The organism is Ensifer adhaerens, assembly GCF_020035535.1.
GTDB lineage: Bacteria > Pseudomonadota > Alphaproteobacteria > Rhizobiales > Rhizobiaceae > Ensifer.
The window spans coordinates 1,036,702-1,091,252 of record NZ_CP083350.1 but is presented as its reverse complement, the minus strand read 5'-3'; the positions used below and the strand labels follow the sequence as shown (position 1 = coordinate 1,091,252).

Below are 54,551 nucleotides of genomic sequence, written 5' to 3'. Positions count from 1 at the left end.
GGCCGCCAAGATCTCGGGAACTAAGTATCCTATTAGCCGACCCGAAGCGGCGCTGGCGGATCCCTACGCCGGCCTCTGATCGTTCGTCGGCTGGCGACGCAAAATTGACCTAATAGGCCGGTTGCATCGCCAGGAGCGAACAAGAGGACGATCGAGGGTTCCATGCCTGAAAGAGAGATCCGCCGCCGCACATTCCTGCAACTCTCCGCGGGGCTCGCGGCTGTCGGTCTAGCCGGCTGCGCTTCGACGCGGCCGATGGTGACGCGCTCCTACGCGCCGGAACCTGTCCCCGACACGAACGCGTTCCTTGCGGACATGTATGGCGAGAAGCCGAACGAAACCTATCCGCTGCCGGCCATCCCCTACGAGAAGATCGATCCGCGCTTCTATCGCCAGATGGTCGCCGACCCGACGGGCGAGAAGCCGGGAACGCTGGTCGTCGACGTCGGCAGCCATTTTCTCTACCGGGTCTATGAAGGCGGCCAGGCGATGCGATACGGCGTCGGTCTCGGGCGCGCCGGTTTCGCCTGGGCAGGTCGCGGCGTCATCCAGTACAAGCGCGAATGGCCGCGCTGGAAACCACCGAACGAGATGGTGGCGCGCCAGCCTGAGCTGCAGCAATTCAGCATCGAGGCGGGCGGCATGGATCCCGGCCTCAAGAACCCCCTCGGCGCCCGCGCCATGTACATTTTCCAGAATGGCGAGGATACGCTCTATCGCATCCACGGCTCGCCGGAATGGTGGACGATCGGCAAGTCCGTGTCGTCCGGTTGCGTGCGCATGATCAACCAGGATGTAGTCGATCTCTACAATCGCGTGCCGAACGGCACGCCGATCGTCGTCGCCGACCTTTCGGGCGGCGGCATGGTAGAGTCGCAGCCGGTGCCGGGAGCACAACCACTTCCGGACTCGCAGCCGTTGCCGCAGTCACCAAACTATATGCAGATGGGCCCGGACGGACTGCCGCTGCCTCAGCCGCTCTGAAGCAATCCGTCCCGGCAACCCTAGAAGATCACGCCGAAGCGCGGCACGTCACAGAACGAGCAGCGGCGTTTTGCCCCTGACGCGATCATAGAGATCGATCGCGTCCTGCTGCAACATGCGCACGCAGCCGGCCGATGCGTTCTTGCCGATCGAGCGCCACTGCGGCGAGCCGTGGATGCGGTAGAGCGTGTCCTGGCCGTCCTGGAAGATGTACATGGCGCGCGCGCCGAGCGGATTGTCGAGACCCGGATCCATGCCGCCGGCATCGATGCCGTATTTCTTGAGGTGCGGCTGGCGCGCGACCATATCGTCCGGCACCGTCCAGCGCGGCCACTTGCGCTTCCAATGTACGACAGCGCGTCCCTTCCAGGCGCGACCCGCCGCACCGAGACCCACGCCGTAGCGAATGGCGCGACCACCCGGCAACACATAGTAGAGGAACATCGTCTGGGTATCGACGACGATCGAATAGGGCGGCTCGTTGGTGGCATAGGCCACTTCCTGGCGCAGGAACTGCGGCTTGATCTCCGTGTACTGGATGCCCGGAACGTCGTAGCCTTCATCCTTCACCGGAGCGTAGACCCTTGCATAATCGAAGGTCTTCGTCGGCACGCCCGCCGCATCGGCCGCCTTTTCCGGAGAGCCGCCGTCGCCCGTGATCGGCTCGATCAGCTTCGGCTTCGGTTCCGGTTTGGGGATCTGCGTACAAGCGCTCAAAACAGAGCTGGCGATCACCGCGAGCAGCGAGCGGCGGGACAAATTCATCGACACTTTATTCTATTCCAGGGTTGGAGATTTCGGTTGGGAGGTCCGAGGGGAGGCCCAAGGCTGTTGGGCCGAACCGTGACCGAAATGTGGTGAAAATCTTTCTTTGGCGTGGATCGCTTGCGCGAGGCGGTACTCGTTTTCGAAGTGTTGCAGAATTCCCGCGCTCGCTCCCTGCCCTCACCTAACCGATCGCCATGTCGCCCTTGGTCGGATCCGGAATGACGACGATGGTGCTGCCGTCGCGGACCTGATCATGGAGGTAGACGACATCCTGGTTGAGCAGGCGAATGCAGCCCGACGACACCGCCTTGCCGATCGAATGCGCCTCTGGACTGCCGTGAATGCGGTAGAGCGTGTCCTTGCCGTCCTTGTGAATGTACAGCGCTCGCGCCCCGAGCGGGTTCTTGAGGCCCGGCGGCATGCCGCCATTGGCGATGCTGTAGGGAGCAAGCTTCGGCTGGCGTGCAACCATCTCGTCCGGCGGTGTCCAGCGCGGCCATTTGCGCTTGTAGGCGACGATCGCCCGGCCGGACCAGGCAAAACCCTCGCGGCCGACGCCGATGCCGTAGCGCATCGCCCGCCCACCGGGTAGCACGTGATAGAGGTATTTCGCCGGCGTATCGACGATCAGCGTGCCGGGCCGTTCGCTGCTCGGATAGTCCACTTCCTGCCGCCAGAACTTCGGATCGACCTCTGCGATCTTGACCTCGGGAATCGGAAACTGCTCATCCGGCATCGCGTAGTACATCGGCGGCACGGGCGACCCGGCCGCGGCGCGGACGGGTGCAACCGCTGCCGGCGTCACCGTCGGCGCCGGACGCGTGGTCGCGCAGCCGGTGACGAACAGCGAAGCCGCACCGACGAAAAGGCTGCGGCGGGTGAGCGTGATGCCGGTCTTGTGATCGGACGTGGGTGAAGAGGGCTCGTTTGGTTCGGTCATATCGGGCATTCAACGATTCGATTGTTGCAATGCCGCTTCAGAGGGAAGTCCTACCTTAAGGCCGCCTTAAGGGAGCGAGCCAAGAGTTCCGCTCTCGGAAATGTGAGGAATAACAATGCGAGTCCTGATCGTCGAAGACGACGATATCCTCAGAGACGGCCTGAAGGTCGGCTTGGCGCTGGCCGGCTTCACCACCGATGCCGTCGGCACCTGCGACGCGGCGACGACGGCGCTGGCCGCCAACAGCTTCGACGCGATCGTGCTCGACCTGATGCTGCCCGACGGGTCGGGCCTGGATGTCCTGAAAGACCTGCGCTCGAGCCAGAACGATACCCCCGTTCTCCTGCTCACAGCCCGCGATACGGTTCGCGATCGCGTGGCCGGCCTCGATACCGGCGCCGATGACTATCTCGGCAAACCCTTCGACCTCGACGAGGTCGCAGCAAGGCTCAGGGCGCTGGCGCGGCGATCCACTGGCCGCGCGACCGCTGCGCTCGAATGGGCTGGCTTGCGGCTCGATCCCGCCCGGCGATCGGTGGAGCGGGCCGGCAAGCCGGTGCAGCTTTCGCGTCGCGAATATTCGATCCTGCACACGCTGATGTCATACCCCGGCGTCATCTTCTCGAAGACCAAACTCGAAGACCGGCTTTATGGCTGGCAGGAGGAGATCGAAAGCAACGCCGTCGAGGTTCACATCCACCACCTGCGCAACAAGCTCGGGCCGGGGCTGATCGAAACCGTGAGGGGCATCGGCTACCGGCTGGGTGGGGCCAGCTGATGCGGTCACTGCGCACCCGCCTCTTCGCCATCCTCTTGCTGACGACAGGGTTGCTGTGGCTGTCGGCCACGGTGTGGATTTTCCTCAGCACGCGCGCCGAGGTCGAGCGGGTGCTCGATGCCCGGTTGATGGAAGCCGCGCGGATGGTGAATTCACTGATCGTCAGCCCCGACATCATGAAGGAAGAAGCCGACACTGATGCCAACCGTCTGGCCCAGAGCGCCATCAAGATTCCCCTGCTCGAGCACCCTCATTACGACCGCCAACTCTCCTGCCAGATCTGGTCGCTCGACGGCACCCTGATCGGCAAGTCGGACAGCGCGCCGGAAACCACGTTGGCACCGCACGCGATGGGTTTTTCGGAAACCGTCATCAATGGCGAAACCTGGCGCGTCTTCGCGGTGGAGAATGCCAGCCTCGGCGTGCGCGTCCTTGTCGGCGACAACCTGCGCATCCGCGACCGGCTGGTCAACGATCTCGTCAAGGGGCTGCTGCTGCCCGCCCTGCTGATCATTCCCCTACTCGCGGTGCTGATCTGGCTCAGCGTCGGGCGCGGGCTGGCACCGCTGCGGAAACTCGCGGGCGATCTCGCCGCGCGGGAGGCCTCCGATCTGCACGCGATCGAAGATGTGGGCACGACGCGCGAGATCAGCCCGGTTCTGAAGTCGCTGAACGGCCTCTTCGCCCGCGTTGCCGGCGCCCGCGAGCGCGAACAGAACTTCATCGCCTTTGCCGCGCACGAACTGCGCACGCCGCTTGCCGGCCTCAAGACGCAAGCACAGGTGGCGCTCGCCAGCGACGACGGCGAGATCCGCGAAAAGGCCCTCGGCCAGATCGTCGCCGGGGTCGACCGAACCGGAAAACTCGTGCGGCAATTGCTGGACATCGCCTCCGTCGAAGCCACCGAAAGCACCAAACCGGCAGGAACCTTCAATGTCGGCGATATATTGTCGGGTCTGCGGACCGAACTCGGTGGCCATCACCGGGTCGACGTCGCCATCGACGCAAGGCTATTCGATATAAAGATCGGCATGGATCCGGACCTCTTCCGATTGGCGGCACGCAACCTTCTGGAAAACGCCATCAACCATTCGCCATCAGGCGCAACGGTATCCTGCAGCGGCGAGAAGGAGGCCGGCCGCCTCGTCATCGCGATCAACGACACGGGCCCCGGCATTCCCGACGAGGAAATGCCGCACGTGACCGAGCGCTTCTTCCGCGGCCGCTTCAAGACATCGGTCGGCAGCGGCCTTGGTCTCAGCATCGTCGAGCGGGCGCTGGACCGAACCGGCGCCGAACTCGAACTGCGCAACCGCGAGAGCGGTGGCCTGTCGGCGCGCATCGTATTGCCGCAGGGCCTTGTGCAATGAACCCGCTCGGAACCTGTGGCGGCACTGGTCAAAACACCGGCAACGGTTCCTAGGCGCTTTTTCGCATCGGCGGGTCCGGCAGCGGCACGGCGGCCATCAGCGCCCGGGTATAGGCGTCCTGCGGATCCTCGAACACAGCGCGGCGCGTTCCCATCTCGACGACGCGCCCGCCGCGCATGACGGCGACATGGTGCGACATCCGCTCGATCACAGCCATGTCGTGCGAGACGAAGAGATAGGCAAGGCCCATCGTCTCCTGCAGTTCGAGCATCAGATCGAGCACGCGTGCCCGAACCGAAACGTCGAGCGCGGCAACGCTTTCATCGGCAACGATCAGCTTCGGATTGACCGCCAGGGCGCGGGCGATGCAGATGCGCTGCCGCTGCCCACCGGAGAACTCGTGCGGATAACGGCTGGCGGCATCAGGCCCAAGGCCGACACGACGCAGCAGTTCGGCGACGCGATCCGCCCGCTCACTGCGATTGCCGATGCCATGGATGAGCAACGGCTCGCCGACCGCCGCTCCAACGGCCATGCGCGGATCGAGCGAGGCATACGGATCCTGGAAGATCATCTGCGCGGACCGGCGCACCGGCCGCATCTGCCGTTGCGACAGCGCGCCGATCTGGTGGCCGTCGATCGCCACATCCCCTTCGAAAGGAATGAGGCCGAGCACCGCCTTGCCGGTGGTCGACTTGCCCGAGCCGCTTTCACCGACGAGGCCCAGCGTTTCGCCAGGGAAGATGGCGAAGGAAACGTCGCTGACGGCGGCGGCCAGCTTCTTTCCACCCAGAAGACCGCCCGGCTTTTTCCCGTAGTGGACGGCGAGATCACGCACTGAGAGGACCGGGACGCTTGTCCGCGGGAGGGACGTCGCGGCCGTTGCAGTGATGCGCGGCGGACCATCGGTGCCGGCATGCGCCCCCAGCCTCGGAACCGCCGCCAGTAGTTCCTGCGTGTAGCGCTCAAGCGGCGACCTGAAGATCGGCAGGACGTCACCCTGCTCGACGATGCGGCCCTGCTGCATGATGACCACCCGGTCGGCCATCTGCGCGACCACGCCCATGTCGTGGGTGATGAGCACGATCGAGGCGCCGAACTCCCGCTTCAGCTCCTTCATCAGTGTCAGGATCTGCGCCTGCACGGTCACATCGAGCGCCGTGGTCGGCTCGTCGGCGATCAGCACCTTGGGGCGGCACGAGAGCGCCATCGCGATCATCACCCGCTGCCGCATGCCGCCCGAAAGCTCGTGCGGATATTGGGTCATGCGCCGCGCCGGCTCGGTGATGTGCACCGCGTCCAGCATGCGCAGGGCGACGGCGTTCGCCGTTCCCCCTTCGGAACCCTGATGTTCGCGAATGGCCTCGGTCAGCTGCTCGCCGATCGACATGACAGGATTGAGCGATGTCATCGGCTCCTGAAAGACCATCGCGATATCGCCGCCGCGCACACTGCGCATCGCGCTGTTGGAGAGCTTCGAGAGTTCGCGCCCTTCAAGCTTGATGCTGCCGGATGCGATCCGTAGCGAAGCCTTCGGCAGAAGCCCCATGACGGCAAGCGAGGTCACGGATTTTCCGGACCCGCTTTCGCCGGCAATGCAGAGTGTTTCGCCGCTCATGAGGTTGAAGCTGACGGCATCAAGGACTCTGCGCGGTCCTTGCGGCGTCAGCGCATCAACGCAGAGGTCGTCGATGCCGAGCACGGGTACTGCCGTTGTCACGAAAAGACGATCCTCGGGAAGTAGAAGGAAACGACCCAGTTCGGGGCGTCGACGATCTCGCTGATGCGGAGGTCGCCGCAGACCGAGCAGAGCAGATAGGCATCGACCGGGCTCAAGCCGTGTTCAGCGCCGAGCAGGTCGATCATGCGCATCAGGCTTTCGCGCGCGCCGGTCATCAGGTCCGGACCGATGCCGGTCGTCACTTCGTAGCCGGCAGCGTCGAGATGGCGGGTCACCGGCCCGGGGGTGGTGAACCGGGGGCTTGCGAGACGCGCATCCTTGACAAGCTCGATCGTGGCCTCGACCTCCATCTGGCTTTCGATGGCCGTGCCGCACACTTCGCCGTCGCCCTGGGCTGCGTGGGTGTCCCCTATAGAAAAGAGCGCGCCTTCCACCTCGACCGGCAGATAGAGCGTGACGCCCGATGTGAGGTCGCGAATGTCGAGATTGCCGCCGACCCGGCGCGGCGGCACCACCGAGTGCAGGCCGGGCTCGGCCGGCACGACGCCGATCGTGCCGGCGAAGGGCTTCAACGGCACGCGGCCGCCCGGTCCATAGAGCACCGGGGCCATGGTGCCGGCATCATAGGACCACATGTGCAGCGCCGGATCGGTGAACTGATCGGCGAGCAGGCCGAAGCCCGGGATATTGGCCGTCCAGCCCACGCCCGAGGGAACGAAGCGGCGGATCGTCACTTTCAGCGCGTCGCCCGGCTTTGCCCCCTCGACATAGACCGGACCCGTCACCGGATTGATCTTCTCGAAATCGAGCGAGGCCAGCGTTTCGAGCGTCGAACCGGCGCCGAGCTGACCGCCGGAGGAATCCAGGCATTCGAAATGGATGGTCTCACCGGGCTTGGCGATCAGCGTCGGCTCGAAATCGCGGCTCCAGCCGAAGTGATGCTTGGCGCGATGGATGGTGTGTGTGCAGGCAACGCACATGAAATCTCTCCCAAACTCATGAAGAGGCTCCCCGAAGACGACCTCCGGGGAGCCCGCCGCTCATTGCTTCACGTAGATCGCGTCGTAGTTGATGACCCGGGTCGGATCGACGTAGATTTCGCCCTCGCCGCCCATGCGCGGCGACTTGGCAACGACGCGGCGCTCGTTGGTGACGGGAACCCAGGGCGCATCGGCCATGATGTCGGTGAAGATCTTGCCCCACTCCGACTGGCGCTCCGCAGCCTTCGACGGATCGGACATGGAATCGGCGGCAACCGCGCGCTTGTCGAGCGTCTCGTTGCAGTACCACGACCAGTTCCACCCACCCTGGACCGCACCGGAGCAGCCGAGGATCGGGCCATAGAAGTTCGACGGGTCCGGGAAGTCGGCGATCCAGGCCATGCCGCCAGACCAGATCATCGGCGCCTCGCCTTCCGTGCCGCCGGCGGCGATCACATTGGCCTGGGCAAGGGCGCGAACTTCCGCCTTGATGCCGATGGCGGCGAGATCCTGCTGGATCGCCTGGGCGATGCGCGGCTGCGGGTCGGTGTTGGTCGAATAGAGCACGGTCTCGAAGCCATCGGCATGACCGGCTTCGGCGAGCAGGGCCTTCGCCTTCTCGACGTCATAGGCATAGCCGGTAAACGCCTTGTCATAGCCCGGCATCAGCGGCGGCAGCGGCTGGTTGGCGGGCGTCGCGCGGCCGTTGAGGATGCGGGTGATGCGCTCCTTGTTGATCGCCATGTTGACGGCCTGGCGAACCTTCACATCGTCGAAAGGCTTCACCTTGGTGTTGAGCGTCACATAGCCGGTATGCAGCTGCTGTCCGTCGACGATGATCTCCGCGCCCTCGGGCGAGTTCTTGATTTCGAGGAACTTGGCCGGCGGAATACCGTCGCCGGCAATATCGACCTCGCCCTTCTGCAGGCGGAGCAGCGCGACCAGCGGCTCCTGGCCAACCTCGACCGTGAACTTGTCGATATGCGGCATGTCCTTGACGAAATAGTCGGGGTTGCGCTCGAAGGTCAGGCTCTGGCCGACGGTCCAGTCCTTGAGGATGAATGTGCCCGAGCCGACCGGCTTTTTGCCGAAGTCGCCGGCGGCGGCTTCGACCGCTTCCTTCGGCACGACCGATGCGAAGTTGACTGCGAGCACGTGCAGGAAGGTGGCGTCCGGGCGCGACAGGTGGAAGACGACAGTCGCATCGTCCGGCGCCTCGATGCCTTCCAGCGTCGTCGTCTTGCCGCCCGAGAGATCTTCGAAGCCCTTGATCGCGCCGAAGAAGCCGGCGCCCGGCCCCTGCGTCTTCGGATCGACCGCCCGCTCGATCGAATACTTCACGTCCGAGGCGACGATCTCGCGGCCGTTGGTGAATTTCACGCCCTTGCGCAGCTTGAACGTATAGGTCAGGCCATCCGGCGCAACCTCGAAGGTCTCGGCGAGCGACGGCACCAGCTCGGTGGTACCCGGCGTGTAGTCCATCAGGCGCGAGAACAGGCTCTTGATCATCGACCAGTTGACCCAGTCGTAGCCGATGGCGGGATCGAGCGTGGCGATATCGTCCTTGTAGGTGATGACGATGTCGCCGCCCTGTTTCGGCGCGTCCTGCGCCAGGGCCGAGAACGGTGCTGCGACCAGTGCCGCAGCGACGGTTGAAGTTCGAAGCCAGCTTTTGAACATTGTTGTTCCCCTTTTTGGTTGCTGTACGAGTTGGCGGTCCTTCGCCAGGAAATGCAAAAAACAAAGAGATAGAGTGTTGGCAGGACTCCTAGCGGGCGCGAATGCGCGGATCGATGAGCGGGGCAATGAGGTCGGCAAGGAGGTTGCCAAGCACGATCGCCAGTGCCGAAACGAGCGTCACCCCCATGATGATCGGAATGTCGACCTGCTGGATCGCCTGCCAGGCGAGCTGGCCGATACCCGGCCAGCCATAGACTGCCTCGACGACCACCACGCCGCTCATGAACTGGCCGATATCGATGCCGATCATGGCGATGATGGGCAGAAGCGCGTTCGGCAGCGCGTGGCGAAAGATGATGCGGAACGAGGACAGGCCCTTGGCGCGCGCGGTGCGCACATAGTCCTGGTTCAAGACGTCGATCATCGCCGAGCGCACCATGCGCGCATACCAGCCGGCACCGAGGATGCCGAGCGTCAGGGCCGGCAGGACCACATGGGCGAAAGTGCCGAAGCCGCTCATCGGGAACCAGGCGAGTGTAACCGCGAAGACATAGAGCAGCAGCAGCGCAGCGACGAACTGCGGCGCCGAGACGCCGACGAAGGACGCCATCATGACGAGCCGATCGACAAAACCGCCGCGCCGGATTGCCGCGACGACGCCGAGAAATACGCCGAGCAGGACTTCGACGAAAATGCCGGCCGCCATCAGGATCAGCGTTGCCGGCAGGCGCGCCGCGATCAGCGTGCCGACATCGGTCTTCTGCGCATAGGAGCGGCCGAGGTCCCCTTGCACGATGCCCTGGAGGTAGCTCCAGAACTGAACGAGCAGCGGCTGGTCGAGCCCGAGTTCGCGGCGGATATTGGCGACCGTCTGCGCCGTTGCGCTGCGCCCGGCGATCATGCGGGCGGGATCGGCCGGGAGCGCATAGAGCAGCAGGAAGGTGATGGCGGCGACGCCGAGCAGGATGAGCGCGGTCTGCACGAGACGGCGCAGCAGAAGGAACGCCACCTCACCCCCTCCCGCGTTGCGTCGGGTCGAGAATATCGCGCAGCGCATCGCCGACCAGATTGAAGGAGAGCGCGGTCAAGAGGATGACGGCGCCGGGAATGAACACCAGCCAGGGAGCCGCCTGGAAATAGCTCTGGCTCTCGAAGATGATGTTGCCCCAGGAGGGCGTCGGCGGCTGGACGCCGATGCCGAGGAAGGAAAGCGTCGCTTCGAGCAGCACCGTCGTCGCGATGCCGAGCGTGCCCCAGACGATCGCCGTCGGCACCAGGTGCGGCAGGATGTGGTGAAAGAGGATGCGCCCATGCCCGGCGCCGAGCGAACGCTCGGCGAGAATGAAGTCGCGTTCGACCAAGCCACGGGTTTCCGTATAGACGATGCGAGCGACCTGGACCCAGTTGACCAACGCAATCACCATGGCGACGATCCAGAGGCTCGGGCGAAGCAGTGCCGCAAGCACGATGGCGAGCAGCAGCGCCGGGAAGGCCATCATCAGATCGGTGAAGCGCATGAGCGCGTTACCGACCAGCCCGCGCATGTAGCCCGAGAGAATGCCGATCATAAGCCCGATCGAGACGGCCACACCATTGGCGACAAGGCCGATGACGAGCGAGGTTCGGGCGCCATAGAGCAGCCGCGAAAAGAGGTCGCGGCCGAGCGTATCGGTGCCGAGCAGGAACTGCGCACTTGGCGGCAGCGGCGCGCCTTCCAGTGTCAGCCCGTCGAACATCTGCTCGTCCGGGCTATAGGGCGCAATCAGCGGTGCGGCCACCGCGAGCAGAACGACCAGCGCGACGACGACGAGACCGAACAGCGCCGCCGGCTGCCTGAACATGGCTTTCAGAACCTGCATCAACCGGCCTCCGGCAGAGGCTCGGCACCGCCGAGAATGGAGCCGGCGATCTGCTCCATCGACAGGCGCTTCTTCATCGCGCAATTGCGCAGGATGCCGTAGGCCCGCTCCTCGTCGACATGGCAGGCCTGACCGATCTTCTGTACGGCGGCGTGAACGAGCGGGCGCATGCGCACGCGTTCTTCAAGATGCGCGAGCTTGTCGGCGACGGCGCGGCGCTCCTCGTGGATCCCAACCGCCAACACCAGGGCCGGGTAAACTGCCGAGGACGCGACGGGCTTGGCGATGATTGCCGCAACTCCCTGCCCCATGGCCCAGGCGACCCGCCCCGGTGCTTCCGAGCCAAGCAGGGCAATCAACGGCCGCGGCGCCTGTTCGTCCTTCCACGGCAGGAGCCCACTCCAGCCCTGATCCGCATCGACCAGGATGATGTCGGGCAGGTCTCGCGCATCGAGCGGCTGCCACTGTACAGTGACGTCGAAGCCGAAGAGCCGAAGTTGCCGCACGAGACGCTCGGTCGTCTGATCTTCGCGGTGCAGGATCGCCGCACGCCAGCCGGTGAAATTCGGTGTTTCCCTCATGACACGATCCGCAATTGGGGCACCTTGCGCTTGCGCTGGCCGGTCAGATAGGGGTCGGCGGCAATCGACGGCAGCGACGTGACGATGTCGAAGCCCCCGTCGTCGCTGATGCGACCGAGATGGAAAGGCAAGGCCGCATGGTGGGTCTGCGGATCGATCCTGAGCGGGCCGAGCACGCTCTGATGCGGCGCTGCTGAAACGAGCTGCGTGATCGTCGCGGGGTCGTCGGCACCGGCCTCGATGATCGCCTCAGCGCAGAGCTTGACGGAGGCGTAGGCGCTGGCAAACAGGCTGGAGATGCGCCGCCCGGGTCCAAAGCGGCTGGCGACGCGCAGCTTGAAGGCGGCATTGTCGGGTGAGACCACCGTATCGAAATAGGAGGCGGCACAGAGTTGGCCGGTCGCAACCCCGAGGCCGATATCCGTCAACTCGCACTCCTGAAGGTCGCAGCTGACGACCGGGCAATTTTCCGGCCGGAACCCCGGGTCACGCACGGCGAGCGCCCGGATCGCCGCATGAAAGGCGTAGCTCGAAGGTCCGACGAGATTGTTGAGGATGAAGCTCGGCCGGCGCTGCTCGATTTCGGCGACGATGCGCTCGACCGCGGTCTCCTCGAGCGGCAGGTAACGCTCGCCGAGCACGGCGCCGCCGGCCTCCTCCACCAGCTCGCGCGCCAGGCGGTTCATCTCCCAGCCCCAGACATAGTTGGCGCCGATCAGATAGGGTCGGTTGCCGAAACGCGGCAGCAGATAATCGAGCAAGGGCAGCAGATGCTGGTTCGGGCAGCCGCCCGTATAGATGACGTTGTCGTTGGCCTCGAAGCCCTCATAAGGGCACATGTACCAGAGCAGGCCGTCGTGCTTTTCGACCAGCGGAATGACTTCCTTGCGGGCGAGCGAGGTGATGGTGCCGATGATGTGGCGGCATCCATGATCGCGCAGTAGCGATCTCGCACCTTCGAGATAGCGGTCGATATTGGCTTCCGGATCGATGAAGACCGGCTCGATCCGGCCGGGATGGCTCGCCGCAATCTCCTCGATCGCGAGTTCCGCGCCGTCGCGACAGTCGCGGCCCATCGTCCCGTAGGGCCCGGTGGTCGAATAGAGGATGCCGATCTTTACCGCGCCGCTCATTTACCCGCCAAAAACCAAAAACCCCACGACGCCGATCCCATCGAAGATGGGGGCATCATGGGGCGAAACTGCCCGTCGACCATCGAGGTCATGTGAATGGGATTGATCTGCTCAATCTGAGAGCATGATTAAGATACGGGCAACTGGCTGCTGTCAAGCGCGTTTCGCGCGGTTCGGTCGCGGGTTGAAACCGGGGCCATGACATAGCGCACTCGGCAACGCCGCCAAGTCTCTCCCGCCACGGCAAACTAGCTCGAAAGGAGGCGTTGACCTCAGGATCAGGAGTGACACGCTCAGGCATGGTTCACATCGGCCATTCGCGAGAGCCCGGTCTCCGGATGGCGCGAACCGAAAGGAGAAAGTCATGGCAGCGAACGGCAGCTTCAACGGAAAGTGCTTCTGCGGCGCAGTAGAGATCGAAGTGAGCGGTGACCCGGCCGCCATGGGCTTCTGTCACTGCAACTCGTGTCGGACATGGTCGGCGGGTCCAGTCAATGCCTTCACGCTCTGGCCACCGGAGAAGGTTCGGATCGTCAAGGGCGCAGACAAACTCGTCGGCTATCAGAAGACCGCGACCAGCGTGCGGAAATGGTGCAAGGCTTGCGGCGGTCACCTCATGACCGAACATCCGCTCTGGGGCGTGACCGACGTCTTTGCGGCGGTCATTCCAGCGCTGCCGTTCAAACCCGCGCTCCACGTCAACTATCAGGAGACGGTGCTGCCGATGAAGGACGGCCTGCCAAAGTATCGCGACTTCCCGCCGGCATTCGGCGGGACGGGAGAGATGATGGCGGAATAGGTCAGGCCGCCGCCGGAGCAGCGCTCGTCAGGTAGTGCTGGAGAGCTGTGCGGGTGTTGACGAACAGGCGATCGGGGCCGAGCTGATCGGCAAAGCCGGATGCACGCACATAGGCAAGCACGTCCGGGTTCAACTCGGCCAGCCATACGGTGACGCCCTGCGCGCTGATACGACGCTCGCCCTCCATCATCATCTGCAGTGCCGAATATTCGATGTCGAAGACCCGGCTCATGTCGAGTACGAGAACCCGTGGCTTTTGCTGAGCAACCAGCAGCTGCGCCTGGTCTGCCACCTGCTGCGCATTGGCAAAGAACAGGCGCCCCTCCGGGCGGAGGATCAGCAGCCCTTCGAAGGTCTCGTCATCAGGGTGACCCGGTGACAGCGGGCGTAGCCGATCGGTGCCGCGCTTGCGGCCGACGACATAGACCTTCGCCGAAGCCGCCTGGCGCGCGAGCCCGATGAAGGAAAGCACGATCGCAACGATAATGCCCTGCAGCGTTCCGAAGAGCAGCACCCCGAGGAAGGCCGCCAGCGCCCACTGGAACTCCATGCGCCGGACTTTGCGAACCGACCAGAAATCCGCCGGCTTGATGAGCCCGATCGAATAGACGATGACGATCGCCGCTAGGACGGCCTGCGGCAGCAAGCCGAGAAGAGGCGCCAGAACAAGCATGGTCGCCGCCGCTGCTGCCGCGGTGACCAGGGAGGCCACCTGCGAGTGGCCGCCGACGGCGCGCACGACGGCCGTTTGCGACGTGCCGCCGCCAGCACTCATGGCGCCGAAGAGCGCGCCGCCGAGATTTGCGGCACCTGTTGCCAGCAGTTCGCGGTTGGCCCGGATCGGCGGGTCGGAGGGGGCCGCGAAGGCGCGGCCGGCGGCAATGGTCTCCGTGAAACTCATCAAGGCGATGCCGAGTGCGCCGGGCAGAAGCTCTTGAGCAAGACCAAGGCTCGGAAGCGTAATCGAAGGCAGCGACTGCGGGATGAAGCCGACGGTGGAGACGCCGAGCGCCGCCAGGCCGGCGAACCAGGAAAGCGCTATGCCGGCGGCGACCGCAAGCAGCGGCGCCGGCGAATGCGGCCAAAGCCGCTCCATCGCCAGAAGCGCCACCAGTGCTGCGGCCGCAATCGCGAGTGTCAGCATCGAGGTCTCGGACAAGTGACCGACGATGCTGAGGATATCCCGGAAGAATCCTTCCTTGGTGATGTGAAGGCCGAGCAGCTTCGGCACCTGGTCGAGCACGATGACCAGGCCTATGCCGGCCTTGAAGCCGATCAGGACCGGCGAGGAAATGAAGTTGGCGACGAAGCCGAAGCGGAGAACCGAAGCCAGGATGAGGAGCCCGCCGGTCATGGCCGTCAACGTCGCGGTCGCGGTGATCAACTTGCCGGGGTCACCATCCGGCACGGCAAGGCCGAGCTGGGTTCCGGCAAGAATGGCAAGCGTCGTGGTCGACGAGACGCTCAAGACCCGAGATGTGCCAAGAAGCGCGTAGATGATCATCGGCACGAAGGCGGTGTAGAGACCGACACTGACCGGCAGGCCGGCTACCGTGGCATAGGCCATGGCCTTGGGCAGAACCACGGCGGCAGCCGTGAGACCTGCGATTACGTCCAGTCGCAAACCCGCGGTGAGACCGCGACCGTCGCTGACAAGCGAATGCTCGTTCGATGCCATCGGGACTGTCCTCTGACAGGAGCTTTCATGAAGTAATTCTAAAGCGATAGCACCGGGCCAAATCGCTTGCAAGGACACCTCGACCGGCGGCCGAACCTTGTTTTCCGTCGCACAAAGCAGGCGCTGGCAGGACGCTCGACTTGCGACTATCTTGAGACCGGTGGAGCTCGGCCGAGCGGAAATTTCGGCGGCTGCGAGCAAGCCGAGGCGATCCTTGCGGACGGTCGGTACGGCTCTCTCCTCCACCCGGCAGAAGGGAGGAATGCGTGGCGAAATCATATCGCAGGAGCCAGACCAAGAGAATGCGGCGCCTGTTTTTCTCCAATCTCTACCAGCAGCTTCAGCTGCTCTGGCCGATCTTTTCGGCGGTCCTGATCGTGATGACCGGCGTCGGCTTCATCATTGGACAAATCGAAGACTGGCGGCTCGACGAAGCGCTCTACTTTACCTTCGTCACCGGACTGACGATCGGCTATGGCGACATCACGCCCAAGCACTTGAGCGCGCGCCTACTGGCGCTGGTGATCGGCTTTTCCGGCATCGTGCTTACCGGCCTGGTCGCCGCCGTCAGCGTGCAGGCGTTGAACGCGACCAGCAAGGAAGAGCCGGACGACCGGTGAGGAGAGCGGACCGGCAAAGCGCGCCCGCTCCCTCGTGGGGGCTCTATCGCGGCTCAGCCGGCAACGAACCGTCCCTCAGATACGATTTCGGAGAGCGCCTTGCGCGGGCTCGGCTGCTCACGCTGCTGGAGGGCCTCCGGAAGGAGCGCCTTGTCGCCGAGGCGGCCGATCGCGACGGCTGCCTCGATCCGGTAGTTTTCGGGAATTTCGAGTTCGGCGCGAGCCCGATCATAGTCGATGCCGGCCATGCCGTGGGCCTGCCAGCCGGAATGCGCGGCCTGCAGGGCGAGCGCGCCCCAGGCGGCACCCGTATCGAAGGAGTGGGTATAGGAAGGCACTTCTTCACTGGCGCCCGGCGGCAGCAACGAGGTCTTCGACAGCACGAAGATCAGCGCCGAGGCCTCTTTTGCCCAGCTCCGGTTGAACTCGTTCAGAAGGCCGAGCAGCTTCTCCCAGTCCTGTCCGCCGCGGCGCGCGTAGACGAAATGCCAGGGCTGGGCGTTGTAGGCAGACGGTGCCCAGCGCGCGGCTTCGAGGATTTCGAACAGCTCGGCCTGTGAGATCTCTTCGGCCGAATAGGCGCGCGGCGACCAGCGTTCGAGAAAAAGCGGATTGATCGCGTGATCCGCGACGCGTGAATTCACATGCAATGTCATGGGGATGGTCCATTCAACGACGACGTGTTACCGCCGTCCGGGTTGGTCATTGACGGCCGAAGCTTTCAAACCGGTCGCAACGACTTTTCAAGGTCGAGATTTCATCGGAGAGTTCGGCGATGCGATCCCTGAGCTCATTGGCCGTGCCGTCCTCGACATCGTCGAATCCGAAACAGTCCCGGGCCTCGTGGATCTCCAAACGGCCCTGCAGGACCTCGCGAATTGCGCTCAAGCGCTCGAATTGCCGCAGCATACTCATCTCAGACCTCATTTCAGCCGATCGCCGCAAGGGCGCGCCGACCGGAGGGCGTTTCTGCCCGCTCGATTCCTGACCGAGCCCGTCCGAGATTATCCACTCAAATAGTAGATTAAAGGAATTCTGACCCAAAGAGCAGGCGAGACGTGAAAAACTGCTCCCCATTGGCGCACGTCCTGGCGCGAACGAAGGGAATGCAATGGAGGACGGAGGCCGCGGCAAAGCGGGCCCCCGTCCCCTGCTGGCAGCTGTGGACCTGGGCGATGGGAGGCTCGCCTAGGTCGAGGCAGATCATGCGCTCGGGAGGCCTTCCCCGTCGGGGCGATTGCCATCGAGGAAGCCCATGTCCCGCTTCAGATGGTCCGACAGATCCCTGACGTCGACGACTTCTGGAGCACGGCTCTTCCGGGTAAACAAAAGTGCCAGCCACGAGCGCGCGGCAAAATCGTTTGTCGACGAAAAACTACGTACTTGAATGGTTGTCATAGCCGTCATCCTCTTCATCAATCCGTCTAATGGACGGACCTTGAAAGTGGTTACGAACAGCATCACCTTCCAATCGAATATCGCTTACTATGCATAAGGCCATTTAATGCATAAGACTCTCCCGCTCCCACCGTTGACGGCGACCCGCGTGTTTGAGGCGGTTGCCAGACATGGAAGCTTCACCAAGGCCGCGACCGAACTCGGCATGACGCAGGCCGCGGTTAGCTATCAGATCAAGGTTCTCGAGGATCGGGTCGGCGCACCCTTGTTTTTGCGCCGCCCGCGCCAGATCGCCCTGACCGAAATCGGGCAGCGGCTGGCTCCCGCGGTCACCCAAGCCTTCGAGCAGCTCAGCGAAGCCTATGTGTCGGCGCGCGGCGGCGCCCAGGGAACGCTTGTCATCAGCACGATCGCAACCTTCGCCTCCAACTGGCTGGCGCGGCGCCTCGGCTCCTTTCAGATCGCCCACCCTTCGCTTGCCGTCCGCCTTCAGACGGATCCGCATCTGGTGGACTTCAGCCGGGAGGAGGTCGATATCGGCATTCGCTCTGGCCTCGGAGAGTGGCCGGGGCTTGCGGCCCACCGGTTGATCAACGCCGATTTCTCGCCGATGCTCAGCCCGAGCCTCGCGGCCAGCATTGGCGGAGTGAAGGAGCCGGCCGATCTCCTGCGCCTGCAGTTGCTCGATCCCGGCGACCCCTGGTGGGCGAAATGGTTTGCGGCCGCGAATGTGCCTGTCGAGGGGCTTTCGAGCCGCCCCGGCGCCAGCATGGGCGCGCAGGTCTACGAGGGAAATGCGGCAATCGCCGGCCAGGGCGTAGCGATCCTGACGCCGGCCTTCTTCGCGGCCGAACTGGCAGACGGACGGCTCATCCAGCCGTTTGGCCTCCTCTGCGACGATAGCCAGGCTTACTGGATGGTCTACCCGGAGACGCGCCGGAATTCACCGAAGATCGGCGCCTTTCGCCAATGGGTTCTCGGCGAACTCGCTGCATCGTCGAGTTGACGCGGGAACCGAGACGGGCACCCGCACCGGGCTGATCCAGCCGGAATTTTGATTCATTCCGGAACTCTCGGCCGTGCCCGGGAGTTGCATTCCCGAGGCGCCCATAGAGAGGGCATGCGGGAGCGAACATGCAACGCGAGCCGACGGAACAGTTCCGTTCAGCGACAGAGAACGCTTGGTGGACCAGCTATCGCGGCGACGGACCGATCGTCGGCGCCGCGATCCATAACGGGCATGCCATGCGCAGCGATGCCCGTGCGCTGGTCGCGCTGACGGACGAGGAAAGGCTGCGTGAGGAAGACCCGTTCACGGAGTTCATCATCCGCGACCTCGCCAACCGCATCGTCGTCCATCGTTCCCGCTTCGAGGTGGATCTCAACCGCGCCCGCACGGGCGCCGTGTATCTCCAGCCCGCACAGGCCTGGGGCCTATCCGTCTGGCGAGAGCAGCCGTCTGCCGAGCTGATCGAAGCATCCCTTGCCGTTCATGACGAATACTACGCCATGCTGCGATCCATGCTGACCGCGATCGAAAGGCGGCATCGGCACTTCGTCGTGCTCGACGTGCACAGCTACAACCACCGACGCCGAGGACCGGAGGCCGAACCGGCTGACGTCGCCGAAACGCCCGAGATCAACATCGGCACCGCCTCCATGGATCGGGCCAAATGGGCGGACGTCATCGATGCGCTGATATCGGCCATCAGCGCCACCACGTTCGCCGGCCGACCCGTGGATGTGCGTGAAAACATCGCCTTCCAGGGTCGCGGCGAGCAGACGCGCTTCATCCACGAACACTTTCCCGATACGGGCTGCGCGATCGCGATCGAGTTCAAGAAGACCTTCATGGATGAGTGGACCGGCAAGCCGGACCTCGAAGCGCTGCGCTCTCTGCGAACACTGGTGGGCTCACTCGTTCCGGTGCTGACCGAGGCGCTCGCGAGGCAACGATGACGGACGGTGGCCCCATCCTCGCGGACCCGAGCCCGGAATGGCTGGAGGAAGCCATTACCCGGCTAAGGGATGGCAGGGCGGTACGGCGGGACTTCGGCGACGGCGGGCGGCTGCACATCGACCGCCTGCTTCCCTTCCTCTGTGTCCATATCGCCGCAGAGCACCAGCAGCCGGTCGCGCGCGACATAGCCCAGGCGAATGCCGCCTATCTGCTGGCGCCGAGCGTCGATATCGCCGCCGCCGTCATAGAGCGGGTCGGCCGCGTGATCGAAGAGCGTCTGGGCATGTTCATCGTTCTCGAATTCGCGGAGCTCGAAAGCGATGACCCGCCGGCCAAGGATGCACCCTTCCTTCCGCCGTTCCTGATCGAAGTCGTTACCGGGGCACGCGCCCCCGAGCAGGTCGCGGCCAAGGCTCTGATCGAAACCGCTGCGACGATCGAAGGAAAGTTCCGGACCCCGCATGTGACCCTCGTCGAACGGCAGCCGGAAGCGCCGGCAAGCGGAATGACCCTGGCGATCGACCACCCGCATCTTACGGTGCGCTTCGCCCCGATCTATTGCGAGCCGGGCACCCGCCGAATCTATCCGCAATTGCGTGAGCGCCTGGTCGCGAGCGTTTTCGACGCCGGCCTGCGGGCCGTTGCAGCCTTCGCCCGCGCGAAGTCCGACGACTTTCGGCTGTCGACGCACCGCGCCTTCGGCCGCAAGGCCTTCGTCGATGCGGTGGTTCGCGCCGATCGCGGCATCGACGAGATTGCCTCGAGCTTCGATTTTCTGCTTGCGGTGACGCCGATCAACGCCGAAACGGCCTGGGCGGAATTCGCATCGAGCGGCTTTTCCAGAAGCCCTCGTCTCTACTATCGGCCGCTGACGCTGCAGATCGAAACCGCCAAGCGCAAACTCTTCACCCTCAATTTCGAGCACCTCGAAGATCCGCTGCTTTACGCCCTCTATCGGGAAAAGCAGCAGGAGGTCGACCTGCAGCTTTCGATGATATCCGCGCGGGAAACCCGCAAATTCATCGAGCTCGGCCGCGCGCTCTACGGCCCGGTGGAAAGCGGGCTTCTCAGCGCTGCGTCGGACATCCTTGCGCGGACCGCGGCGGATGGCGACGCACCCTCGACATCCGGCAACCGGCGCGACTGCGAGTATATCAGGGACCGCGCCCAGGCGATGATATCGGCCTATCGACGTCAGTCGGCCGATTTCACCGCGTCCGTCGAAATTCGCGACGACCTGCCGGCCGGCCTGCTCGTTTCGCGTGGTCAGTTGCTGATCGCGCGAAGTTCGGCACTCGACCAGGATCGCGTCGAGGCGTTGCTCAACCACGAGATCGGCGTTCATCTGCTGACCTATTTCAACGGCTCGGCCCAGGGCCTCAGGGTTCTGCGCTCCGGGCTTGCCGGCTACGAGGGCATGCAGGAAGGGCTTGCCGTCTTCGCCGAGTATCTGAGCGCCGGAATGACCGCGGACCGGCTGCGCGTGCTTGCAGCGAGAGTCGCCGGCTGTGCAGCCCTGCTCGACGGCGCCCTGTTTCCCGAGACCTACCGGCTGCTCGTCGACGGCCATGGCTTTGGCACCGCCGAGGCCTTCAACATTACGCTGCGCATCTATCGCGGCGGCGGGCTGGTCAAGGATGCGATCTATCTGCGCGGCCTGTTGCAACTTCTCGACCATCTCGCCGACGGCGGCAGTCTCGAGCCCTTCTGGATGGGCAAGATCGCAGCCTCACATTTCAGCGCAATCCAGGAACTCAATTTGCGCGGCCTCCTTGGTGCCGCGGCCATTCGCCCTATTTTTCTCGATGACGTCAAAGCGCGCGACCGACTTCAGCGAGCCCAGAGGGGAATTACGCCGCTCGACATGGTCGCAGAGTAGGAAACTGAATGCGCATCGCCTTTCTCGTCAACTCCATCGAGGGTGAAGAGACGTTCTACGCGACGACATCGCTTGCGCTTGCGGCACTCGCCCGTGGCCACCAGATCGTCTACGTGACCCCCGGCGATTTCATCCTGAAGCCCGATGGCCGCCTGATGATCCACGCCCTCAACCTTGGTGCTGCGAAGCCGCGCAAGGCCGAAACCTTCATCGCCGCATTGAGGGGGGACGCGACTGGGCGGGACATTCTCGATATCGCCGATGTGGACGTTCTGTTCCTGAGGAGCGACCCGTCGGAAGACGCAGGTCCCCGCCCCTGGGCCACACAGGCGGGCGTGATCTTCGGGCGGCTTGCGGCCGAGCGCGGTGCGATCGTCGTCAACGATCCCGACGGGCTGGCACGGGCTCAGAACAAGCTCTATCTCCAGGACTTTCCCGAGATGGTCCGGCCGACCACGCTGATCTCGAAGCATGTCGAGGAGATCCGGGCCTTCGTCGATGAGCACCCGGAGGGCGTCATCCTGAAGCCGCTGCAGGGCTCCGGCGGCAAGAACGTCTTCAAGGTCAGTTCCAGCCACGAGACAAACCTCAACCAGATCTTCGAGGCCGTCAGCGAGATGGGCTATGTGATCGCGCAGGAATACCTTCCCGCAGCAACCGAAGGCGACGTCCGGCTGTTCCTGATGAACGGCTTGCCGCTCAAACGTGGCGATACCTATGCGGCGGTTCGGCGCGTCCCGGCGGAGGGTGAGCTACGTTCCAACATGCATGTCAACGGCAGGCCGGTGCCCGCCGTCGTCACACCCGAAATGCTGGCCGTCGCCGAACAGATGCGGCCGAAACTGGTGAGTGACGGCATGTTCCTCGTCGGCCTGGACGTGGTCGGCGACAAGCTGGTGGAGGTCAACGTCTTTACGCCAGGCGCCCTGCCCGAGATCGCCGAACTGACGTCGATCGAGTTCAGCGAGGACATCATGGCCTCGCTTGAACGCAAGCTCGACATCAAACGAGCCAATGGCGGCACGCTATCCAATCGCGAGCTTGCCACGCTCTGACGTCGGCCGGTGGCCGCGACGGCTCGAGCAGTCGGGCTACAACAAGGCCGGGCTACAGGGACTCGTCGACGATCACGACCGGCCGCCCCATCGAACAGGCTTCCACCCGCGCCTCGACGCGGTAGACCGAGCGCAGCATGTCCGCGGTGATCACCTCATGGGTCGGACCGCTCGCCAGCACCGAGCCGCCGCTGATGACGATCGTGTCGTCGCAGTAGCGCAGTGCATGGTTGAGGTCGTGCAGCGCGATCAGCACCGCCATGCCCGACTGCGCCGACAGGCGCTTCATGAAGCCGAGCACCTCGATCTGGCGGAAGAGATCGAGCGCCGAGGTCGGCTCGTCCATCAACAGCACTTCGGGCTTGCGCACCAGCGCCTGGGCGATGGAGACAAGCTGGCGCTGGCCGCCGGAGAGCTCACCGAGGCCGCGAAAGGCGAGGTCGGCGATCCGGAGTTCGCCGAGCACCCGGTCGATCTCGGAGAGCTCAGTGTCCTTCACCTTCCAGCCGGAACCCTGCTTTGCCGACAGAAGCACGGACTCGTAAACCGAGAGCACGGCATTGGCGCCGGTATCCTGCGGCATGTAGCAGATGCCGTCGGGCCCCTTGGCGGTATCCGAAAGATGCACGGTACCGGGGCCGGACGTCAGGTTTGCGATGCGCTTGAACAGCGTCGACTTGCCGGCCGCATTGGGACCGATCACCGCCGTCAAGCCGCCACCGCGCAACACGCCGGTGTTGACGTCCGACAGCACCGTGCGCCGGCCATAGTTCGCGCCGACCTTTTCCAGCGACAGGCTTACCATGCGCGCCTCCTGTTGGTGAAAATCAGCACGAAGAAGAAGGGCACGCCGACGAGCGCGGTAATGACACCGATCGGCAGTACGGCGCCGGGGATCAGCATCTTGCTGACGACCGAAGTGACCGAAAGCAGAAGCGCACCGCAAAGTACCGAGGCCGGCAGGAAGAAGCGCTGATCCTCGCCGACGAGCATCCGGGCCATGTGCGGCCCGACGAGACCGACGAAGCCGATCGTGCCGACGAAGGAAACCGGGATCGCCGCAAGCAGGCTGACCGTCATCATCGCTTCGAGCCTTAGCCGGCGAACATTGATGCCGAAGCTCGCAGCCTTGTCGTCGCCGAGCCGAAGCGCCGTCAGCGCCCAGGCATGACGCGCAAAGAGCGGCAGGGCGAAGAGGAGCACCGCACCGGTGATCCAGACCTTGGGCCAGGTCGCCTTGGTGAGGCTGCCCATCGTCCAGAAGACGACGGCGGCGAGCGCCTGTTCGGAGGCCAGGTATTCGAGCAGCGACAGCGCGGCATTGAAGGTGAAGACGAGCGCGATGCCGAGGAGCACGATCGTTTCCACCGTGACGCCACGCATGGTGGAGGCGAAGTGGATGAAGAGCGCCGCAAGCATCGCCATCAGGAAGGCGTTGATCGGCACCATGTATTGGACGGCGACGGGAAAGACCGCCACGCCGGCAACAAGACCGAGAGCCGCGCCGAAGCCGGCGGCCGCGGAAATGCCGAGCGTGAACGGGCTTGCCAGAGGATTGGCGAGGATCGTCTGCATCTGCGCCCCGGCAACCGACAGCGAGGCGCCCACCGTCACGGCCATCAGCGCGATCGGCATACGAATGTCCCAGATCACCACCCGGAGCTGGTCGCTCACGGTTTCCGGCCGGAACAGCGCGGTCAGCACATCCGCAAGCGGATAGTTCGCCGGGCCGAGTGCCATGTCGACCGCGACCGAGGCAAAGAGCCCACCGAGCAGACAGAAGATCAACACCAAACGGCGCAGGACGAGGGCGCGGTAGCGTCCCCGTCCTTCAATGCCGGAAATCTGGTCGGTCATCGCAACCATTATTCACCACCCTTCGGAAGCGAGGCGAAGTAGCCCGGGCGATAGGTCACCGGCAGAAACTTCTCGTGAAACTCGCGGAATGTCCGATCCGGGTCGAGGTCGGCAAAGAGCTCCGGATGGAACCACTTGGCAAACTGCTGGATCGGAATGAACTCGTAAGGCGCGCCGTAGAACTGGTGCCAGACGGCGTGCACGTTGCCCTCTTTCACCGCCTTCAGGCCGGGAAAGCCGGGGCGCTGCATCAGGCCGCGCAGGCGTTCTTCGGCCGCCGCCGGATCGGCGCCGCGACCGACACTGACGAACTGGTTGAGATCGGATTCCGCCGACCAGTTGCTGCCGGTGATGATGACATGGTCGGGATCGCTGACGATCAGTTGCTCGGGATTGAGATCGCCGAAGGTGCCCTTGATTACGTCCGAGCCGATATTGTGGCCACCGGCTTCTTCAACCATCTTGCCGAAATTCGCGGGACCGAAGGTTCGGCAGCAGACGACGTCACCGGTAATGCCGGGAGAACGCTCGATGAAGACTTTCGGGCGCGCGATCGCCCCGGCCTTTTTAAGTCGGTCCGTCACCAGCGCGATCTGGGCGTTGCGATATGCGATGAATTCGCGCGCCCTCGTTTCAGCGCCGAAAAGCTGGCCGAGGATTTCGACCGATTTTTCGCTGTTGGCCGCCGGATCGACGCGGAAATCGAGATAGACGACGGCGATACCGGCGGCTGCGGCCTTTTCGATGAAGCCCGATTCCTCGACTGCCTTTTCGGCCTCGAGGTTGAGGGTCAGCACGTCGGGCTTGAGCGCAATGGCCGCCTCGAGGCTGAAATCACCCGATGGGATGTAGCCGAAGCGTGGCAGCTTCTCGATCTCGGGGAAGCGCTCGAGATAGGCGGCGTAGGAATCCGGGTCCTTCTTCAGGAGATCGTCGCGCCAGCCGACGATCGTGTCGAAGACATGCTCTCCTTTCAGCGCTGCTGCCACATGGACCTGCCGGGCCTCACCCAGAAGCACGCGCTCGGCGGGCAGCGCAATCTCGACCCGCCGGCCGGTGACATCGATGATCTGCGCCGCGCTGACCGGCAGAGCCGCCAGCACGATTGCGGCGATCGTCGCCGACGCGATTTTCCTGAAGATCGACATTCTCATTCCTTTCGGTCGCCTCGCCGGAGACCTCCCCTCCTCCGGCCGTCGATGCGCTTACTTTGCTGACGTCAGCGAGACGAAGTAGCCGCTCTTGTAGGGAAGCGGTAGGAAGCGCTCATGCAATTCCCTGAACGTCGCTTCCGGGTCGAGATCGGCAAAGAGATCCGGATGCAGCCACTTGGCGATCTGCTGGATCGCGACGAACTGGTAGGGGTTGTTGTAGAACTGGTGCCAGATCGCATGGACCTGGCCGTTCTTGACCGCCTGGACGCCGGTGAAGGCCGGCCGCTCGGTCAGGTTTTCGAGCTTGCGGGCAGCTTCCTTTTCATCGGCGCCATAGCCGACACCAACCCAGGCGCCACCCGGCACGTATCCCTGCCAGTTGCCGCCGGTAATGATGATCTGGTCCGGGTTGGCAGCGATGATCTGTTCCGGATTGACCACGCCGAAGGTGCCGGGAATGATGTCCTTCGCCATGTTCACGCCGCCGGCGAACTCGACCATCTTGCCGAAATTCTCGTTACCGAAAGACATGCAGCAATCGTCGGAATAGCCACCGGCGCGTTCGACGAAAACCAGCGGCTTTTTCGGGTTGGCCTTCGCCAGGACGTCGGTCACCTTGGCGATGCTCTCGGCGCGGAACTTGATGAACTCCTCGGCCTTCTCCTCCTTGCCGAGCAGCTTGCCCATCACGCGCATGCTCGGCTCGGTGTTTTCCATCGGCTTTTCGCGGAAGTCGACATAGACGAGCGGGATGCCGACCTTGGCGAGCTTTTCGATGTAGCCGGCCTCTTCCGTCGCCGTCTTGGCGTCGACGTTCATCAGGACGACATCGGGCTTCAGCGCCACCGCCTGCTCAATGTCGAAGGTGCCGTCCTTCATGCCGCCGAAGGTCGGCAGCTTGGCGATATCAGGGTATTTTTCGAGGTAGGCGGCGTAGCTTTCAGGATCCGCCTTCGCAAGATCGTCACGCCAGCCGACGACATGCTTGAACGGCTCGTCACGATCGAGCGCGCCGAGGAAATAGATCTGGCGCCCTTCGCCGAGGATCACGTGCTCGACCGGCACATTGACCTCGACATCCCGGCCCGTGACATCTTTCAACGTCACGACATCAGCGAAGGCTGCCGTTGAAAAAAGCACACAAAGGCCCGTGGCGGCCGCAGCCACCCCATTGAAAAACCGCATTGTTTTTTGCTCCGCTGGGAAAATCGACGCGATCTAATGTTTCATGACTTTATTAGTCAACATTTATCTTTTAGAACGCCTCCAAACAGGGACGAGCGGGATCGACATGAGCGACGTAACGGATCGGCAGAACTACAACCTGCGGGATGAAATCAAGGCCTACTGGTCGGAGCGCGCCGCAACCTTCGACCTGTCGCCGGGGCACGAGATCTTCTCGGAAGAAGAACGCGCGGCCTGGCACGCCCTGTTTCTGCGCCACCTCGGAGCGGGCGCCGGTCGCGCCGCGCTGGACCTTGCGAGCGGCACGGGCGTCATCTCGCATCTGCTCGACGAACTCGGCTTCAAGGTGCAGGGCCTCGACTGGGCCGAACCCATGCTCGAGCGCGCCCGCGAAAAGGCACGCAAGCGTGGTCGCTCGATCCGCTTCGCCCTCGGTGATGCCGAAAACACCATGGAGCCCGACGGCCACTACGATGTGATCGTCAACCGGCATCTGGTGTGGACGCTCGTCGATCCGGCCGCGGCCTTTGCCGAATGGCTGCGCGTCCTCAAGCCCGGCGGAACGCTGCTGATCGTCGACGGTGACTTTGTGAATACCAGCGCGCTCGAACGGCTGTTCTCGAAGCTCAGCGTCTGGGGACAACGCTTCGGCGTGTTCAAGGCGGAGACGCCGACCGGATCATCTCAGATGATGGCGACGCATCGTAGCATCCTCTCGCGCGTCCACTTCTCCGAGGGCGCCCGGGCGGAAGCCGTCGTCGAGCTGTTGCGCGAGGCGGGCTTCACCGACATTGCGATCGACAGGGATCTTAGCGAGATACACCGCACCCAGGCGCGAAACTGGAACGTTTTCAAGGGCCTGGCACGGAAGAGCCAGCACCGCTACGCCATCTGCGCAAGGCGACCCTAGCGGTTCGACGCGGCAGAACCTGGTTTCAGAAGGCTAGCCGCCGACGCGTTCTGCCAGGCGACGCAGACCCGGAATGTCCTTGAGGGTCAGCTTCTGGCGTCCACCCAGGACAAGGCCCTGCCCTTCCCAGGCGCTGAGGATGCGCGAAACCGTGTGCAGCGTCGTCCCCGTCATTTCCGCGATATCCTGGCGCGAGATCGGGAAATCGATACGGATGCCGCCGCCATCGGGCTTGCCGGCCTGTTCGGCGAGCCGCAGCACGGTATGCGCGACGCGGCGCTCGACTTCCTCCGTCGACATTTCACGGATGCGGGTATGTGCCTCGTCGAGGCGCTGTCCGATCGTGTGCATGGCGTTGACGGCGAGGTGGGGGTTCTTCTCGACGAAGACGTTCCAGAGTTCCGTCGGCCAGGCAAGCACCAGGCTCTCGGTCGCCGCCGTCGCCGTACCCGGATAGTCGTGGCGCTGCAGTGCGCGGGCAAAGCCGAAAAGGTCGCCGGGATTGACGACCCGTACGATGATCTGTTGCCCATCCTTGGTGACCTGGGTCACTTTCAGACGGCCGTGCAGCAGCAGAAAGAAGAAATCGGCCGTCGCTCCCTGTTCGAAGACGGCTTCGTTCTGCGGAACGCGCCGCACCGTGGCGCGCGTCAGCAGCGAATCCAGTTCCGGGTCGCTCATTTTCTGGAACAGAGGGAGCGATTTGACGAGAGTGCGATCGAGTGCAGCCACTTTGGCCCTACATCCTGCCGTTTGAGTTGCCCTGCTCTAGCACAGCCCAGGACCCGGCAAAAGGACCAGGGTGCCGCACGTCCCGTGAGACGCACAAAGGTCGCCGCAGCGTCTCGATTTACCATGTGCCTTTGCCCCCAGATCGGTGACGATCCGGGGGCAAATAGCATTACGAAGTCCTGTGCTGGCCAAGACGCGAGAGGCCCCGCGCTCCACCGGCCATGCGATGTCACCCTGCGCCCTGCAGCCGGCGCTCGAAGGCGTAGAGGAAGCCCGAATACCAGCGGCCGTCTCTCACGAGCCGGAAGCCAAGATTATCCGGCGGCACACCGACGGCGCAGCCGCCGCTTTTCGGATCGCGGATGAAGAAGCTCATCGACGCCCGATGTTTGCCATTGACGACGAAGATGCCGCAGGCCGGCTGCTCCTTCAGCACCTTGCCGTCGTCAGCGATGGTGACGCGGCGATGGCAGGTCTCGGTCCATTCCCAGACATTGCCATCGAGGTCCGCAATCCCATACTCGTTTTCGCCAAAAGCGCCCGAGGGCTGCGGCATCGGGTTCTTCGCCCGCTGCCGGCTTGCCTCGCGCTCATAGTCCGCCAGCCAGCGCAGCGCCGGATTATCCTTGGTGCCATCGATCCCCAGCGCATCGTCGGGGAATTTGGACCCGGCGGCAAAGGCCCATTGCTGGTCGGTCGGAAGACGCCAGACTTCGCCGGTCTTCTTGGTCAGCCACGCCGCGTAGTCGGTCGCGTCGGTATAGTTGACCCCGGTCATCGGCACACCCGACAGGCCGGCGCCATGACCGCCCTCCGGCTGCTGGCAGGCGCCGTCGGCGACGCAGCGCTCGAAGTCCTCGCGCGTCACCTGATACTTCATGATCTCAAGTGGTTCCTTGAGCGCCGCGACGACGATCGGCGCATCGACGGCAAAGCCGTTCTTCAGGAAGTGTCCCTCAGCCCGATAGCTCATTTCACGCGGCGCGATCGTGACAGTCACCGGCGGCCGGATCGATAGGTCGACGCCATCCTTGAGATCGTCAAACAGCCCCACCTTTGCCGAAAGCACGCCACCGATTGCGGCCAAGAGAACGGCCGGGGCTGCGAGCGAGAGGAGCGAAACCGCAGATTTCTTGTTGCTGGGCATGGGAGGTCTCCGGGGGAACGGCACGCGCCGACGGGCGCGTGCCTTTGGTCGCGTGTGGGGCCGCCGAGATCGCGGCCCCACCATCACCTTGCATCAGCCGCCTACATCGATGCCGGCTTGACGACCGATGTCATCAGATCGTCGTTCCATTCGCCGGTGACCTTGAAGTGACCGGCTGCACCCAGTTCGAACGCCTCGATCAGATTGTGGTTCACGTAGGCGTAAACACCCGGCTGGCGGAAGGTGTAGAAGGCAGCGCCAGCGGTACCGCCTGGGATGAGCCAGGTTTCCTGGTCGAGGTCCGGCGGGTTGCGGAACTTGCCGGTCGCCCAGACATAGTCACCGTGCCCGCCGATCAGGTGCGGCCGCGTATCGCGGTTGGCCTGCGAATGGACGACAAGCACGCGCTCGCCCACCGCCGCGGTCAGGGCATTGTCGCCGGTCAGCGCGCCGACCGCGCCGTTGAAGACGATGTGGGTCGGGGTCAGCGTGCGCATCGCCTTCACCGCATCTTCATAGGCATCACCGGGGGTTTCGTACTTCTTGTAGTTCCCGGCCTCGTCCTTCGGCACGTAGAAGTCCTGCTCGCCGACATAGTAAATCTTGTCGTAGGTCAGAGGCTGGCCCTTCTCGTCCTTCAGGCCTTCGCGCGGCAGCACCATGATGGCGCCGTTCATGCCCGAGGTGACGTGCCAGGGCACCATGCCTTCCGGCGCGCAATGGTAGACGAAGACGCCGGGCTTGGTGGCCTTGAAGCGAAGCGTGGTTTCTTCGCCCGGGTTCACCTGTGTCAGCGCACCACCGCCCAGCGCACCGGTTGCGGCATGGAAGTCGATGTTGTGCAGCAGCGTGTTGGTCGCCGGGTTGATCAGCCGAAGTTCGACATAGTCGTTCTCATGCACGACCATCAGCGGACCAGGAACCGAACCGTTGAAGGTCATAGCGTGGATCTCGGTGCCCTCGCGGTCGATCACCAGCTTCTTTTCCTCGATCGTCATGGTGAACTCGACGACGCGCGGTCCGGTCTTGGCGACCTGTTCATGGGCGTGGACGAAAGGCGGCTTGACGAGATCGACCTTCACGCGCGGCAGGGTCGAGATGTCGACGGGGGCAGCGCCTGCCGCCGTGGCGGCGCCGGCCGCCTGTGCCGAAGCGGTATGGAGAAGCGGCGCAACCGCGCCCGCCAGGGCAGCGCCGGCAAGCATCGTCCGGCGGGTCATCTGAAGTTGTTCAGTCATCTTGCTCTCCTTCGACGCGCTCCAGCGGCCGGGATTGGCCTTCTGCGAAACGCGCCTGTATTCAACGAGTTAGAGTGGGCGGCGCCAACGTGGGCGGCCTCACCTCCGGTCTCGACCACCGGTCCCCCAGCAGTCACAAGAGAAGTAGAACCACAGACGAATCGCGTCTTTGTCTTGGAACAAATCGTTTCGACGAGATCGCTTTTCTTTCACGCCGCATGAACACACGCGGCGGAGCGGGGCAGCGATACTTGCGTTTTCGCAAAGAGCCCCTGCGAAGCCATTGATAGATCAAGCCTCATCCGCAAGTCCGCAAGCACGCACGACGAGGACCACGATCATGTTGGACAGATTGATAAGACCGAAACCGAGCGGCGGTATTCCGCGCGGGCTCTCGACCACCGGCCCTGTGCTCTTTTCCTACGGCTTCCGACCGTTCTTTCTCGGCGCCGCGCTCTGGGCGATCGCCGCCATGGTGCTGTGGATCTCTGCGCTTACTATCGGCCTGGACGTTGCCGGCGACTACGGCGCTGCCCATTGGCACGCGCATGAGATGTTGTTCGGCTTCTCATCCGCCGTGCTCGGCGGCTTCCTTTTGACGGCGATCCCGAACTGGACGGGAAGGCTGCCGGTCTCCGGCGGTCCGCTCGCCGCGCTCCTCGGGCTCTGGGTTGTCGGCCGGCTCGCGCTGCTGTCGAGCGGCGTCATCGGCCTGCCTGTCGCTGCCGGCATCGAAGCGCTGTTCCTGCCGGTGCTCCTGCTGATCTGCGCGCGCGAGGTGATCGTCGGCCGGAAATGGAAGGACCTGAAAGTCATCGGCGGGCTGGTGCTCCTGTCTGCGGCCAACATCTGGTTCCACCTTTCAGTGCTCCGGGACCTCGACGAGGATGCAGCAGCGCGGCTGGCGATCGCCGCCTACACCATGCTGATCATGATCGTCGGTGGACGCATCGTGCCGAGTTTCACGCGCAACTGGCTGAACAAGGTGGGGCGCACCAATTTCCCCGTGCCCTATAACCGCTTCGACACGGCAGCGATCCTGATCGGTGTCGCGGCCCTTGCCGCCTGGACCTTCGCACCGGATCACATCGTCACGGGGGCGATCGCGCTTACCGCCTGCGCCTTCCACACGGTGCGGCTGTTCCGCTGGCGCGGCTTGGCGACCTGGCCGGAGAAGCTGCTCTTCGTGCTGCACGCGGCCTACGCCTTCGTGCCGCTCGGCTTCCTGGCGATATCAGCCGGTGCGATCGAGCTCTTGGGCGAATACCCGGTCATGCACGTGCTGACCGTCGGCGTGATCGCATCGATGATGCTCGCCGTCATGACCCGTGCCAGTCGCGGCCACACCGGACGACCGTTGGTGGGATCGGCAATCACCAGCGCCTCCTACGTTGCGATCATGGCCGCGGCGCTGATTCGGCCGCTGGCAGACGTACTGCCCGTGCACTACCACCACCTGATCGCGCTGTCGGGCGTGTTGTGGATCGCCGCCTTCGCGCTGTTCACGCTCGAATACGGACCGATGCTCGTGTGCGATCGCCGCTCGCCCCGCGCCTCAGCCTGACCGCACGTTCGATCCCCAATGCAAAAGGCGCCGCTGATGCGGCGCCTTTTTTTAAACAACACCAGTCTCAGAAGATGCTGCCGTGCGCGAATTCGACCGCGCTGTCGGCCATCATCTCGGGCGTCCAGGGCGGCTCGTAAGTCAGGCGCACTTCTGCGTATTCGACGCCCGGTACATACCAGACGCAGTTCTGCACCGCTTCCTTAAGGAAGGCCGTCGCCGGGCAGCCTTTGATCGTCGTCGTCATGGTGACCCGGGCGATGCCACCCTCCTGAACGTCGATGTCGTAGATCAGGCCGAGATCGACGACGTTCTTGCCCATTTCCGGGTCGATGATGATGCGCAGCGCATCGCGGATCCTCGCCTCGAGGTCCAGGGTTTCAAGCTCCGACATGGGAACGCCTCCCGCCGATACGAATGAGGATCCGGTAGGTCTCGCCGGTCGCATCGAAATTGCCGGCCCATTTGTGCCCGCGCTTTGCGAGCTCCGGATAAAGGAACAGCGGTTCGCGCGCGAGCAAGGCGAACAGCACTTCGCCCTCCGCCATCTTCTCGGCTGTCGCCAGAATGCGCACCATCGGCTCGGGCGGATCGAGCTCCGTCAGGTCGAGCTGGCGGCTCGGGTCGGGCCAGGTGTCCAGATCCGTTTCGCCGGCCGAAAGGCGGATCTCGTCAACCTCTCCTTCTGGCGTGAACAGAACCTCCCAGTCGCCGTTGTCGAGCGGGCGGTCCTGATGGCTGAAGCCGCGTCCGGCCATCACGCTGTAGAGCGGAACGGGCCGGAAGGTCGCGATCAGCTTCAGCGCCTGGCCCGGCGCCAAGCTGTCGACAGCGTTCATGATGGCCTGGAACGGATCGCTGCCACCGCGCAACAGCGGCCGGACGTCGAGTTCATAGGGATCTTGGCTCATGGGAACCTCCGTGAGGAATGGGTGGTAGAAACAGGCCTGGTCGAACGAGTCCGTCAGGCAATCGAAGTTCGGCCGGAACGTTGATCAGTCGCCGTGTTCGCACGAACTCGAGGACGAGCGCATTGACGGCAATCAATTGGCCGAAACTCGCAAAACGAAAAAGGATGGCACTGCCGATCAGCAACGCCAGAGTACCGAGCGCGACCGTCAGATAATAGAGCCGAAACCAGCGAAGAGCCGAGGCTTCGGTAACGAGATCCTGGACCCTGGGGGTCGGCATGCGCCCAAGCGCCGGCCCGTAGCATTCGAGCCAGGTCATGAACGGCACGATCTTGTAAAGCTGGGCGAGACCCATGCCGGTCAGCCAGCCGAACGTTACGAGATAGATGACGGCGCCGGAACCGGTGTCGAGACGGCCGGCAGCCAGCAGCGCGATGAAGAGCACAGTCGCAGCGATCAGCGACACGAAGGCGCCGATGCTGGCGCGGCTGTTGAGCTCGATCACCTTGCGCCGGCGCTCCCGATAGATGCGCAGGATATCGCCGGCATAGATCGCCACCATGGCGGCGCCGGAAGCGACGGCAAGGGCGAGAAGCGGCGCACGGCCGAAAGTGCCCACCAGTATGAGGAGCACCGCCGCCGCCAGAAGACCGAGGCAAAGGGCACCAAGCACGAACACCACGCGGCTGCTTGTCCGCTCCTTGTCCGGCGACAGCATGAACATGGTCAAAAGCCGGTAGCTGACACCCATGGTGGTGAAGCTCAACCAGCCGCCGAGGCCGAGGGAAGCATGAAGCGACAGCCCGTCGATCGTCAGATCGATCGCGCCTTCCGCATCGATCAAACCCGAGAGTACGCCGGCATAGGTGCCGCCGAGCAGCATCGTGCCGAAGAGTGCCGCAAGACCAACTGCGACGAACCGGGCCGGTAGTGGCAGCGGGCGCGCATGCCAGAGCGTGGCTGCAAAGGCAAAACCCAGCACCGAAAAGCCGACGATAGAAAAAGCAGCTCCCAAAGGAAGCAGCATCACCGGAAGATCGATCGCTCCGGAAAGGCTGACGAAGCCGAGCGTCAGGCTCGCGTTGCCTGCAATGAGGAACAGGAGCGCCGGCAGCGCGACGCTCGGGAAGGATAATGCCTGGCCGACGAGAACCGGCACGAACTGCAGCAACGCGCCGGCCATCAGCAGGCTCAGCCAGCCCAGCACGACGACATGGACAAGCGCCAGCGTTTCGGGCGCCTCAAGGGCTGAGACCGGGTGGCCGTAGCCGAAAACCATCATGATCTCTCCAAGAACGAGGAAGATCAACGCGGCCGCGAAGTAGGACATCGTCCAGCGGGAAAGCGAGGCTGCGAACATGGCGGTCCATCCCTGGATCACGATGGATTTGGTCGAGTCGACCAAGGCCATGAACGTGATCGGTTCTCATAAGTGAGAGCGGGATGTGAGCGGAAAACGGCGAATGCCTTTCCCCATCCCGCTCTTGAGGCGCATCGAGGGCTCAGTGCCCGCCGCAGCAGCAATCGCAGCCGGAGGATTGCTGCCGGCCGATCTCGACACGCCAGACATCCGGTCCCTGCTCGAGGTATTCCCAGGTGAATTCGCCCGGATAGCGGGTTTCCAGCTGGTAGTGCAGCGGACGCGGATCGTGGTCGTTGATGATGATGAAGGCGCCGCCCTCGGCAAGCGCATTCAGCATGCCGAAGATTTTCGGATGGCGTTCCACCGGTGGAATCGTCCGCACATCGATGAAGGGCTTGTCGGTCTCTGCAATGGTCATGGTCATCCGCTTCTGAGCGCCGTCGTTTGATGATGGTCCGGGAAACGCCGGCGCACACGCCCCGGATTTCCGCAACCTAGCGACCACGCAGCCGCGACATTTTGTCGAAGCGCAAACAAATCCCGCTTTGGCCGAGACCATGCCCGTCCTTGACTTTTCGCAAAGAGCTGCCGCCCCGCACGGCCTAGAAAAGCTGCATCCATCGCCACCCAGATGAGGACGAAATGCAAGCTTCCGCGCTCCTGAAATACGGTGAAATGCGCCTGCCGCGCTACACGAGTTATCCGACCGCGCCGCGCTTTGCCGCTGATGTCGACGATCACACCTATGGCGACTGGCTGAGGGCGATCCCCGAGGGGCAGGACGTGTCGCTCTACCTGCACATCCCCTTCTGTCGTTCCATGTGCTGGTACTGCGGCTGCCATACGACGATCACCAAAAAGGACGATCCGATCCTCGACTATCTTGAGGTGCTCCGAGACGAGATCCGCACGGTCGCCGACACTATTGGCCGGCGGCTGCCGGTTGCAGAAGTACACTTTGGCGGCGGCACGCCGACAATCATCGAGCCGCGTGAATTCCTGGCGTTGATGGCGTTGATGCGCGACCGCTTCGCGCTGTCACCATCGGCCAATGTCGCCGTCGAGATCGATCCGCGCCGGCTGACGCTCGCCATGGCCGAGGCACTCGGCGAAGGCGGCGTCCGGCGCGCGAGCCTCGGCGTGCAGAGCTTCGATCCCGTCGTGCAGAAGGCAATCAACCGCATCCAGAGCGAGAAGCAGACGGCCGAAGCCGTCGACCACCTGCGCGGCGCCGGCATAGGCGGGATCAATTTCGACCTGATCTACGGCCTGCCGCATCAGACGGTGCGCTCCTGCGTCGAGACGGTCGAAGCGGCCGTGGCGATGCGGCCGGAACGGTTCGCGGTTTTCGGTTACGCCCACGTGCCGAGCTTCAAGAAGCACCAGCGTATGATCGAGGAGACGGCGCTGCCCGACAGTGCGGCGCGCGCCGAACAGGCGATGGCGATCAGCGAGGCGCTGGTCAAAGCCGGCTACCGGCAGATCGGCCTCGACCATTTTGCCTTGCCTGACGACGATCTGGTCACGGCCCAGGCGACCGGAAAGCTCCGCCGCAATTTCCAGGGCTACACGACCGACACCTGCGAGACCCTGATCGGTTTCGGTGCCTCGGCGATCGGCCGTTCGCGCGACGGTTATGTGCAAAACGAGGTGCCGCCCGGTGTCTATGCGAGCCGCATCGCCTCCGGTCGCCTCGCAACCACCAAGGGCTACCGACTGACCGACGAGGACAGGCTGCGCGCCGCGATCATCGAGCGGCTGATGTGCGATTTCAGCGCGGATATTTCCACAATCGCCGCAGCGCATGGCCGGGACTGGCAATCGTTCGTAGACGGCAATAGAAAACTGGCCGAGCTGCAAAAGGATAGCGTGATCGATATCGCTGATGGCGTCATCACCGTCCGCCCCGAGCACCGTTTCGTGATCCGCGTGGTGGCGGCGGCCTTCGATGCCTATATCGACGAGTCGCAGCGGGTGCACAGCAAGGCGGCGTGAAGATCCTCAGTGCTTTTTGCGGAGCCGATGGCCTGGTGTCCAAACCGGGCCATCGGCGACTTGCTGCCTGCGCACATCGTCGTCTACCCTCACACGATCTTCAACGAGATCGCCGTGTTCACGACCGTAATCAGCCCTATCCCATGAGAGAACCAGACGAACCCAATGGGCTGCAGGTCGTCGCCTTTCAAGGTCGACGCTCTTCCCTGAAGATGGTCATAAAGCAGTACCAGTTCCCTGACATTGAGGATGACGCGTGGGATTCGAACTGGCTGGTCGTCGAAGGCCGGGTCGACATCAAAGGCAGGAAATGGACGTTTCGCGATCCATGTCTCACAACCATTGGAGCGGAGCATCTGGCGGACTGGCTCGAGGAAGTCTCACAAGGAGAGCCGTCGACAATCGACTGCATCTTCACCGAGCCGAACCTCGAATTCCGTTATCAGAAGAACCGGCAGCTACGTATCCGTTTCGCAGTCGAGTCCGGCCCACCGGGATGCGATACGGCCGTTCAGTGGAACGAGCGCAGTTTTCTGGTGCCGGTCAGTTTCGCGCTTGCAACTGCCGCAAGACAATTGCGGCAGCAACTCGGTCGGTTTCCTCCAAGAGGGCCAAGCCCTCGCCCCGGTCGCTGATCCGCCTTACCCAACCAGATTGCGGTAGATCGCCGGCAGCGCCGCCGGCAGCCGCGAGATGTTGCCCACGACCGCGTAGCCGTTCTGGCCGAACATGGCGGGCACATAGGACTTCGCTTCGCGGTCGACGGTGACGGCGAAGGTGTTGATGCCGCTGCGCCGTGCCTCCGTGACCGCCCGGCGGCTGTCTTCAAGCGCGAAACGCCCCTCGTAGTGGTCGATGTCGTTGGGCTTGCCGTCGGTCAGCACCAGCAACAGCTTCTTGCGGTTCGGTTGCCGGCGAAGCTCGGCCGAGGCGTGCCGGATCGCGGCGCCGATGCGAGTGTAGTAGCCGGGCTTCAGCGCGGCGATGCGCGCCTCGACCAGAGGTCCCATCGCCTCGTTGAAGGCCTTGACCGTTTCCACCCGCACCCAGTCGCGCCGCCTTGAGGTGAAGGTGAGGATCGAGTGGTTGTCGCCGCAAGCGGAAAGCCCGTGCGCAAGGATGAGCAGGGCCTCTTTTTCCACGTCGAGTACCCGCCGGTTGTCGGACCAGGAATCGGTCGACAGCGAAACGTCGACGAGGATCGTGACCGCCAGATCGTGCACCTGCGGCCGGCTCATCAGATGAATGCGATCGCTGCCCTGGCCGCCGGCGGCGAGGTCGGTGCGGGCGCGCACGACCGCGTCGAGATCGAGATCGGCGCCGTCAAGTTGGGCACGCAGCATCTCGTGCCGGGGGCGCAGCACTTCGAACTGGCGCCGCACCCGGCGGATCAGGCTCCTGCTTTCCTCGTTGAGTTCCGTCCGCTCTTCCTGGGCGGAAGCCGGCATCGCCAGCACGCGGCAGTGGTCCTTGAGGTACTGCCCGGTCCGGTAGTTCCATTCGGGATAGGTGAGCTCGGCCGTCAGCGGCGTGGGGTCGACGGCTTCCGGCGGCAGGTCGAGATCGAAACGGAAGCGTGCCGATGGGCGTCCCTTGCGCTCGCCGAGCGTCATGTCGTCGAGTTCGTCGGCTGCCTTGCTGTCGTGGTCGTCGCTGTCGTCGCCTGGGCGGTCGACATTGACCATCTCGGCCATGGCCAGGATCTTCTCGAAGCGATTGAGAATGAAGGGGCTGCGTTCGCCCTTGCGGTTCTCCGGATTTTCGCGCACCGCCACATGGCGCTCGACCTCGGCGCCCGCACTCTGCGTGCCCGGCGTTGCGGCAACATCCTCGTCGCGCGTGGTCGTGGTTTCGGTGCGCAGCAGCGTGTCCGGCCAGAGCGGCATCGGCAGCATCGGCAGATAGCCGGGCGGTGCGCGATGTGGAAAGATCACCGGCAACGTCGTGTCCGCCTGGCCCGTCGCCTTGCGCAACAGGCGCAAGATGCGGTTTTCGAGATGCTGCTCGATCGAGGGCAGTCCAGCCCTCTGCCGCTCGGCAAGGGTCGCCTCCGCGAGACGGCGATAGCGCCGCCTAAGGCCGGGAAACCGCTGGAAGACTTCCTCGACCGTTTCCTGGGCCCGCGATACCAGCGCCAGATCACGACGGAGCGAATCGGTTTCGCTGACGGGGTCGACCGGCATCGTCGCCATATAGGCGACGAGCCAGTGATAGAGGTCCCGGTTCAGGTCTTTCGACGGAAAGATGTCGATCTCGCCCGGCAGCATCAGCGACGCGTGATCGCGCGCCGGCTGGACGAGTTTCTCTTCGCCAAGCCCCATGCGCTGCCGCCACCGCAAGCGATGGGTCGACGTGCGCCCGCGGGCGGGCACGATCTGCACCGCCGCCTCGCCGCCATGTCCGCGAAAGGAGACTCCGAGTACCGGCAGCATGTCGGCGAGCTTCACCGCCTCTTCCGGATAACGCCGCCAGGTTCTGGTGTTGCCGACGAAACGGTGCCAGGCCCGTCCGACGGTTTCTTCGAGCTCGAGGAAATCAAGCATGGTTCACCTCACGCGATCAGCGAACCGGCCACTTCGAGAAGTGCGGCACGCACATCCGGTTCATCGGTGAGCGGCTCGATCATCGCGGCCCGCACTGCATCCTTGACCGGCATGCCGGCATCGATCAGCGAGGCGCAATAGACGAGCAGCCGGGTCGACACGCCTTCTTCGAGGTCATGCCCCTTCAGAGCGCGCAGGCGCTGCGCGAGGTTGACGAGCGGTGCCACCTGGCTCTCCAGCAATCCGCTCTCCTGCGAAACGACTGATATCTCCTCGTTCCGCGGCAGGAAATCGAACTCGATCGCCACGAAGCGCTGCCTTGTGCTGGGCTTCAGGCTCTTCAGCAGGTTCTGGTAGCCGGGATTATAGGAAACGATCAGCATGAAGCTCGACGGTGCTTCGAGCAGTTCGCCAGTGCGCTCGAGCGGCAGCATGCGGCGGTCGTCGGTCAGCGGATGCAGGACGACGGCCACGTCCTTGCGGGCTTCGACGATCTCGTCGAGATAGCAGACGCCGCCGTTGCGCACGGCCCGGGTCAACGGGCCGTCGACCCAGACGGTGTCGCCGCCCTTGAGAAGATACCGTCCGGTGAGGTCGGCGGCGGCCAGATCGTCATGGCAGGAAACGGTCGAAAGCGGCAGACCGAGCTTCGCCGCCATGTGGCTGACGAAGCGGGTCTTGCCGCATCCGGTCGGTCCCTTCAAGAGCAGCGGCAGCTGCCGCACCCAGGCGCTTTCGAACAGCGCGCATTCATTGCCGGAGGGACTATAGGCGGGGATATCGAGCGCCGCGCGACTGGCAGCGGATTGGACAGGGCTCATGGCAAGTCTCCATGCTGGGAATTCTTGGGGGAGATGCCGGCGCGGCAGTCGCGCCGGCAGATGGTTCATTCTGCGGGCTGGACGACGCCGGCAAGCTTCTCGCTGCGCTCGCGGCCGGGCATCAGAACTGCCCAGATGAACATCAGCGCCGAGACGAGGACGACGGCACCCGAGCCGAGGCGGATCCAGTAGAACAGCGCCAGCTGGTCCTGGACGTCCATGTAGCTCTCGCCGAGCACCCGCTGCAGATGCGCCTGGAGCACACCGGCGAAGGTGAGCGCGAAGGTCATGACCGACATGGCGGTGCACATGATCCAGAAGCTCACCATCGACAGCCACTGGTTATAGGGCGCACGGCCGCGGATTTCCGGAATGGCGTAGGCCATGACCGCGAGGTTCAGCATCACATAGGCGCCGAAGAAGGCGAGGTGTCCGTGGGCCGCGGTCACCTGGGTGCCGTGGGTATAGTAGTTCACCGAAGACAGCGTGTGCAGGAAGCCCCAGACGCCGGCACCGAAGAAGGCCATGACCGAGCAGCCGATCGACCAGAGGAGAGCTGCGCGGTTCGGATGCTTGCGGCCAGCCTTCCAGGTCATCACGAAGGTGAAGACCACCATGGTGAAGAAGGGGGCGACTTCCAGCGTCGAGAACAGCGAACCGATCCACTGCCAGTAACCCGGGGCGCCGATCCAGTAGTAGTGGTGGCCCGTGCCGAGGATACCGGAGAAGAGCGCCAGGCCAACGATGACATAGAGCCACTTTTCGACGACTTCGCGGTCGATACCGTTGAGCTTGATCATCAGGAAGGCGAGCACCGATGCCATGATCAGTTCCCAGACGCCTTCGACCCAGAGATGGACGACGTACCACCAGTACATCTTGTCGAGCGCCAGGTTGATCGGGTTGTAGAAGGCGAAGAGGAAGAAGATCGCCACACCCCAGAGCCCGAAGATCAGGATGTTGGTGACGGTGGTCTTGCGGCCTTTCAGCACCGTCAGCGTGATGTTGTAGAGGAACATCAGCGCGACGATGACGATGCCCACCTTGATGGCGAAGGGCTGCTCGAGAAATTCGCGCCCCTCGTGGATGTGCAGGAGATAGCCGACGACGGCGACGGCCGCGGCGATCAGGAAGATCCAGAACTGCGCGACGGCGATCTTCGTGCTGTAGAGTTCGGTTTCGGCTTCTTCCGGCAGCAGGTAGTAGGTCGCGCCCATGAAGCCCATGAGCAGCCAGACGATCAGCGCGTTGGTGTGGACCATGCGCACGATGTTGAAGGGCAGCAGCTCGGAGAGCGTGTTGGGCAGGACGTAAATGGTGCCGGCAAGCACGCCGAACAGCACCTGGGCGAGGAACAGGCCGAGCGCTCCGTAGAAGTAGAGCATCGCGACCTTTTGGGTTTGGTATTTCATGGTGTCACACTCCAATCGGTTCGCTTAACCTGCCTCGTTCGGCGGCCAGTTCTGGGTCTTGATGCGGCTCGTCCATTCGAGGAAGTCGGCGAGGTCGTTGAGTTCCTGTTCGGTCAGGTTGAACTGCGGCATCTGCCGCCGTCCCTCGATGCCGGTCGGCTGGGCGGCCATCCAGGCTTTAAGCGTTTCGCGGGCGCCATCCGGATCGGCCTCGCCGCCGAAGCGCTTCCACACATTGCCGAGCTCGGGCGCGAAGTAGGCGCCCTCGCCGAGCAACGTGTGGCAGTTGATACAGGAGTTCTTTTCCCAGACGTGTTTGCCGCGTGCGACCGCATCGGTGAGCGTCGTTTCGTCCGTCGAGGTCGTCCGCATGTAGTAGTGGCTGTGGGCGGTTAGCCCGACAAAGATTGCGAAGAAAAAGAAGGACCCGCCGTAAAAGACGTTACGGGCCCCGGTTTTGGTGAGGCGTTCTGCCATCACGTGGTCCTTTCGATTTCAGTTGGCCGCTGAGAGTGCGGCCGGCTGATCTGATCCCCTCCCCGTGCGGCGCAGCCGGCAACAATCGGGGCGAACCCATGTCTAGGGAAATCGGCGGCGGCTTCTTTGCGTTTCGGCAAACAAGTCCGCGGGTCGTCTCAGCTGAAGAGAGCAGTGCTCAGGACCAGCTTCGCTGCGGCGATAAGGACAAGTGCTGCGGGCCAGATCAAAAGGCCAAGACGAAGGGTTGACGGCGCCTGCCGGAGACCCATGAAATCGAGCGCGACGAACCGGCATTTGACGATGGCGAGCCCGAGCAACACGGCGATGACGAGGGTGGCAGGCCCGGCGATCGCCATCAGCGCCATGCCCGAAATCACGGCTCCGGCAAGCAGAAGCCAGGTGTTGATCAATTGTCTGGGATTGCGATCGGTCATGGCTCTCACACGAGATAGACGAGCGGGAACATCACGATCCAGACCAGATCGATCACGTGCCAGAGCGTGGTGATCAGCTCGACATTGCCGGGTTTCGGTCGCCAGGCAACGATGAGCAGCACGAAAGCACCGAAGACGACGTGCAGCAGATGGAATCCGGTGACGAGAAAATAGAGCTCGAAGAATGAGCCGAACCTAGGATCGCCGGCGACGCCAGCCTCGGCACTATATTCGAAGAGCTTGATCGCCGCGAAGGCGAAGCCGAAAAGTGCCGCATTCACCAGCGCCCGCCTGCGCTGCTTAAGCGATGCCATCGGCCTCGTCGCCAAGGCCGCCTGCCAGCCGCTTGTCAGGAGAACTAGCGTATTGATGCCGGCAAGCAGCGGATCGAGATGCGAACGGGCGGCGGCAAACGCGTCCGGCTGGAGAAGGCCCACAATCAGGAAGCCGACAAGCAGAATGCCGAAGGCGGCAAGTTCGCTCCAGACGAGCACCCAGAGCAGCAAGGCGTCCGTCGTGTCCTCTTCCGCCGTTGCGGCAATCGGATGACTGCGGGCATCCATGTCAGCGCCTCCGTTCAAAAAACATCGTTCGAGCTAGGCGCGGGCGCCCACCCTGTCTTTGCGATTGAGCAAAGAAGCCGGCAGGGGGCGGGGCTATTGGCTGACAACAAAGGAGCCTTCCGATGACAGACGCACAGATCGGCCTTTCCGTCGCCACCCCCATCATCATCGTCTTTGCCCTCGTGCTCTATCGCATGGGCGTTCTTCAGCGCGGCGCGACGCTGTCGGCGATCCTCTCCTCCGTTGCTATCGCCATCGTTCTCTTTCTCGATCGCTGATCTGCAAACTTTGAGAAATGTCAAAGAGGATCATTGCCGTCGGGTGTAGTTCGAACCAACACTCAACGGAGCAGATCGATGCAGCAGCACTTTTCAGAACATCACGAGCTGGGGCAGGCTTACCGCGAGCTTTTGTCCCTGTGTGATCGCCTCGAGACGCTCGCCGATTCCATCCCGCGCCGCATCGACCTGACGAGCTGCCGCGTGATCATGACGGAGTTGCCGGAAAAGCTCAGGCGCGTGCACGCGCTGGAGGAAATGATCCTGTTTCCAGCGGTCGAAATTCAGCGGTCGGACGACGGCCGCGACGCCTTGATCGCACGGCTGCGCGCCGAGCATGACCAGGACGATCGGGCAGCCGTCGAACTGGTGCGTGTACTGAAGGCGGTTCTCGACAACAGGGCGTCGCTCAGCTGGGATGCGATCGGCTACATGTTGCGGGGCTTCTTCGAAACGGTTCGCCGCCATGTAGAAACGGAGCGCCTGCTTCTCTGGCGCCATGCGTGAGACAACCGATATGACCTATTTTCTCCTCGCCTTCGCCGTCTTCCTGCTGCTCCATCTTGTGCCGGCCTGGCCGACGCTACGCCAGGGACTGATTAACCGGCTCGGCCGCTCGACCTATTTCGCGGTCTATTCGCTTCTGTCCGTGCTCGCTCTCGGTTTCGTCTTTCACGCGGCCCTTCAGCTCGATTTCATGCCGCTCTGGGAACCGGCGGCCTGGCAGGCCTGGGTAACCTTCGTTCTGGCGCCACTCGGCATCTTTCTCGTGCTGGCCGGGCTCTTCAGCGAGAACGCGCTGTCGATATCCATCTACCAGGGGAACGAACGACCGGGTGCCATCGTGACGATCACCCGCCACCCGGTGCTCTGGGGCTTCCTGCTCTGGGCCGCCGGTCACATCGTGCCCAATGGCGACCTGCGCGCGCTGGTGCTTTTCGGCGGTTTCGCGCTGTTTTCCGTCGGTGGTTTCTTCATGCTCGAAAAGCGTGCCCGCCGACGTTTGGGCGACGACTGGCAAGCGGCCTCGAAGGGCACGTCAGTCTGGCCCTTCGCAGCGATCATCCGGGGCGAAACCCGATTGCGCGCCGATCCCGTGATGATCATCGCCGCCTTTGCCACCGTCGCGATTGCCGTGTGGCTGCTGCTTGGCGGTCACGAGGTCCTGTTCGGCGCCGATCCGCTGCTTCAGGCGACCGCGTTCTAGATCACGATGATTTTTGGTCCTCACCCTGCCAGGCCTTCGCCAGCGGTGTGATCGGCAGCGCCAGCAGGTCGATCGCCCGGGCCGCCAGATGGTCGACGATGGCCTCGACGGTTTCAGGCCGATGATAGAAGGCCGGCACCGGCGTCATGATAATCGCCCCCATTTCCGTGACGGCGCACATGTTGCGCAGGTGACCGAGATGCAGCGGCGTTTCGCGCGCCATCAGAACCAATCGGCGCCGCTCCTTCAGATGCACGTCGGCTGCGCGGACCACGAGGTTATCGGCCATGCCGGCAGAGATCGCCGCGAGTGTACGCATGGAGCACGGCGCCACGATCATGCCGGCCGTCGAAAACGACCCACTCGCAATCGCCGCGCCGATATCGGCGTGGTCATAGGTTCGCGCAGCCTTACGCAACAGGGAGGGAAGTGCCTCTGCGCCAACCTCATGCGCGAGCGTGCGGTGCGCCGCCGGCGACAGGACGAGATGCAGCTCGACGCTTTCGATTTCGCCGAGACGCTCGGCGATGCGAACGGCAATCGCAGCGCCTGAAGCGCCGGTAACGCCGAGGACGATCTTCAACCGGTTCATCGCGTCAGCCCTCCAAGCCCGAGACCGGCCCAGATCGCATCGACCTGACCAATGACCTCGGGTGACATCTCCAGAACGCGTCCCCATTCGCGGTCGGTCTCGGTGCCGATCTTGTTGGTGGCGTCGAGCCCGAGCTTGCCGCCGAGGCCGGAGCGCGGCGACGCGAAGTCGAGATAGTCGATCGGCGTCCCCTCGATCACGGTCACGTCGCGGCTGGCATCGAAGCGGGTCGCAAGAGCCCACATCACATCGGACCAGTTGCGCACGTCGATATCCGGGTCGACGGCGATGATCAGCTTGGTGTAGCTGAACTGCGGCAGGACAGACCATAGCCCCATCATCACGCGCTTGGCCTGTCCGGGATAACGCTTGTCGATCGCGACAACCATGGCCCGGTAAGAGCAGGCTTCGGGTGGCAGATAGAGGTCGGATATCTCGGGAAACTGCTTGCGAACCAGCGGCACGAACAGCCTGTTCATCGCCTCTCCGAGCCGCGAAGGCTCGTCCGGCGGCCGGCCGGTATAGGTGGAAAGATAGAGCGGAGTCCGACGCATGGTGATCGCCGACAAACGCATGACCGGGAACGGCTCCACCGAATTATAATAGCCGGTGTGATCGCCATAGGGGCCCTCCTCCGCGGTCTCGCTCGCTGAGACCGTCCCCTCCAGCACGATCTCCGCATTGGCCGGCACCGAAAGCGGCACGGTTTTCGCCTTCACGAGTTGCGTCCTGCCGCGCCGAAGCAGCCCTGCGAAATTCAGCTCGCTCAAGCCATCGGGCAGCGGCATGACCGCAGAAAGAATCGTCGCCGGGTCGGCGCCGATGACGACCGCGATCGGCATGTCCTGACCGAGGCGTTGCCACAGACGATGGTGGCGGGCGCCGCCGCGGTGGGCGAGCCAGCGCACGATGGCGCGATCGGCCCCCAGCACCTGCATGCGATAGATCCCGACATTGACATCGAGCGGATCATCCGGCGCGCGCGTGATCACCAGCGGCCAGGTGATGAGCGGCGCCGGCTCACCCGGCCAGCACCATTGAACCGGCAGACGTCCGAGGTCGATTTCCTGATCGCGCCAGACGACCTCCTGACAGAGTGCGCGCGTTACCTTTCGCGGCCGCATGTACATCGCCGATCGGAGCAGAGGCAGCCGGTCCCAGGCGTCGCGCAGCGACTGCGGCGCTCTCGGATCGCGCAGTTCCGCAAGTTCGCCGGCAAGTGCATCGAGCCCACCCGGCGCCAGGCCGAAACCACGCTCGATCCGGCGTTCCGACCCGAAGAGATTAGTCAGAAGCGGGATCGAATGTGCGGCGCCCGTCGCATCGACCGGCCGCTCGAAGAGAAGCGCCGGCCCGTCGGCGGCAAGCACGCGGCGGTGGATTTCGGTCACCTCATGCACCAGCGACACCGGCCGCGAAATACGCTTCAGATCGCCTTCGCGCTCGAGCGCGTCGACAAAATCCTGAAGCGTTGCAAAGCCCTGGGACGGGCGGAAGGTCCTGTTCATGGAACCTGTTTGTGGCGGCGAATGGCCCTTGTCTTTGACGTGGCGCAAACAACCCGCCGCCCCGGGCGACTAGCATGCGGCGCATCGTCCGATTCTCCCTGCAGAGGTAGTCCCACAGGTCGTCATGACACTTCCCCTCGCGATCACCGTACCCCTCAACTTCGTTCCCATCATCGCCATCGAAAGCCTGGTGCAACGCGTCTTTGCCCGCGTGATCGAGACCCATCCCGGCCTCTTCGACCGTCTCGCGGATCACGCAGCCAAGCGCTACGCCTTCCTGCCGTCGGACCTGCCGATCGGCTTCCTTGTCGAACCGGCCGTGCCGCGCATCTCCGTGCATCGCAAGGAGCGCGCGCCGGTTTCCGATGCCTGCATGGAAGGCGAACTCGTGCTGCTTCTGGCGCTGCTCGAGGGCCGCATCGACGGCGACGCCGTCTTCTTCTCGCGCGATCTTGCCGTCAGCGGCGACATGGAGGCAATGCTGGCGCTGCGCAACGCGCTCGACGATTGCGAGATCAACCTTCCAAGCGATCTCGCCGACATGGCCGGGCCGCTGGCGCCGCTCGTGCGTCGAGCTGGAGAACAGATCCGCGAGCGCGCGCTTGGCCGTGTTCTCAAGGAGGAGGCGCCCCAATGGAACTGATCTGCCCCGCCGGCACGCCTGCCGCCTTCCGCGAAGCCGTCGATGCCGGCGCCGACGCGGTCTATTGCGGCTTTCGCGACGAGACGAACGCCCGCAATTTTCCCGGCCTGAACTTCTCCCGAGACGAACTCCGAACGGCCATCGCCTATGCCAAACAGCGCAAGGTGATGACCTTCGTCGCGATCAATACGTTCATGCGCGCCGGCCAGGAGACGCTCTGGCATCAGGCGGTGGATGACGCCGTGGCGCTTGGTGCCGATGCCGTCATCCTCGCCGATTTCGGCCTGATGGCCTATACGGTCGAACGCCATCCCCACCAGCGGCTGCATGTCTCCGTGCAAGCCTCGGCCTCGAACGCCGATGCCGTGCGCTTCCTCGTCGAGGCCTTCGCGGCAAAACGCGTTGTGCTGCCGCGCACGCTGACGATCGCCGACATCGCCCGCCTTGCCAGGCAGATTGATTGCGAGATCGAAGTCTTTGCCTTCGGCGGCCTCTGCGTCATGGCCGAGGGGCGCTGTTCACTCTCTTCCTACGCCACCGGCAAGTCGCCCAACATGAACGGTGTCTGCTCGCCCGCAAGCCATGTGCGCTATCGCCAGGACGGACGCGATCTGGTGTCCGAGCTCGGAGATTACACCATCAACCGCTTCCCGGCAGGCGAAGCTGCCGGCTATCCGACGCTCTGCAAGGGCCGTTTCGACATTGCCGAGGAGCGCGGCTATGCCTTCGAAGATCCGGTTTCGCTCGACGTCATGGACCATATCGATGCGCTACGGAGCGCCGGCGTCAGCGCGCTGAAGATCGAGGGCCGGCAGCGCGGTAAGGCCTACGTCGCCGAGGTCGTCTCGGTCATGCGGCGGGCACTGACCGCCGGCGCCGCCGAGCGACCTGCCTTGGTGTCGCGGCTGAAGGCGCTCAGCGAAGGCCAGAAGACGACAACAGGCGCCTATGAAAAGCGCTGGAGGTAATCGGCCCATGACCATATCGACAAGCCCATCCAAACCCACCTTGAGCCTCGGCCCGGTCTATTATCTCTGGGATGGCCCCAAATGGCGCGACTTCTATTTCCGCATCGCCGACGAAGCGCCGATCGCCCACGTCACGATCGGCGAGGCCGTCTGCTCGAAGCGGCTGCATTTCATCGAGCCGCATGTCGGCGAGGTCATCGAACGGCTGGAGAATGCCGGCAAACAGGTGAGCCTCGCCTCGCTTGCGCTGGTGACGCTGGAACGCGAAAGCCAGCTGGTGCGCGGATTGGTGCGCGACAGCACGCATCCGATCGAAGCCAATGACCTATCCGCGCTGCATCTGCTTGCCGGCAGGCCGCATTCGATCGGGCCGCTGGTCAACGTCTATAACGGCGCGACCGCCCGGCTCCTGGCTTCGAGGGGCGCGACGAGCATCTGTCTGCCGCCGGAACTGCCGATGGCATCGGTGCGCGGCATCATTGCCGAGAACCCCGGCGTTGCCTTCGAGGTCTTCGCTTTCGGTCGCGTGCCGCTGGCGATCTCGGCGCGCTGCGCCCATGCCCGTTCCAAGGGGCTGATCAAGGACAATTGCCAGTTCATCTGCGGTGAGGATACGGACGGCCTGACCGTCGAGACGCTCGACCGGCAGCCCTTCCTGTCGCTGAACGGCGTGCAGACCATGTCGCACACCTGCCAGGCGCTGATGCAGGAGCTGCCGGAACTGGCTGCCGCTGGCGTATCGCGCATCCGGCTATCGCCGCAGGACTGCGACATGGTCGCGGTCGCACAAATATACGACGATGCGATCACTGGCCGGTGCTCCACCAGCGAAAGCCTTGCCCGGCTCGCCTCCACCTATCCCGACGTACCGTTTTCCAACGGCTTCCACCACGGCCAGACCGGAGCCGCCTGGGTCAAGGTCTCGGCACGTGACGGTGTCCCGGCTGCTTAGGGCAGGATGCGGAAAGCGTATGCGGACCGCATCTCCCACCGGACTAGAAGCCGAGCAGCACTGCGCCTCCGGTGAGGCCGGCGCCCGCTGCCGTCAGCAGCACTTTCTCGCCCGGAGCGAACGGGCGCTTTTCATGCGCCAGCGATAGCGACAGCGGGATCGTCGCGGCGGATGAGTTGCCGTAGTCAGCGATGGTGCGCACGGTTCTTGCCGGCGCAATGGCAAGGCGATCGCAGACGGCGTCGAATATCCGGGCGTTGGCCTGATGCGGCGCGAACCGGTCGATCTCCTGGGAACTGCAGCCGGCGGCATCCAGAGCGCGGCTGGCACATTGCGCCATCATCTCCACCGCCCGGGTGAACATCTCCCGCCCGTCGCGCATCGTCATCAGGAAATCCTGCGGCCGCAGGTCCGCAGAGAACGGCAGGCTGCTACCGCCGGCGGCGATGGAGATCAGGTCGTAGCGGCTGCCGTCCGCCGCGAGATCGACGCCAAGGAGGCCGGTCTGCGGATCAGCGGACGGGGCCACGACGACCGCACCTGCCGCATCGGCAAAGAGCACGGCGCTTGCCCTTTCCGCTGGATTGATCCGCCGGCTGAGGATGTTGGCCGCCACCACCAGGACCGGCTTTCCCTGTGCTCGCACGAAGCCGTCGGCGAGCGTCAGAGCATAGAGAAAGCCCGAACACGCACCAGCCAGATCAATCGCACCGGAACGGGTGAGCCCGAGACGGTGGGCAAGCAAGGGTGCGGAGGGCGGCAGGAGATGATCGGGCGTCGAGGTCGCGAGCAAGGTCAGGGCGATATCGCCCCGCGAAACGCCTGCATTGTCGAGCGCCGCAGCCCCGGCGATCGACGCCAAGCCCGTCAGCGTCTCGCCGTCCTCTACCCAGCGCCGCTCGCGAATGCCGGTGCGACGTTCGATCCAGCCGGGCTCGAGACCGAGCTTCTTTTCGATCTCGGCGTTTGCGATACGCCGCGCCGGCACCGCATGGCCGAAGCCGACAAGGCGGGATGACCGGGCGGCGCTCACAGCCGCCCCGCCGCGATAAGCGACGCCGCCTCGTCGATTGCGCCAAAGGCTTGTGTGAGCTCGGCTTCGGTGACGCAATAGGGCGGCATCAGATAGATGACATTGCCGAGCGGGCGGATCAGCAAACGCCGTTCGCGAAAGAAGGCCCTGAGCCGCGGGCCAACTTCAGCGAGATAGCCACCCTCGGGCACCTTGAGGTCCAGCGCGGCAATCGTTCCGAGTTGGCGGACGTCGCTGAAGCGGCGATCCTCGGCATAGTGAGCGGCATGCCGACGCTGCCGTTCGCTTAAGGCATCGATACGTTCCCGCACTGGCTCCTCCTTCCAGACGGTGAGATTGGCGAGCGCCGCAGCGCAGGCGATCGGGTTGGCCGTATAGGAACTCGAATGGAAGAACGTCTTGCGCCGATCGCTCGAGAGATGGGCCTCGAAGATTTCGGCCGTTGAAAGCGTCGCCGCCAGCGGCAGCGCACCACCGGTCAGCCCCTTGGACGTGCAGAGGATATCGGGCGTGATCCCGGCCTGTTCGCAGGCAAACAGACTGCCAGTCCGTCCCCATCCGGTCATCACTTCGTCGGCGATCAGCAGGCTGCCGTGGCGCTCGGCGATTCGTTTCAGTTCGGAAAGCACTGACGCCGGGTAGGTCTTCATGCCGCCGGCGCCGAGGAGCAGTGGCTCGATCAACAGGGCGGCCACCGCGCCAGAGGCACAGGCTGCCTCGAAGGCATCGAGCGTCGCCTGCTCCCGGCCGGCCTCCGGAAACGGCAGCCGATCGACGGCAAAAAGCAGCGGCGCGTAAGGCGCGTTGAAGACGCCCCTTTCCCCGGCCGACATCGTACCGATCGTGTCGCCGTGATAGCCGTGTTCGAGCACGCAGATGCGGTTTCGCGGCCGGCCGAGATTGTGGAAGAAACCGAGCGCCATCTTCAACGCAACTTCGACCGCCGTCGAGCCGCTGTCGGAATAGAACACATGGGCAAGCCCTTTGGGGGCGATATCGATCAGCCCGCTCGCCAGTTCTTCCGCCGGGGCGTGGGTATATTCCGCGAAGATGACCTGGTCGTGGGTTTCCGTGGCCAGGCGGACCGCTTCCATGATCGCCGGATGGCGGTGACCGTGGGTGACGACCCACCAGGACGAGATCGCATCGAGGATCGGCGCGCCGTCCTCGTCAATGAGATAGGCACCCTCGGTCCGGGCGACGCGTCGCATTGCCGGCTCCAGCGCATGCTGGGTGAAGGGATACCAGACTGCAGACGTTCTCATGCCGGCACCTGCTTAATATCGTCGAGGTCGAAATTGTCGCGAAAGGCTTGCCGCAGGCGATCCGGCGTCAACGGATCGAGCCGCGGCAGCCGACCCAGACGCCGAACTGCCCCCAGCGCGGCGATGATCGCCTCGCTATCCGCCTGCTCGTCGCCGACGAAGGCGACACCCAGGACCGGGATCGCACGGCGGCGCAGCGCCTCGAGCGATAGCAGCGTGTGATTGATCGTGCCGAGCCCGGTGCGAGCGCAAAGGATCACCGGGATTTGCCAGCGTGCGAACAGATCGGCAAAGACCGTTTTCTCGGTGAGCGGCACCAAGAGGCCGCCTGCGCCTTCAATGACCAGCGGTCTGTTCACCACCGGCGGTAGGAGGCTCTCAGGCGCGATCGACACAGCGTCGATACGCGCCGAGAGGTGTGGCGATGCCGGCGTTCTGAGCCTGTAGGCCTCGGGCAGGATGCGCTCGGGCGGGATCCGACCGAGCCGGGCTACTGCCTCGCTGTCGGTCTCTTCGTCGAGACCCGACTGCACCGGCTTCCAGTAGCAGCCGCAAAGCGCATCGGTCAGCGCTGCGGAGAACAGGGTCTTGCCGATACCGGTATCCGTGCCGGTTATGATGAAACGGGGCGTCATGGCCGCTCCTCCGCCATCGCCACCTTCAAACGCTCCAGCATGCGCGTGATCATCGGCCGGTCGACATTCAACGTGATCGCGATCCGAAGCCGCGCAGTCCCCTCGGGAACGGTCGGCGGACGGATCGCCCTGATATCGAAACCTTCGACGCGCATCCGCGCGGCAATCCGCACGGCGCGGCCGTTATCTCCCACAATAACCGGAAGGATCTGCGAGCCGCTGCCTTCGATGCCAAGCGTTTCGGCAAGCGCCTGATTGGCGAAGGCCCTGAGGCTGTCGAACTCTTCCCGGCGCTGCGGCTCATCCACCAGCATTGCCAGCGCTTCGCGGACGGCGGCCGCGATCAACGGCGACGGCGCGGTTGAATAGATGAAGTTGCGGGCACGATTGACGAGGTAGTCGCAAAGCACCGCACTTCCGCCAATGAGCGCGCCGGAAACCCCGAGCGCCTTGCCGCAGGTGTGCAGCACCACGAGATTTTCCCGACCTTCCAATTCGGCCGTCACTCCGCGGCCGTCCGGCCCGAAGACGCCGGTCGCATGTGCCTCGTCGACCACCAGAAAGCCATCGTGCCGTTCTGCGAGCGCGGCGAGATCTGCAAGCGGCGCCCGGTCGCCGTCCATGGAATAGAGGCTTTCGACGGCAATCCACGGATGCCCCGTGCCGCCCGCCTTCCGCCACTGGCTGATCTTATCGGCGAAAGCGTCGACATCGTTGTGCGTGGCGGCGCCTGCGACCGCCTTGCTTGCGGCAATACCCTCGCGAGCACTCGCATGGATCAGGGCATCGTGGACGATGATATCGTCGCGCTGCGGTAACGTCGAAAAGAGGGCGGCGTTGGCGGCATAGCCGCTGGCGAAGTACTGCGTTCGCGGCACGCCGAAGAACGCCGCTGCCTCCGCCTCCAGTGCCACGTGCTCCCCATGGTTGCCGCGCAACAGCCGCGAGCCGCCGGAGCCGACCGGCACGCCGCGCTCGATCGCTGCGGCGATTGCCGCCTTCAGGCGCGGCGATCCGGCAAGCGCGAGGTAGTCGTTGGAGGTGAAATCCATACCACCGCCGACGACAAGTTCGCGTCGGCGCCCCTTTCGTTCGAGGCCGGAAAGCGTCTTCTCGTGACGCGTGAGAAGGGCCGCCACAGTCATTCGGCCGCGTCCTTTTTTGCCGCAAGTGCCATCGGCTTCAGCCCCAGGCGGCGGAACAGGGACGCGTCGTGATCCTCCCGGGGATTATCGGCCGTGAGCAGCGTCTCGCCCACGAAGATCGAATTGGCGCCGGCAAAGAAACAGAGCGCCTGTGTCTCGTCGCTCATTTCGGTGCGACCGGCGGAAAGCCGGACATGCGACTGCGGCATCAGGATGCGCGCCAGCGCGATAGTGCGGACGAAATCGATCGGATCGACAGGTGCGGCATCGGCGAGCTTCGAGCCCGGGATCGGGATCAGCATGTTGATCGGCACGCTTTCCGGCGGCACCGGCAGATTGGCGAGCGTCACCAGCATCGAGATCCGGTCGTCTGCCGTCTCGCCCATACCGAGAATACCACCGGCGCAGACCTTGATGCCGGCGTCGCGGACATTGGCGAGCGTCTCCAACCGGTCGGCGAAGCTGCGGGTGGTGATGATTTCGCCGTAGAAGCGCTCCGACGTGTCGACATTGTGGTTGTAGTAATCGAGCCCGGCGTCGGCGAGCCGCCCGGATTGTTCCGGAGTCAGCATGCCCAAGGTCATGCAGGTCTCCATCCCGAGTGCCCGCACGCCGCTGATCATGGCGACGATCGCCTCCATGTCGCGCTCCTTCGGGCTGCGCCAGGCCGCACCCATGCAGTAACGTGTCGCGCCGCCATCCCTCGCCTTCCTCGCTTCCGCAAGAACCCGCTCTACCTCCATCAATTTCGACGCCTTGAGCCCGGTCGGGTAATGCGCGGACTGGCTGCAGTAGCCGCAGTCCTCGGCGCAGCCGCCGGTCTTGATCGACAGCAGGCGGCTCATCTGGATGGCATTGGGGTCGAACGTGGCGCGGTGAGTGGACTGCGCGCGATAGAGGAGGTCGTTGAACGGCAGATTATAGATTTTTTGTGCATCGGCCAGAATCCAACGCGGCTCGGTGGCTTTGGCGGCGACCGAAGTCGACTCGGTCGAACTGTTTACGTCGAGCATGTGTGTTCGTTTCCCCATTGGCGGACCAGCAAAATAGATAGAATCCATAATTATCTATAATTTTCTCGAACACGGAACACGACAACCACTTTAAAGTAGCTATATGCGCACACATGCAATCCTTGACTGCGCCAACTTGACCCATTAGGCGATACGAGGAGGACGAATGCCACGGTCTTCCGCTTCGGTAAGTTGAACCGGTTATGGCAACAACCACCGAGTAATATCCTGTTTTAATATACCTTTTCCCAACATACCTGCAGATCTCTAGACGCGAGTTTGCACGTCAACGCAAGCGCTCAAAAACCTACATCTCGCCCACCTTTTTATAGATAATTTTTGGCTGAAGGCACCCGATGTGATGCTCGCATCGACGGCTCTTGACAAAATCCGGTCCAGCCGTTCAGTTTGAAGCATTCACCAGGGGTGTCCCGGCAAGGGGCTGAGATTCTGCCAGGCGGTTTCCGCGGCGCAGTGACCCGTTGAACCTGATCCAGTTCATACTGGCGTAGGGACGGTGCAGACATCGCTGCCGCATTCGCGTTCGCGCGAGCCTATCGCGGCAAGGCGTCCTTCCATCCCTCCGGCGCGAACTGGGTCTCCAACTATGGAGCCTGTGCAGTGCGTATCATCATCGCGACTTTGCATCCTTCGGGCCGGCGGCCGGTTCCGCACAGTGGGGCGCATTGACCATGCGCGTTCTGATCAAAGGCGCCGGCGTCGTCGGACTGGCCTTGGCGCATGAACTGAGTGGTCACGGCGTCGAAGTCGCCGTTGCCGAGCGGCAGGCGGACTTCGGCGGGGCAGCATCCTGGTTTGCCGGCGGCATGCTGGCGCCCTGGTGCGAGCGCGAAAGTGCC

58 protein-coding genes and 1 riboswitch (2 of these 59 only partly in view) are annotated in these 54,551 nt (G+C 63.8%); of the genes, 21 read left to right on the top strand and 37 right to left on the bottom strand.

Annotated features, from left to right (window positions below):
* Positions 1-79: the final stretch of a L,D-transpeptidase family protein gene (locus LAC81_RS25430; protein WP_223730319.1), read on the top strand. It extends 911 nt beyond the left edge of the window; 79 of the gene's 990 nt are visible here — the last part of the coding sequence; the start codon falls outside the window, past its left edge; the stop codon is at positions 77-79.
* An 83-nt stretch (positions 80-162) separates the two neighbouring features.
* Complete coding sequence (locus LAC81_RS25425; protein ID WP_223729910.1) at positions 163-984, top strand: L,D-transpeptidase family protein; 822 nt, start codon at positions 163-165, stop codon at positions 982-984.
* Between the two features lie 48 nt (positions 985-1,032).
* Here the strand turns inward: LAC81_RS25425 and LAC81_RS25420 are convergent, their stop codons facing one another.
* Positions 1,033-1,749 (bottom strand): L,D-transpeptidase, encoded by a 717-nt coding sequence (locus LAC81_RS25420; protein WP_223729909.1) that lies wholly within the window; start codon positions 1,747-1,749, stop codon positions 1,033-1,035.
* 184 nt (positions 1,750-1,933) lie between these two features.
* Entirely contained in the window at positions 1,934-2,692 is a 759-nt protein-coding gene (locus tag LAC81_RS25415) for a L,D-transpeptidase (protein WP_223729908.1), read from the bottom strand.
* 115 nt (positions 2,693-2,807) lie between these two features.
* Here LAC81_RS25415 and LAC81_RS25410 point away from each other — a divergent pair, with 115 nt between their 5' ends.
* Positions 2,808-3,470, top strand: a complete 663-nt coding sequence (locus LAC81_RS25410) for a response regulator transcription factor (protein ID WP_223729907.1) — start codon at positions 2,808-2,810, stop codon at positions 3,468-3,470.
* Complete coding sequence (locus tag LAC81_RS25405; RefSeq protein ID WP_223729906.1) at positions 3,470-4,840, top strand: ATP-binding protein; 1,371 nt, start codon at positions 3,470-3,472, stop codon at positions 4,838-4,840. Before LAC81_RS25410 ends, LAC81_RS25405 begins: the two co-directional genes overlap by 1 nt.
* Positions 4,841-4,889: 49 nt before the next feature.
* On the opposite strand, the gene LAC81_RS25400 is transcribed toward LAC81_RS25405, so the two are convergent.
* From LAC81_RS25400 to LAC81_RS25370, 7 genes are all read right to left on the bottom strand, one after another.
* The gene (locus tag LAC81_RS25400; protein ID WP_223729905.1) at positions 4,890-6,560 is read right to left on the bottom strand and encodes an ABC transporter ATP-binding protein; all 1,671 of its coding nucleotides are present in this window, start codon (positions 6,558-6,560) and stop codon (positions 4,890-4,892) included.
* Complete coding sequence (locus LAC81_RS25395) at positions 6,557-7,501, bottom strand: acetamidase/formamidase family protein (protein WP_223729904.1); 945 nt, start codon at positions 7,499-7,501, stop codon at positions 6,557-6,559. Before LAC81_RS25395 ends, LAC81_RS25400 begins: the two co-directional genes overlap by 4 nt.
* 60 nt (positions 7,502-7,561) lie before the next feature.
* Positions 7,562-9,181, bottom strand: a complete 1,620-nt coding sequence (locus LAC81_RS25390) for an ABC transporter substrate-binding protein (protein WP_223729903.1) — start codon at positions 9,179-9,181, stop codon at positions 7,562-7,564.
* Positions 9,182-9,269: 88 nt separating this feature from the next.
* On the bottom strand, positions 9,270-10,190 hold the full coding sequence (locus LAC81_RS25385) for an ABC transporter permease (protein ID WP_223729902.1): 921 nt from the start codon (positions 10,188-10,190) through the stop codon (positions 9,270-9,272).
* Between the two features lies 1 nt (position 10,191).
* Positions 10,192-11,040, bottom strand: a complete 849-nt coding sequence (locus LAC81_RS25380) for an ABC transporter permease (protein ID WP_223729901.1) — start codon at positions 11,038-11,040, stop codon at positions 10,192-10,194.
* Positions 11,040-11,621 carry an ANTAR domain-containing response regulator gene (locus LAC81_RS25375; protein ID WP_113538339.1) on the bottom strand — a complete coding sequence of 194 codons (582 nt, stop codon included), beginning with the start codon at positions 11,619-11,621 and terminating at the stop codon, positions 11,040-11,042. Before LAC81_RS25375 ends, LAC81_RS25380 begins: the two co-directional genes overlap by 1 nt.
* Complete coding sequence (locus LAC81_RS25370) at positions 11,618-12,754, bottom strand: transporter substrate-binding protein (protein WP_223729900.1); 1,137 nt, start codon at positions 12,752-12,754, stop codon at positions 11,618-11,620. Before LAC81_RS25370 ends, LAC81_RS25375 begins: the two co-directional genes overlap by 4 nt.
* Positions 12,755-13,118: 364 nt before the next feature.
* Here LAC81_RS25370 and LAC81_RS25365 point away from each other — a divergent pair, with 364 nt between their 5' ends.
* Positions 13,119-13,553 (top strand): GFA family protein, encoded by a 435-nt coding sequence (locus LAC81_RS25365; RefSeq protein WP_223729899.1) that lies wholly within the window; start codon positions 13,119-13,121, stop codon positions 13,551-13,553.
* A gap of 1 nt (position 13,554) precedes the next feature.
* Here the strand turns inward: LAC81_RS25365 and LAC81_RS25360 are convergent, their stop codons facing one another.
* Positions 13,555-15,231, bottom strand: coding sequence for a SulP family inorganic anion transporter (locus tag LAC81_RS25360; protein WP_223729898.1), 1,677 nt, complete (start codon positions 15,229-15,231; stop codon positions 13,555-13,557).
* 302 nt (positions 15,232-15,533) lie between these two features.
* On the opposite strand from LAC81_RS25360, the gene LAC81_RS25355 reads away from it, so the two are divergent.
* Entirely contained in the window at positions 15,534-15,851 is a 318-nt protein-coding gene (locus LAC81_RS25355) for a potassium channel family protein (protein ID WP_113538335.1), read from the top strand.
* Positions 15,852-15,904: 53 nt separating this feature from the next.
* On the opposite strand, the gene LAC81_RS25350 is transcribed toward LAC81_RS25355, so the two are convergent.
* The 3 genes from LAC81_RS25350 to LAC81_RS25340 all read right to left on the bottom strand — a co-directional run bounded on the left by LAC81_RS25350 (position 15,905) and on the right by LAC81_RS25340 (position 17,249).
* Positions 15,905-16,507: a nitroreductase family protein gene (locus LAC81_RS25350; RefSeq protein WP_223729897.1), complete on the bottom strand. Its 603-nt coding sequence runs from the start codon at positions 16,505-16,507 to the stop codon at positions 15,905-15,907.
* Positions 16,508-16,553: 46 nt separating this feature from the next.
* Positions 16,554-16,928, bottom strand: coding sequence for a hypothetical protein (locus LAC81_RS25345; RefSeq protein WP_223729896.1), 375 nt, complete (start codon positions 16,926-16,928; stop codon positions 16,554-16,556).
* Positions 16,929-17,054: 126 nt separating this feature from the next.
* Positions 17,055-17,249, bottom strand: a complete 195-nt coding sequence (locus tag LAC81_RS25340) for a hypothetical protein (protein ID WP_223729895.1) — start codon at positions 17,247-17,249, stop codon at positions 17,055-17,057.
* 106 nt (positions 17,250-17,355) lie between these two features.
* Here LAC81_RS25340 and LAC81_RS25335 point away from each other — a divergent pair, with 106 nt between their 5' ends.
* The 4 genes from LAC81_RS25335 to LAC81_RS25320 all read left to right on the top strand — a co-directional run bounded on the left by LAC81_RS25335 (position 17,356) and on the right by LAC81_RS25320 (position 22,143).
* Positions 17,356-18,255, top strand: a complete 900-nt coding sequence (locus tag LAC81_RS25335) for a LysR substrate-binding domain-containing protein (RefSeq protein ID WP_223729894.1) — start codon at positions 17,356-17,358, stop codon at positions 18,253-18,255.
* A gap of 128 nt (positions 18,256-18,383) precedes the next feature.
* Positions 18,384-19,208: an N-formylglutamate amidohydrolase gene (locus tag LAC81_RS25330; protein WP_223729893.1), complete on the top strand. Its 825-nt coding sequence runs from the start codon at positions 18,384-18,386 to the stop codon at positions 19,206-19,208.
* The gene (locus LAC81_RS25325; RefSeq protein WP_223729892.1) at positions 19,205-21,088 is read left to right on the top strand and encodes a flavohemoglobin expression-modulating QEGLA motif protein; all 1,884 of its coding nucleotides are present in this window, start codon (positions 19,205-19,207) and stop codon (positions 21,086-21,088) included. The genes LAC81_RS25330 and LAC81_RS25325 overlap by 4 nt, the downstream gene beginning before the upstream one ends.
* 8 nt (positions 21,089-21,096) lie before the next feature.
* Positions 21,097-22,143 (top strand): glutathione synthetase, encoded by a 1,047-nt coding sequence (locus LAC81_RS25320; RefSeq protein WP_223729891.1) that lies wholly within the window; start codon positions 21,097-21,099, stop codon positions 22,141-22,143.
* A gap of 52 nt (positions 22,144-22,195) precedes the next feature.
* Here the strand turns inward: LAC81_RS25320 and LAC81_RS25315 are convergent, their stop codons facing one another.
* Genes LAC81_RS25315 through LAC81_RS25300 form a run of 4 tightly spaced genes read right to left on the bottom strand, consistent with a single transcriptional unit; the run spans position 22,196 to position 26,339 of the window.
* Positions 22,196-22,948, bottom strand: coding sequence for an ABC transporter ATP-binding protein (locus LAC81_RS25315; RefSeq protein ID WP_113538329.1), 753 nt, complete (start codon positions 22,946-22,948; stop codon positions 22,196-22,198).
* Entirely contained in the window at positions 22,942-24,009 is a 1,068-nt protein-coding gene (locus LAC81_RS25310; RefSeq protein WP_162768789.1) for a FecCD family ABC transporter permease, read from the bottom strand. The genes LAC81_RS25315 and LAC81_RS25310 overlap by 7 nt, the downstream gene beginning before the upstream one ends.
* Positions 24,009-25,154 (bottom strand): ABC transporter substrate-binding protein, encoded by a 1,146-nt coding sequence (locus LAC81_RS25305; protein ID WP_223729890.1) that lies wholly within the window; start codon positions 25,152-25,154, stop codon positions 24,009-24,011. Before LAC81_RS25305 ends, LAC81_RS25310 begins: the two co-directional genes overlap by 1 nt.
* A 51-nt stretch (positions 25,155-25,205) precedes the next feature.
* Positions 25,206-26,339 carry an ABC transporter substrate-binding protein gene (locus LAC81_RS25300; protein WP_223729889.1) on the bottom strand — a complete coding sequence of 378 codons (1,134 nt, stop codon included), beginning with the start codon at positions 26,337-26,339 and terminating at the stop codon, positions 25,206-25,208.
* Positions 26,340-26,445: 106 nt separating this feature from the next.
* Between LAC81_RS25300 and LAC81_RS25295 the strand changes: the two genes are divergently transcribed.
* Positions 26,446-27,249, top strand: coding sequence for a class I SAM-dependent methyltransferase (locus LAC81_RS25295; RefSeq protein ID WP_223729888.1), 804 nt, complete (start codon positions 26,446-26,448; stop codon positions 27,247-27,249).
* Between the two features lie 33 nt (positions 27,250-27,282).
* Here the strand turns inward: LAC81_RS25295 and LAC81_RS25290 are convergent, their stop codons facing one another.
* The 3 genes from LAC81_RS25290 to nirK all read right to left on the bottom strand — a co-directional run bounded on the left by LAC81_RS25290 (position 27,283) and on the right by nirK (position 30,366).
* Positions 27,283-27,981, bottom strand: coding sequence for a Crp/Fnr family transcriptional regulator (locus LAC81_RS25290; RefSeq protein WP_223729887.1), 699 nt, complete (start codon positions 27,979-27,981; stop codon positions 27,283-27,285).
* 229 nt (positions 27,982-28,210) lie between these two features.
* Complete coding sequence (locus LAC81_RS25285; protein WP_223729886.1) at positions 28,211-29,128, bottom strand: SUMF1/EgtB/PvdO family nonheme iron enzyme; 918 nt, start codon at positions 29,126-29,128, stop codon at positions 28,211-28,213.
* A 101-nt stretch (positions 29,129-29,229) separates the two neighbouring features.
* Positions 29,230-30,366, bottom strand: coding sequence for a copper-containing nitrite reductase (gene nirK / locus LAC81_RS25280; RefSeq protein ID WP_223729885.1), 1,137 nt, complete (start codon positions 30,364-30,366; stop codon positions 29,230-29,232).
* A gap of 340 nt (positions 30,367-30,706) precedes the next feature.
* Here nirK and LAC81_RS25275 point away from each other — a divergent pair, with 340 nt between their 5' ends.
* Complete coding sequence (locus tag LAC81_RS25275; protein ID WP_223729884.1) at positions 30,707-31,930, top strand: NnrS family protein; 1,224 nt, start codon at positions 30,707-30,709, stop codon at positions 31,928-31,930.
* 67 nt (positions 31,931-31,997) lie between these two features.
* Here the strand turns inward: LAC81_RS25275 and LAC81_RS25270 are convergent, their stop codons facing one another.
* The 4 genes from LAC81_RS25270 to LAC81_RS25255 form a co-directional block, all read right to left on the bottom strand.
* Complete coding sequence (locus LAC81_RS25270; RefSeq protein WP_113538321.1) at positions 31,998-32,324, bottom strand: metal-sulfur cluster assembly factor; 327 nt, start codon at positions 32,322-32,324, stop codon at positions 31,998-32,000.
* Entirely contained in the window at positions 32,311-32,841 is a 531-nt protein-coding gene (locus LAC81_RS25265) for a DUF2249 domain-containing protein (RefSeq protein ID WP_223729883.1), read from the bottom strand. The genes LAC81_RS25270 and LAC81_RS25265 overlap by 14 nt, the downstream gene beginning before the upstream one ends.
* Positions 32,822-34,201: a hypothetical protein gene (locus LAC81_RS25260; RefSeq protein WP_223730318.1), complete on the bottom strand. Its 1,380-nt coding sequence runs from the start codon at positions 34,199-34,201 to the stop codon at positions 32,822-32,824. Before LAC81_RS25260 ends, LAC81_RS25265 begins: the two co-directional genes overlap by 20 nt.
* A 142-nt stretch (positions 34,202-34,343) precedes the next feature.
* Complete coding sequence (locus LAC81_RS25255; RefSeq protein ID WP_223729882.1) at positions 34,344-34,622, bottom strand: DUF2249 domain-containing protein; 279 nt, start codon at positions 34,620-34,622, stop codon at positions 34,344-34,346.
* A gap of 224 nt (positions 34,623-34,846) precedes the next feature.
* Between LAC81_RS25255 and hemN the strand changes: the two genes are divergently transcribed.
* Together hemN and LAC81_RS25245 are read left to right on the top strand one after the other, a co-directional pair.
* Positions 34,847-36,199 (top strand): oxygen-independent coproporphyrinogen III oxidase, encoded by a 1,353-nt coding sequence (hemN, locus tag LAC81_RS25250; RefSeq protein WP_223729881.1) that lies wholly within the window; start codon positions 34,847-34,849, stop codon positions 36,197-36,199.
* Positions 36,196-36,834, top strand: a complete 639-nt coding sequence (locus LAC81_RS25245; protein ID WP_223729880.1) for a hypothetical protein — start codon at positions 36,196-36,198, stop codon at positions 36,832-36,834. Before hemN ends, LAC81_RS25245 begins: the two co-directional genes overlap by 4 nt.
* 6 nt (positions 36,835-36,840) lie before the next feature.
* Here the strand turns inward: LAC81_RS25245 and LAC81_RS25240 are convergent, their stop codons facing one another.
* The 6 genes from LAC81_RS25240 to LAC81_RS25215 all read right to left on the bottom strand — a co-directional run bounded on the left by LAC81_RS25240 (position 36,841) and on the right by LAC81_RS25215 (position 42,452).
* Complete coding sequence (locus tag LAC81_RS25240; protein WP_223729879.1) at positions 36,841-38,742, bottom strand: nitric oxide reductase activation protein NorD; 1,902 nt, start codon at positions 38,740-38,742, stop codon at positions 36,841-36,843.
* A gap of 8 nt (positions 38,743-38,750) precedes the next feature.
* Positions 38,751-39,563, bottom strand: coding sequence for a CbbQ/NirQ/NorQ/GpvN family protein (locus tag LAC81_RS25235; RefSeq protein WP_065373341.1), 813 nt, complete (start codon positions 39,561-39,563; stop codon positions 38,751-38,753).
* A 65-nt stretch (positions 39,564-39,628) separates the two neighbouring features.
* Complete coding sequence (locus tag LAC81_RS25230) at positions 39,629-40,975, bottom strand: nitric-oxide reductase large subunit (protein ID WP_223729878.1); 1,347 nt, start codon at positions 40,973-40,975, stop codon at positions 39,629-39,631.
* Positions 40,976-40,999: 24 nt separating this feature from the next.
* A complete protein-coding gene (locus tag LAC81_RS25225; RefSeq protein ID WP_113538313.1) occupies positions 41,000-41,452 on the bottom strand; it encodes a c-type cytochrome in 453 nt (150 codons plus the stop codon).
* A 158-nt stretch (positions 41,453-41,610) separates the two neighbouring features.
* On the bottom strand, positions 41,611-41,889 hold the full coding sequence (locus tag LAC81_RS25220; protein ID WP_223729877.1) for a cytochrome C oxidase subunit IV family protein: 279 nt from the start codon (positions 41,887-41,889) through the stop codon (positions 41,611-41,613).
* Between the two features lie 5 nt (positions 41,890-41,894).
* Positions 41,895-42,452 (bottom strand): cytochrome c oxidase subunit 3, encoded by a 558-nt coding sequence (locus LAC81_RS25215; protein WP_223729876.1) that lies wholly within the window; start codon positions 42,450-42,452, stop codon positions 41,895-41,897.
* 122 nt (positions 42,453-42,574) lie between these two features.
* On the opposite strand from LAC81_RS25215, the gene LAC81_RS25210 reads away from it, so the two are divergent.
* The 3 genes from LAC81_RS25210 (at position 42,575) to LAC81_RS25200 (ending at position 43,937) form a co-directional block, all read left to right on the top strand.
* On the top strand, positions 42,575-42,730 hold the full coding sequence (locus tag LAC81_RS25210; RefSeq protein WP_089044838.1) for a hypothetical protein: 156 nt from the start codon (positions 42,575-42,577) through the stop codon (positions 42,728-42,730).
* Between the two features lie 78 nt (positions 42,731-42,808).
* Positions 42,809-43,237 (top strand): hemerythrin domain-containing protein, encoded by a 429-nt coding sequence (locus LAC81_RS25205; protein ID WP_223729875.1) that lies wholly within the window; start codon positions 42,809-42,811, stop codon positions 43,235-43,237.
* Positions 43,238-43,247: 10 nt separating this feature from the next.
* The gene (locus LAC81_RS25200) at positions 43,248-43,937 is read left to right on the top strand and encodes an NnrU family protein (protein WP_223729874.1); all 690 of its coding nucleotides are present in this window, start codon (positions 43,248-43,250) and stop codon (positions 43,935-43,937) included.
* 1 nt (position 43,938) lies between these two features.
* On the opposite strand, the gene LAC81_RS25195 is transcribed toward LAC81_RS25200, so the two are convergent.
* Both LAC81_RS25195 and LAC81_RS25190 read right to left on the bottom strand, forming a co-directional pair.
* Positions 43,939-44,529 (bottom strand): UbiX family flavin prenyltransferase, encoded by a 591-nt coding sequence (locus LAC81_RS25195; RefSeq protein ID WP_223729873.1) that lies wholly within the window; start codon positions 44,527-44,529, stop codon positions 43,939-43,941.
* Complete coding sequence (locus LAC81_RS25190) at positions 44,526-46,037, bottom strand: UbiD family decarboxylase (protein ID WP_223729872.1); 1,512 nt, start codon at positions 46,035-46,037, stop codon at positions 44,526-44,528. The genes LAC81_RS25195 and LAC81_RS25190 overlap by 4 nt, the downstream gene beginning before the upstream one ends.
* A gap of 124 nt (positions 46,038-46,161) precedes the next feature.
* Between LAC81_RS25190 and ubiT the strand changes: the two genes are divergently transcribed.
* Genes ubiT through ubiV form a run of 3 tightly spaced genes read left to right on the top strand, consistent with a single transcriptional unit; the run spans position 46,162 to position 48,600 of the window.
* The gene (gene ubiT / locus LAC81_RS25185; protein WP_223729871.1) at positions 46,162-46,680 is read left to right on the top strand and encodes a ubiquinone anaerobic biosynthesis accessory factor UbiT; all 519 of its coding nucleotides are present in this window, start codon (positions 46,162-46,164) and stop codon (positions 46,678-46,680) included.
* Complete coding sequence (ubiU, locus tag LAC81_RS25180) at positions 46,671-47,648, top strand: ubiquinone anaerobic biosynthesis protein UbiU (protein ID WP_223729870.1); 978 nt, start codon at positions 46,671-46,673, stop codon at positions 47,646-47,648. Before ubiT ends, ubiU begins: the two co-directional genes overlap by 10 nt.
* Before the next feature lie 7 nt (positions 47,649-47,655).
* On the top strand, positions 47,656-48,600 hold the full coding sequence (ubiV, locus tag LAC81_RS25175; protein ID WP_223729869.1) for a ubiquinone anaerobic biosynthesis protein UbiV: 945 nt from the start codon (positions 47,656-47,658) through the stop codon (positions 48,598-48,600).
* A gap of 43 nt (positions 48,601-48,643) precedes the next feature.
* Here the strand turns inward: ubiV and LAC81_RS25170 are convergent, their stop codons facing one another.
* The 5 genes from LAC81_RS25170 to bioB are packed head-to-tail and all read right to left on the bottom strand — an operon-like array spanning position 48,644 to position 53,691.
* Entirely contained in the window at positions 48,644-49,633 is a 990-nt protein-coding gene (locus LAC81_RS25170) for a beta-ketoacyl-ACP synthase III (RefSeq protein WP_223729868.1), read from the bottom strand.
* On the bottom strand, positions 49,630-50,898 hold the full coding sequence (locus tag LAC81_RS25165) for an adenosylmethionine--8-amino-7-oxononanoate transaminase (RefSeq protein WP_223729867.1): 1,269 nt from the start codon (positions 50,896-50,898) through the stop codon (positions 49,630-49,632). The genes LAC81_RS25170 and LAC81_RS25165 overlap by 4 nt, the downstream gene beginning before the upstream one ends.
* A complete protein-coding gene (gene bioD, locus LAC81_RS25160; protein ID WP_223729866.1) occupies positions 50,895-51,533 on the bottom strand; it encodes a dethiobiotin synthase in 639 nt (212 codons plus the stop codon). Before bioD ends, LAC81_RS25165 begins: the two co-directional genes overlap by 4 nt.
* Positions 51,530-52,678, bottom strand: coding sequence for an 8-amino-7-oxononanoate synthase (locus tag LAC81_RS25155; RefSeq protein WP_223729865.1), 1,149 nt, complete (start codon positions 52,676-52,678; stop codon positions 51,530-51,532). The genes bioD and LAC81_RS25155 overlap by 4 nt, the downstream gene beginning before the upstream one ends.
* On the bottom strand, positions 52,675-53,691 hold the full coding sequence (gene bioB, locus LAC81_RS25150) for a biotin synthase BioB (protein WP_223729864.1): 1,017 nt from the start codon (positions 53,689-53,691) through the stop codon (positions 52,675-52,677). The genes LAC81_RS25155 and bioB overlap by 4 nt, the downstream gene beginning before the upstream one ends.
* A 412-nt stretch (positions 53,692-54,103) precedes the next feature.
* Positions 54,104-54,224: riboswitch (TPP riboswitch) on the top strand.
* Positions 54,225-54,383: 159 nt separating this feature from the next.
* On the opposite strand from bioB, the gene thiO reads away from it, so the two are divergent.
* Positions 54,384-54,551, top strand: partial view of a glycine oxidase ThiO gene (thiO, locus tag LAC81_RS25145; protein ID WP_223729863.1) — the start only. 804 nt of this gene lie beyond the right edge of the window; only the first 168 of its 972 coding nucleotides appear in the window; the start codon lies at positions 54,384-54,386; the stop codon falls past the right edge of the window.

What these genes read in the sequence shown, in the direction of transcription:
- LAC81_RS25190 (WP_223729872.1), bottom strand. Translation starts at nt 46,037, where the DNA reads ATGAACAGGACCTTCCGCCCGTCCCAGGGCTTTGCAACGCTTCAGGAT.
- LAC81_RS25225 (WP_113538313.1), bottom strand. Translation starts at nt 41,452, where the DNA reads ATGGCAGAACGCCTCACCAAAACCGGGGCCCGTAACGTCTTTTACGGC.
- bioB (WP_223729864.1), bottom strand. Translation starts at nt 53,691, where the DNA reads ATGCTCGACGTAAACAGTTCGACCGAGTCGACTTCGGTCGCCGCCAAA.
- LAC81_RS25255 (WP_223729882.1), bottom strand. Translation starts at nt 34,622, where the DNA reads ATGACCATTGCAGAGACCGACAAGCCCTTCATCGATGTGCGGACGATT.
- LAC81_RS25360 (WP_223729898.1), bottom strand. Translation starts at nt 15,231, where the DNA reads ATGGCATCGAACGAGCATTCGCTTGTCAGCGACGGTCGCGGTCTCACC.
- LAC81_RS25330 (WP_223729893.1), top strand. Translation starts at nt 18,384, where the DNA reads ATGCAACGCGAGCCGACGGAACAGTTCCGTTCAGCGACAGAGAACGCT.
- LAC81_RS25235 (WP_065373341.1), bottom strand. Translation starts at nt 39,563, where the DNA reads ATGAGCCCTGTCCAATCCGCTGCCAGTCGCGCGGCGCTCGATATCCCC.
- LAC81_RS25345 (WP_223729896.1), bottom strand. Translation starts at nt 16,928, where the DNA reads ATGGGGAGCAGTTTTTCACGTCTCGCCTGCTCTTTGGGTCAGAATTCC.
- LAC81_RS25295 (WP_223729888.1), top strand. Translation starts at nt 26,446, where the DNA reads ATGAGCGACGTAACGGATCGGCAGAACTACAACCTGCGGGATGAAATC.
- LAC81_RS25365 (WP_223729899.1), top strand. Translation starts at nt 13,119, where the DNA reads ATGGCAGCGAACGGCAGCTTCAACGGAAAGTGCTTCTGCGGCGCAGTA.
- LAC81_RS25155 (WP_223729865.1), bottom strand. Translation starts at nt 52,678, where the DNA reads ATGACTGTGGCGGCCCTTCTCACGCGTCACGAGAAGACGCTTTCCGGC.
- LAC81_RS25265 (WP_223729883.1), bottom strand. Translation starts at nt 32,841, where the DNA reads ATGAGCCAAGATCCCTATGAACTCGACGTCCGGCCGCTGTTGCGCGGT.
- LAC81_RS25165 (WP_223729867.1), bottom strand. Translation starts at nt 50,898, where the DNA reads ATGAGAACGTCTGCAGTCTGGTATCCCTTCACCCAGCATGCGCTGGAG.
- LAC81_RS25340 (WP_223729895.1), bottom strand. Translation starts at nt 17,249, where the DNA reads ATGACAACCATTCAAGTACGTAGTTTTTCGTCGACAAACGATTTTGCC.
- LAC81_RS25335 (WP_223729894.1), top strand. Translation starts at nt 17,356, where the DNA reads ATGCATAAGACTCTCCCGCTCCCACCGTTGACGGCGACCCGCGTGTTT.
- nirK (WP_223729885.1), bottom strand. Translation starts at nt 30,366, where the DNA reads ATGACTGAACAACTTCAGATGACCCGCCGGACGATGCTTGCCGGCGCT.
- LAC81_RS25305 (WP_223729890.1), bottom strand. Translation starts at nt 25,154, where the DNA reads ATGAGAATGTCGATCTTCAGGAAAATCGCGTCGGCGACGATCGCCGCA.
- LAC81_RS25420 (WP_223729909.1), bottom strand. Translation starts at nt 1,749, where the DNA reads ATGAATTTGTCCCGCCGCTCGCTGCTCGCGGTGATCGCCAGCTCTGTT.
- LAC81_RS25375 (WP_113538339.1), bottom strand. Translation starts at nt 11,621, where the DNA reads ATGAGGGAAACACCGAATTTCACCGGCTGGCGTGCGGCGATCCTGCAC.
- hemN (WP_223729881.1), top strand. Translation starts at nt 34,847, where the DNA reads ATGCAAGCTTCCGCGCTCCTGAAATACGGTGAAATGCGCCTGCCGCGC.
- ubiT (WP_223729871.1), top strand. Translation starts at nt 46,162, where the DNA reads ATGACACTTCCCCTCGCGATCACCGTACCCCTCAACTTCGTTCCCATC.
- LAC81_RS25415 (WP_223729908.1), bottom strand. Translation starts at nt 2,692, where the DNA reads ATGACCGAACCAAACGAGCCCTCTTCACCCACGTCCGATCACAAGACC.
- LAC81_RS25425 (WP_223729910.1), top strand. Translation starts at nt 163, where the DNA reads ATGCCTGAAAGAGAGATCCGCCGCCGCACATTCCTGCAACTCTCCGCG.
- LAC81_RS25320 (WP_223729891.1), top strand. Translation starts at nt 21,097, where the DNA reads ATGCGCATCGCCTTTCTCGTCAACTCCATCGAGGGTGAAGAGACGTTC.
- LAC81_RS25215 (WP_223729876.1), bottom strand. Translation starts at nt 42,452, where the DNA reads ATGGATGCCCGCAGTCATCCGATTGCCGCAACGGCGGAAGAGGACACG.
- LAC81_RS25325 (WP_223729892.1), top strand. Translation starts at nt 19,205, where the DNA reads ATGACGGACGGTGGCCCCATCCTCGCGGACCCGAGCCCGGAATGGCTG.
- LAC81_RS25270 (WP_113538321.1), bottom strand. Translation starts at nt 32,324, where the DNA reads ATGTCGGAGCTTGAAACCCTGGACCTCGAGGCGAGGATCCGCGATGCG.
- LAC81_RS25410 (WP_223729907.1), top strand. Translation starts at nt 2,808, where the DNA reads ATGCGAGTCCTGATCGTCGAAGACGACGATATCCTCAGAGACGGCCTG.
- LAC81_RS25275 (WP_223729884.1), top strand. Translation starts at nt 30,707, where the DNA reads ATGTTGGACAGATTGATAAGACCGAAACCGAGCGGCGGTATTCCGCGC.
- LAC81_RS25230 (WP_223729878.1), bottom strand. Translation starts at nt 40,975, where the DNA reads ATGAAATACCAAACCCAAAAGGTCGCGATGCTCTACTTCTACGGAGCG.
- LAC81_RS25370 (WP_223729900.1), bottom strand. Translation starts at nt 12,754, where the DNA reads ATGAGCGGCGCGGTAAAGATCGGCATCCTCTATTCGACCACCGGGCCC.
- ubiU (WP_223729870.1), top strand. Translation starts at nt 46,671, where the DNA reads ATGGAACTGATCTGCCCCGCCGGCACGCCTGCCGCCTTCCGCGAAGCC.
- LAC81_RS25285 (WP_223729886.1), bottom strand. Translation starts at nt 29,128, where the DNA reads ATGCCCAGCAACAAGAAATCTGCGGTTTCGCTCCTCTCGCTCGCAGCC.
- LAC81_RS25210 (WP_089044838.1), top strand. Translation starts at nt 42,575, where the DNA reads ATGACAGACGCACAGATCGGCCTTTCCGTCGCCACCCCCATCATCATC.
- LAC81_RS25300 (WP_223729889.1), bottom strand. Translation starts at nt 26,339, where the DNA reads ATGCGGTTTTTCAATGGGGTGGCTGCGGCCGCCACGGGCCTTTGTGTG.
- LAC81_RS25350 (WP_223729897.1), bottom strand. Translation starts at nt 16,507, where the DNA reads ATGACATTGCATGTGAATTCACGCGTCGCGGATCACGCGATCAATCCG.
- LAC81_RS25260 (WP_223730318.1), bottom strand. Translation starts at nt 34,201, where the DNA reads ATGTTCGCAGCCTCGCTTTCCCGCTGGACGATGTCCTACTTCGCGGCC.
- bioD (WP_223729866.1), bottom strand. Translation starts at nt 51,533, where the DNA reads ATGACGCCCCGTTTCATCATAACCGGCACGGATACCGGTATCGGCAAG.
- LAC81_RS25390 (WP_223729903.1), bottom strand. Translation starts at nt 9,181, where the DNA reads ATGTTCAAAAGCTGGCTTCGAACTTCAACCGTCGCTGCGGCACTGGTC.
- ubiV (WP_223729869.1), top strand. Translation starts at nt 47,656, where the DNA reads ATGACCATATCGACAAGCCCATCCAAACCCACCTTGAGCCTCGGCCCG.
- LAC81_RS25195 (WP_223729873.1), bottom strand. Translation starts at nt 44,529, where the DNA reads ATGAACCGGTTGAAGATCGTCCTCGGCGTTACCGGCGCTTCAGGCGCT.
- LAC81_RS25310 (WP_162768789.1), bottom strand. Translation starts at nt 24,009, where the DNA reads ATGGTTGCGATGACCGACCAGATTTCCGGCATTGAAGGACGGGGACGC.
- LAC81_RS25240 (WP_223729879.1), bottom strand. Translation starts at nt 38,742, where the DNA reads ATGCTTGATTTCCTCGAGCTCGAAGAAACCGTCGGACGGGCCTGGCAC.
- LAC81_RS25220 (WP_223729877.1), bottom strand. Translation starts at nt 41,889, where the DNA reads ATGACCGATCGCAATCCCAGACAATTGATCAACACCTGGCTTCTGCTT.
- LAC81_RS25315 (WP_113538329.1), bottom strand. Translation starts at nt 22,948, where the DNA reads ATGGTAAGCCTGTCGCTGGAAAAGGTCGGCGCGAACTATGGCCGGCGC.
- LAC81_RS25405 (WP_223729906.1), top strand. Translation starts at nt 3,470, where the DNA reads ATGCGGTCACTGCGCACCCGCCTCTTCGCCATCCTCTTGCTGACGACA.
- LAC81_RS25355 (WP_113538335.1), top strand. Translation starts at nt 15,534, where the DNA reads ATGCGGCGCCTGTTTTTCTCCAATCTCTACCAGCAGCTTCAGCTGCTC.
- LAC81_RS25205 (WP_223729875.1), top strand. Translation starts at nt 42,809, where the DNA reads ATGCAGCAGCACTTTTCAGAACATCACGAGCTGGGGCAGGCTTACCGC.
- LAC81_RS25395 (WP_223729904.1), bottom strand. Translation starts at nt 7,501, where the DNA reads ATGTGCGTTGCCTGCACACACACCATCCATCGCGCCAAGCATCACTTC.
- LAC81_RS25200 (WP_223729874.1), top strand. Translation starts at nt 43,248, where the DNA reads ATGACCTATTTTCTCCTCGCCTTCGCCGTCTTCCTGCTGCTCCATCTT.
- LAC81_RS25380 (WP_223729901.1), bottom strand. Translation starts at nt 11,040, where the DNA reads ATGCAGGTTCTGAAAGCCATGTTCAGGCAGCCGGCGGCGCTGTTCGGT.